The following is a 50,823-nucleotide window of genomic DNA, read 5'->3' as shown; positions in this document are numbered from 1 at the left end:
GGGCACAGCAGCGTGGGGTCGACGTCCCCGTCCGCAGGCAGACCTTGGGCCCATGCCGCCCAGGAGCGGGCCGCCCTCGCGCTGCCGGCGAGGTCCCACCCATCCTCCTCGACGACTCCCTCGGGCGTGAGGTTGGCCCCGATGGCGAGCAGCGAGAGGGCGCGTTCGGGATGATCGCGCGCGATCAGCAGCGCCTCGATGGCGCCGTCCGAGAAGCCCACGAGGTGGGCGCGACGGACGCCTAGCGCGTCCAGGCACACGAGGGCGTCGAGGGCCATGAGCTCGTAGCTGAGTCGGGCACGACCGCGCGTCGAGCGTCCCTGCGCCCGCGAGTCAAGGCAGACGGCCGCATGGCCCGCCGAGACGACGGCGTCGACGAGGGGCCCGAAGATGCCGTGCTCCTCGCCGTTGCCATGAAGGAAGAGCACGGGCTCGCGCGTGTCACGCGACGAGGTCGCAGGGGCAAGCCGGCCATACACGAAGGTCGCGATCCGCGCGCCGTCGTCGGTCGCGACGCGTCGGGCGATGACGGGGGCCGTGCTGGGACGCGCGTAGGGGCTGGGGACGCGATGGGCGGGCGGCGTCGGGGCGCCGCCCTGCGCGGGGCGCGTGGGCGTCCTCTCGCGCGCGATGTCGGCCCTCTCGCTCATCGTGGCCTACTTGGTGAAGAAGTCGGTGCGCGGGGGCAACTCCACCAGGGCGTGCTCCCGGGGCGCCTGGCCAAGCTCGCGCGCCAGCTCCAGCGGCGTCTGGAAGGCATGCTCCCACGAGAAGAACAGCGCGGGGTCAAAGGCGAGGTGCTCGCAGATCCTCTCGCACCCCTCGGGGGTGGCGGGGTGCATGAGCAGCGTCGTCGTGCGCAGGGCCGCGAAGGCGTTGGCGAGGGCGTGCTCGTAGGCGACGTCATCGCCTCGGGCCGCCTTGGACTCGTCGGACCAGCGCTTGTTGGCGCCGCGGCAGAAGTCTTCGACGACGGCGAGCGCCCCGTGCGCGTCAAAGGCATGGGCGCAGCGCTCGAAGGCGAGCGTTGCCTCTGTGCAGGCGTCGCGCACCTCCTCGTCGGCGTCGTGCGAGGGCAGGTGCCCGTCGCAGACGTTCTGGGCCCCATAGAGGCAGGAGCGCGCCAGGCGGTTGAAGATGTTGGCCAGAAAGGCGCTCTCCTTGAGGGCGGGGTCGGCCACGCGCGGATCGTCCTTCACGAGCACGTCCCTGCCGGTCTTCTTGTCCCTGTGGCTCACGCTCGTGTCATAGGGCTTGGGCGAGAAGCTCACGGCCTTCTGGTCGAGGCCCAGGCTGAGCCAGTGGCAGCGCAGCTGCTCGGCGTCATAGTGGTCAAGCAGCTCAGAGGCGAGCGGCGGCTTGACGGCGCCGGAGCTCGAGGCCTTCTTGTTCATGAACAGGATGTGGTGGTTGGCCACGGGCACGCCCTGCGTGAGGCCCCAGTCCAGGGCCTCCCAGAGCGCGGGCTGGGCCACGCAGTAGAAGTAGATGTTGTCCTGGCCGATGAACTGGTAGACCTTGGCGTCGGCGGAGCACCACCAGTCACGCCAGTCGTCGCTGGCGTAGCGTCCCGGCTCGGCGCCGGCGAGCGCCGCCTGGGTGAAGCTGATGGGCGCCCAGAGGCTCTCGGGCCAGCACCACACCGTGAGGCCGCTCGTCCCCTCGAGCTCGGGAGCCGGCACGCCCCAGGCGATGTTGCCCGTGATCCTGAACGGCAGCAGGGTCTTGCCGGTGCGAAAGCGTACGCCCGCCGCCTCGAGGACCTCGCGCGCCCGGTCGCGGTCCTGCCAGCTGGCAAATGCGATGGAGAAGGACTGCTGCCCCTTGGCCGCCTCATGAAGCTCGTGGGCGGGCAGCTCCGCTGCCGCGGCGTCAAAGGCCGCGCGGAACTTCGTCTGGACGTACATGACCGGGGCCACGAGCGACTCGCGGACCGTCGTGGTGACGATGGGGCGCACCTGAGGGTCGAGGTCCCACTCGTCCATGAGCCCCTCGAGCTCCCGCTTGAAGGAGGGCAGGTCAAAGTACCAGTTGTCAACCGGTCGCAGCTCGGGCGTGGTGCCCGTGAGCTGGGAGACGGGAGCTATGAGCTCCTCGGGGTCAAACTGGTGGCCCAGGTCGCACTCGTCGGCGTAGGCCTTCTCGCTCTTGCAGCCGCGCACGGGGCAGCGGCCCGTGACCTGCCGGCCGTTGAGGAACTGGCCCGCCGCGGCGTCATAGAACTGTCGCGTGCCCATGCGGCGCAGGTGACCCCGCTCGTGCAGGCGCGTGAGCACGGCGGCGGTCAGGCACGCGTGGATGTCTCGGGCCGGCCCGATGCCAGAGCCGGCAAACAGGTCGAGGCTGATGTCGTAGGCGTCGAGGGCACGGCGCTGGGCGTCGTGGTTGGCGCCCACGTAGTCGAGGATGCCGCCGTCAAAGCCCTCGCCCTCCACCTTCTTGCGATAGCCCTCCATGATGGGCGAGCCATAGCAGTCGGTGCCCGAGACAAAGAGCACGTTCCTCCTTCCCAGGCGGTCGCGAAGGAAGCGCGCGAAGAAGTCCGCCGGCACGAACACGCCCCCGATGTGCCCAAAGTGCAGGCTCTTGTTGCCGTAGGGCATACCGCCCGTGATGACGGCGCGGGCGGGGAAGGAGGGGCGGTTCGAAAGGCTGACAGACATGCGCACGGTCCTTTGCGAGGCTAAGGGAGCTACCATACGCAGGCGATTATCCCACATCGGCCGCGCTCGCGCCGCCCGGGCCGACCGGGTCGGCATGCGCCCGCGCGGACCTCATGCCTCGGGGCGTGGCCGTGCTACCCTTGGCCCATGAGGACGCTTTGCGAGATAGACGTGCTGGGCGACGAGGCGATGCGACGCAGGATGGGCGGGTTCGTCCTGGTCGTCCTCGTCGTCGGCGCGGCGGTCGCCCTCGTGCTGCTGACGTCGGGCGTCCGCGACGCCGTGGCCCCGCCCGTCTGGGCGGCGCTCCTGTTGACGCTGAGCCTCGTCGCGCTGCCCCTCCATGAGCTCGTCCATGCGGCTGCCTTCAAGCTGCTGGGACCGCCTGGCACGCGGGTTCGCCTTGGCGCCCAGGAGGGCATGCTCTATGCCTGCGCCGCGGGAACGCTCCTTTCTCGCCGCCGCTTCATGGCGGTGCTCGTGGCGCCCGCCCTGCTCGCGAGCGTCGCCTTTTTTCTCCTGTGCGTCGCGGCGAGCCTGCCTCTGCTGGCGTGGTGCTGCGGAGCCATGCACCTTGCGGGCTGTGCGGGCGACCTCATCATGGCGGGCGCCATCTGGCGCGAGAGGGGCTGCTCGCACGTGCGCGACACCGAGCGTGGCATCGAACTCATGGGATAGCGCCCCGCGCGCGGGAATCGGCGTCCCATATGCTCTACAATTCCAGGGCGGAAGGGCGGCGCCGGACGACGCCGCGCACGGCAGCGGGGAGGGACCATGGACGAACGGTCGGCGTCGGGACGCACGCCGCTATTGCTCCACGCCTGCTGCGGCCCCTGCTCGCTGGAGCCCGTCCGCCTGCTGCGCGAGGAGGGCTTTGAGCCCACCATCTGCTGGGTCAATCCCAACATCCAGCCCGTCGCGGAGCACGACCTGCGCCTGAGGGTCCTGAGGGACTGGGCCGCCCGCGTCGCCCACGTGGACGTCATCGTGGGCGCGGACGACCGTGACGGCTGGGAGCGCCTCGTGGCGCCCGCCGCGTTCGACCGCGGGCGCCGCTGTAGGGCCTGCTACGCGCTGCGCCTGGCCGAGACCTGCCGCATCGCTCGCGCACGGGGCTTCTCTCATGTGAGCACGACCCTGGCCGTCTCGCCCTACCAGCTCTTTGACGCGTGCGAGGACGCGCTGGTGACCCTTGCGCGCGCCCAGGGCCTGCACGCGGTGTGGCGCGACGTCCGCGACCGCTATCCCGACGCCGTCAGGGGGGCGCGCGAGCTGGGCATGTACCGGCAGAGCTACTGCGGCTGCCGCTTCTCGGCGGCCGAGGCCGCGCGCGAGCGCCACGAGGCCCGCGACGCCCGCCGCGCCGCCAAGGCGGCCGCGCGCGCCGGTCGCGTCCTGACGGAGGCGGGTCCGTCTCGCCTCGTGACGGGCACGTAGCGCCCCGCGCCCCACCGCGGCATGCCCCCTGCGGCGCAGGCCTCATCCATCCGTACCGCCACCCGCTCCAAGGAGATGCTCGAACCATGCGCACCGACGACTTTGACTATGACCTTCCCGACGAGCTCATCGCCCAGGCCCCTGCGGAGCCGCGTGACTCCTGCCGCCTGCTCGTCCTTGACAGGGCGGACGGCAGCGTCGAGCATCGCCTGTTCACAGACGTGATTGACTACCTCGAGGCGGGGGACCTCCTCGTTGCCAACAGAACGCGGGTGCTGCCGGCCCGGCTCATGGGTCACAAGCGCCAGACGGGCGGGGTCGCCGAGACGCTCCTGCTCAAGCGCCGCGAGGACATAGATCCGCTGGGACGCGTCTGGGAGTGCCTCGTCAAGCCCGGCAGGCGCCTCAAGCAGGGGAGCGTCATCGAGTACCGCGAAGGCGGGGCCCATGCCCCCCTGAGCTGGGAGCCCGTGCTCACGGGTGAGGTCGTCGACTACCTCGAGGACAACCGCGGCGGTCGCCTGCTGCGCTTTGAGCCCGCGCGGGGCCTCTCGCTCGACGAGGCCATCCACAAGGCGGGCCATGTGCCCCTACCGCCCTACATCACGCAGTACGACGGCGACCCCGAGAAGTACCAGACGGTCTACGCCATGCGCGAGGAGCACTCAGCGGCGGCACCCACGGCGGGACTCCACTTTACGCCCGAGCTCCTCGAGCGCATCGCGGCGCGGGGCGTGGGCTTCAAGACCGTCGAGCTCGAGGTGGGCATCGACACCTTTCGCCTCGTCGAGGAGGAAGACCCCACGGCGCACGTCATGCACACCGAGCGCTACCACGTTGGGCAGGACGTCGTTGACGCGGTCCACGCGACCAAGGCGGCGGGCCATAGGGTGATCGCCGTGGGCACGACGTCGGTCAGGTCGCTCGAGAGCGCCTTTGACCTCGCAGCGCCCGCATCCGACCCCCCGATGGCGGCACGACGCTTTGAGGGGGCGCCCGACTCGGCGAGGGTCACGGGCAGGGGGGACCTCGTCGCCCGCCGCGACGCCACCACCGACCTCTACCTGATGCCGGGGTCCACCTACCACGTGGTGGACGCGCTCATCACCAACTTTCACGTGCCGCGCTCGACCCTCATGATGCTCGTGTCCGCCTTTGCCTCGACGAGGCAGATCATGGATGCCTATCACGCCGCCGTCGACGAGCGCTATCGCTTCCTGAGCTTTGGCGACGCGATGCTCATCAGGTAGGCGCGCCCACCTCGCGCGCCCGCGAGGCCCGCGGCGCGCTCGACCCTCAGCGCAGGACCTGCGTGATGATCACGACGACGACGGCGACGACGGCCGCGAGCGCGAGGAGGGCGATCCCGACGAACGCGAGGCGCTGACCCCTTGTCCTGGCACGCAGGTTCCGCTCAAAGCGGGCGAGGCCCTCGACCTCGGCCTCGAGCGAGACGAGCTGCGCCTGTCGCTCGTCGATGGCGCGCTCGAGGGCGGCGGTCTTCTCCGGCGTGTCATGGACGTCGCCCGCCTCGTCGAGGATGTCGCGCGCCGCCGTGATGCGACCCTGGGCCTCCCGCGCGTCGTCCTGGGCCAGCTGCCGGTCATGCTCGACCTGCGAGATCTGGTCCTGAAGTTGCCTCTCCTCGTCCCTAGCGGCGTTGTAGAGCGACTCGTACTCCTCGCGGCGGCTGGTCGCCTCGCGCTTGGCGTCGCCGGCCTGACGCTCGACGGCCTCCAGCGACTGGCGCTGGGTCCAGAGATGGGTCTGGGCGTTGTCCACGAGCTGCTGGCACTCGACGGTGACGCGTGCGACGTCGTTGCGGGCGGCGTCGAGGTGCGCCTGCTCCGCCACGGCCTCGCTCTGCATCTTCGACAGCGCCGAGGCTGAGGCGGAGGGATCCTTCTTGAGGGCCATGAGCTCCGCCTGGACCTTCCTCAGGCGGTCCTGCGCGTTGTCGACGGCCTTGTTGGCCGCGGCGATGCGCTGCTCGCGGCGCTTTGCCGCCTCGGCCACCTGCTGGTCGGCACCCTTCACGGCGCGCCTGGCGTCCGCCAGCGAACGCGCCGCGTCGTCCGAGCGGCCCTTCGTGGCGTCCATGAGCTCGCGATAGGGGCGCAGGCTGTCCTCATGTTCGGCGCGCAGGGAGCTGAGGCTCTCCTGCAGGGCGCCCGCGTCGCCCGCGGCCTTCTCGGCGCGCCCTTCGGCGTCGCGCAGCGCCTCCTGCGCGTCTTTGAGCTCCGCCTCCTGCTCGCTCACGATGGCGTCGTAGTTGTCCTCTATCCGCGTCCTGCGCTCAAGCTCGTCTCGGTCCTCCTTGAGGGCCTGGGACAGCTCGCGCAGCCGGCCACGCGCCGTGGCGTGCTGCCTCGACGCCTCCCAGACGCGCTTGACGGCGTCGAGTCCCCCCTTGAGGGGCGACAAGGCGGACGCGCCTTGCCCGGCGCCCCCGTCGGGCCGCTCGTCAGACGAGGTCTCCTGGGGCTGCATGGACATAGGTGCTCCCTTCGCGCGGGGACGGTCATGGTCTCGTCGGCACTGCGCCGCAGCTCTCCTGACGGCGCACGGGCGTTGCCGCCGCTGACCCACGCAGGACGTTCGGCGGCGGGCTATTTGGCGATTAGCCCCATTTTACCCTTCAACCCGATCGGGCATTTGGTGTAACCTTCATATATCTACCGTCCCAGCGGGGTCGACACCGGCATGCGGCCCTGGCACACAAAGGAGTCTCCCATGGTTTCTAAGCAGGTCACCGTCGTCAGCGCCACCGGCCTTCACGCGCGTCCCGCCTCGCAGTTCGTGCAGACCGCCAAGGGCTTCCAGAGCGCCGTCACCATCAAAGACGTCGAGAAGGGCTCCGCTCCGGTCAACGCCAAGTCGATCATGATGATTCTTGCCGCAGGCCTTGGTACCGGCTCCAAGGTCGAGATCTGCTGCGACGGTCCTGACGAGCAGGACGCCCTCAACGCCATCCTGGCCATCAAGGACGGCGAGGAGACCCTCTTCGGCGAGTAGGGCTCGTAGGTTTACGCGCACAGCCAAGCCTCCCGCCATGCGGGGGGCTTTTTTGCCGCGACAAAACGCCCGCGCTCGCACGTGCGCCGCCCAGGGCGGCCCTGCCCGCATCGCGCATTTGCGTCGGCGCCCGGCGGGGCCACGGGCAGTCTTGCTAGAATCAACTGACCAAAGCTCGGCCGGGCCTGCCCGCCTTCGCCCGCGCTCGCCTGACCCGCGACCCTCCCTCGCGTCGGCGGCCGGCCCGCGACCCATCACCCCCATAGAGAGGACCAGGCAGTGAGCAGCAAGTGGTTCACGTACGACCTCATCGCCGAAGACCCCGCGACGCACGCGCGGGCGGGCGTCCTGCACACGCCTCATGGCGACGTCCCCACACCCATCTTCATGCCGGTGGGCACCAAGGCGACGGTCAAGGGCCTTCTCCCGGAACAGCTCAGGGGGCTGGGCGCCAAGATCATCCTGGCCAACGCCTACCATCTTTCCCAGCGTCCCGGTGCCGACCTCGTCGCCGAACTGGGAGGTCTGCACGACTTCATGCGATGGGACGGTCCCATCCTCACGGATTCAGGCGGTTTCCAGGTCTTTAGCCACGGAGACTTCGTGAGGCTGGACGAGGGCGGCGTGACCTTCCGCACGGTGGACTACGACGGCTCCTATGTCCACTGGACGCCCGAGGACAACATGGCCATTGCCCAGAGCCTGGGCGCCGACATCGTCATGCAGCTTGACCAGTGCACGCCGTACCCTGCAAAGCGCGCCTTCGTGGAGCGCGCGGTGGAGCTGTCAAGCCTGTGGGCCGAGCGCTGCGCGAGGGCCCATACCCGCGAGGACCAGGCCCTCTTTGGCATCGTTCAGGGAGGCATGCACCTTGACCTGCGCCTGCGCAGCCTTGAGCATCTTGAGTCCTGCGGGGACTTTCCCGGCTACGGCATCGGGGGCTACTCCGTGGGCGAGGACCACGCCATCATGTTCGAGACGCTGGCGCCGCTCGCGAGCGAGCATATGCCCCGGCACAAGCCGCGCTACCTCATGGGGGTGGGCAACCCGACGACCTTGGTCCACGGCGTGGCGTGCGGCATCGACATGTTCGACTGCGTCCTGCCCACCCGCACGGCGCGCATGGGCTGCGCCTTCTCGTCCGCAGGCAGGCTCAACCTGAGGCACGCCCGCTTTGCGCATGATCGGTCCGTCCTCGAGGAGGGCTGCGGCTGCCCCGCCTGCCGGGGCGGCTTCACGCGCTCCTACCTGCACCACCTGGTCAAGCAGAGAGAGATGCTCGGCGGCATCCTGCTGTCCCTTCACAACCTGCACTTCCTCCTGGAGCTCATGCGGCAGGCGCGCACGGCCGTCATCGAGGGCCGCTACGCCGACTTCGTGCGCCGCTGGGACGAGCTTCCCGGCAGCGCCGACTGGTAGGGACGCTCGAGGAGGCCCCCGGCGCGCGAGGCCCGGCGACGATCGTGGAGTATGATGTCAATCTGAGACAAGGAGGGGCGCGAGCCCCCTACGAAGGAACGTGAGACATGTCAAAGCAAGATGCGGGCCCGGGGCGTTCCCTTGGCCTCAGTCGCTGGACGGGTGCAGGGGCGACGCCCCCGCCCAAGGGAGCGAGGGGTCGCCGCCCCGCGACCTCGTCGACGGGCAGGCGCGCCGACCTGCGTATGCGCCACTCGATTCGTCGGTACGTCTCGACGCTCGTCATCCTTCTCGTGGTCCTCGTCGTCGCGGTCGTGGGCTTCACGCCCTTGCGGGAGCGCATCACCCAGGGGCTTGACATCCAGGGCGGCGTGTCCGTGATCATGAGGGCGACGAAACCGGACGGATCGGCGCCCACGTCGGGCGACATGGCGACGGCGGCGGGCATCGTCCAGAATCGCGTCAACGCCCTCGGCGCCTCCGAGACCTCGGTGCAGCAGCAGGGGTCAAACTCGATCCTGATCCAGATCCCCGGCGCCACCAACGCCGACCAGGTGATCTCGACCCTGGGCCAGACCGGGCACCTGGAGTTTGCCCGCCTTGACCAGATCGGGGACGCGGACGCCCTCCTGAAGCTCAACGCCGGCGCCACGAACGTGAGGCTCAAGGAGGGCACGTACACGTCCTTCATGGACGGGTCGGACATATCGACCGTCTCCGTCGCCCAGGACCCCACGAAGGCCTCTGGGGGCTACGCGGTCAACCTGAGGCTCGGTGGCGACGGCAGCGCCAAGTTTGCCGCTGTGACCAAGGAACTCGCGCCCATCAAGGGGCGCATCGCCATCGTGCTCGACGGCGTGGTCTACTCGGCTCCCGCCGTCCAGAGCGAGATCACGACGGGCCAGGTGTCCATCACCGGCGGCTTCAGCCTCGATGAGGCGCAGCAGCTTAAGACCGTCCTTGACTCCGGGTCTCTGCCCGTGACGCTGACCTATTCCGAGAGCCGCGTCGTCGGGCCCACCCTGGGCCAGGACTCGCTCGGCCAGGGCGTCGTCGCCATCGCCATCGGCGCTGCCGTGGTCGTGGCCTATCTCTTCATGTTCTACCAGGGGCTGGGGCTCCTCACCATGGGCTCGCTCGTCGTCTTCGCGGTGCTCTATCTGGGGCTGCTGGCCCTCCTGTCGCACGTCGGCGCCTACGCCCTCACGCTCCCCGGGCTGGCCGCCGTCGTCCTGACGACGGGCTCGGCCGCCGACTCCTCCATCCTCGTGCTCGAGCGCTTCCGCGAGGAGATTCGCATGGGCAGGTCGATTCGACAGGCGTCCATCTCGGGCGCCAGGCACGGCATCATGACCTCGCTTGACGCGGACGCCGTCTCACTGGTCACGGCGCTGGCCCTGTTCTTCGTGGCCGTCGGGTCCGTGAAGGGGTTTGGCCTCACGCTCGCCCTCGGCATCATCTGCGACATAGTCACGATGTTCTGCTTCAAGGCGCCCGCCCTGCGGCTGCTCGCCCTACGTGCCATCGAGCGTCACCCCGGCTTCTGGGGCGTCAGGCAGGACCTCGCCGCCGCGGCGCCCGGCGAGGGACGCAAGGGGGGTGAGGCCCATGCGTAGCCACTTCTCGCGCGAGATTCCCTTCATGAGGCATCGCCGCACCTTCCTCACGCTCTCCTGCGCACTCGTGGTGCTTGCCGTCATCGGCATCGTGGTCCGCGGGCTGGTGTTTGGCATCGAGTTCAGGGGCGGCACCGAGATCGACTTCCGCGACACGGGCGACGTCGCCCTCGGGAGGATGAGAGACGCGCTCGTCGCTGCCGGGGAGGTGGACCCTACGGTCCAGACGACCGTCACCGAGGGCGCCCAGGGCTTCCTGGTGCGCTCCGACACGACGGACCCCAATACGGCCAACGCACACGCCGAGGCCGCCGCTGCGGCGCTCGGCCTCACCTCCGAGAACTACACTGTCACCACCATCGGACCCGATTGGGGCGCGGACGTCACTCGCTCGTCGGCCCTCGCCTTTGGTGTCGCCCTGCTGCTGATCGTCGCCTACGTGTCGCTGCGCTACGAGTGGAAGATGTCGCTCGTGGCTGTCCTGGCGCTTCTGCATGACCTGCTGATCACCGTCGGCGTGTACGCCTGGACACAGACGGCCATCACGCCCAACGTGGTCGCCGCCCTCCTCACGATCATGGGGTACTCGCTCTATGACACGGTCGTCGAGTTCAACCGCATTAACGAGAACTCCAGGGAGCTGCGCGACGGGGTGCATCGGACCTACTACCAGATTGCCAACTTCTCCATCAACGAGGTCTTCGTCCGCACGATCAACACGACGCTCACCTCGGTGGTCCCCGTCGTGGCCATGCTGCTGCTGGGCGGCTCGACGCTCAGGGACTTCGCCTTCGCGATGCTCGTCGGCGAGCTTCTGGGCACGTACTCGAGCTTTGCCGTGGCGAGCCCGCTTCTGGCCATATGGAAGACGCGAGAGACGGACTGGGCCAGGCGCGAGGCCAAGTACGGCGACGCGGCCCGGCGTGACGTGGCGGAGCCGGCCCAAGAGGGGACGCGCTAGTGCCCGGCCTCCTGGACAGCGACCGATGGGGCCTGCCCGAGGTTGACGCCGCGTGCGTCCGCGAGCTTGGCGAGCGCTGCGGCGTCGTGCCCCTGGTGGCCCGCACGCTGGTGGCGCGCGGCATCCGGACGCCCGAGGCGGCGCGACGATTTTTGACTCCCTCCCTCGAGCGCGACTGGGAGGACCCCCTGGGCATACCCGGCATGAGCGAGGCGGCCGACCGCCTCGCCTCGGCGCTCGCGGCGGGCGAGGCCATCGCCGTCTTCGGCGACTTCGACGTGGACGGCATGAGCGCCACCTGTCTGCTGACGAAGGGCCTGCGCGACCTGGGCGCAGACGTCCGTCCCTTCATTCCTGACCGCTTCGCGGAGGGCTACGGCCTCACGCGGGCCGCCCTGGGCCGGCTTCTGGACGACGGCAGGCCCGACCTCATCGTTACGGTGGACAACGGCATAGCGGCTCAGGCCGAGGTGGCATGGATTCGCTCCCAGGGCATTGACGTGGTGGTCACCGACCACCACGAGCCGGCAGGGCTCGTTCCCGTCGGCGTCGCGGTCTGTGACCCCAAGATGTCCGCCGACTGCCCCTCGCGGGAGCTCGCCGGCGCCGGTGTCGCGCTCAAGCTGCTTCAGGTCGTGGGCGCTCGCAGGGGCGCGCCCGACCTCTGGCGCGCCTACGTCGACCTCGCCACGCTGGGGACCGTCTCAGACATGATGCTGCTGGCCGGCGAGAACCGCGCGCTGGTGCGTGAGGGCGTCGCGCTCATGCGCCAGGGAAGGCGCCCGGGCATCGTGGCCCTCGCGGCCTCGGCTCGCACGGAGCTCTCGAGCGTCACGGCGGACGTGCTGCCGTTCTCGCTTATCCCGCGCCTCAACGCCGCCGGCCGCATGGGCAAGACCGTCGTGGCCTTCGAGCTTCTCATGGCCGATGACATGCCAGGTGCCGTCGAGCTCGCCGAGCGCCTTGAGCAGATCAACGCCGAGCGCCGGGACATAGAGGCCGGCCTTGCCGAGGAGGCCTTCGAGGCGATTGACGCAAGCTATCACGGCGAGCGCGTCATCGTCGTCGCGGGGGAGGGGTGGCACGAGGGCGTCAAGGGCATCGTGGCGAGCAGGGTCACCAACCGCTATCACGTTCCCTCCATCCTCCTCTCGGTGCGTGACGGCGTCGCGCGCGGGTCGGGACGCTCGGTGGGAACGGTGGACCTCTTCAAGGCCGTCTCGAGCTGCTCGGATCTGCTCGTGCGCTTTGGCGGTCATGCCGGCGCGGTCGGGGTGACCTGCGAGGTCGGCAGGCTGGACGCGTTTCGCGCCGCGCTCGAGGCGTACATGGACGCCCTGCCCGCCGAGGAGTTCGCAAGCAGGGGAGAGCTCGCCTCCCTGGTCTCGCTGTCCGAGATGACCGTTGACAACCTGGCGGCGCTCGAGGTCCTCCAGCCCTTTGGCCAGGGCAATAAGAAGCCCCTCTTCGGGTGCGCCGGCGTCATGATGCGCAATCGCGCGCGCGTGGGCGCGGCCGGCAACCACCTGCGCTTTGCCGCGACGGACGGCGTCGCCTCGGTGCCGTCCATCATGTTCAGGGCACCCCAGATAGAGCGTGCCGTGGGTTGCGAGGGCGCCGTCGACCTCGTGTTCGAGCCCGTCAACGAGACCTGGCAGGGGCGCACCAAGCCCAAGCTCATGGTCAAGGACATCCTCTATCGCGACGACGAGCCCCCACGCCCCGCCGAGCTCGTCGCGCTGACGGACGGTCTCTTCGCCGACGCGTCGTCCGACGACCCCGCGGCCTCCGCAGGAGGCGAGGACCTGGGCTCTCCCGATGGCGACGAGACGGTCGAGGCGACGCTGCAGGCGCTTTCGACGCTCTCGTACGACGAGCTCACCGACGCGCTGCGCAGGCGCCTGCTGGGCTCGGCGCCGCTGCTGCCCGCGCAGCGCGAGACGCTCGACCGCCTGGCCGCAGGCAGGTCCTGCCTCTGCGTCATGGCGACGGGTCGCGGCAAGTCGCTCATCTTCCATCTGCACGCCGCCCGCGAGGCGCTCGCCCACGGACGCGCAAGCGTGTTCGTGTACCCGCTGCGCGCCCTCATCTCGGATCAGTCCTATCATCTCGCCCATGCGATGCGCGACCTTGGCGTGGGCGTGCGGGTGCTCACGGGCGAGACGCCCCAGGCAAAGCGGGACGAGACCTACGAGGCCCTCGCCCGAGGCGTGGTGAGCGTCGTGCTCACGACGCCCGAGTTCCTCTCGCTGCACGTGGCCCGTCTGGCCCGATCGCGCCGCATCGGCTTTGTGGTCGTGGACGAGGCGCATCATGCCGACACGCTCTCCTCGGCCGGCAGGGGGGCCTACGGCGAGCTGCCGCGCGTCCTCGGCGAGCTGGGCGGCCCCACGACCCTGGCGGTCACCGCGACGGCGGACCCCTCCACTGCCCGCGCCGTCCTGGACCTGCTCGGCCTCGCCGAGACGGACGTGGTCGTTGACGCCACCGAGCGACCCAACCTCCACGTCATGGACCTCAGGGCGGCACCCGACCGCGACGCCGCGCTCGTCAACATCGTCGCCTCGGGAGAGAAGACCGTCATCTACGTCAACGGCCGGCAGGCCAGCAGGAAACTGGCTCGCATGCTCAGGGACGCCCTCCCCGACCTGGGCCATGCCATCGCCTTCTATCACGCGGGGCTTGGACGCCCCACACGGCTGCGGGTGGAGGGTGCGTTCAGGACCGGGCTCATCACCACGATCGTGTCGACCAGCGCCTTCGGCGAGGGGGTCAACCTCTCGGACGTCCGTAACGTCGTGCTGTACCACCTTCCCTTCGACAAGGTCGAGTTCAACCAGATGAGCGGGCGCGCGGGCAGGGACGGTGACGACGCCGCCATATGGCTGCTGTTTGGGGCGCGCGACGCCGAGCTCAACGAGAGGATCCTCGCGGCGCAGGCGCCGGACCGCGACGCCATGGCGCAGCTCTTCGCGACGATTCGTCGGCTGTGCGACCCCGGCGACACGACGACGGCCAGCGACGAGGACATCGCGTCGGCGGCGTCGGCCACGTACGCGCCCGCGCGCTATGACGCGCGGCAGGCCGCGAGTGCCGTGGCGACCTTTGCCGAGCTCGGCCTCATCGCGCTGGGCGGAGACGCGGACGCACGGGTCATCTCGCTTCTGCCCATAGCGGGTCGCGTCGCGCTCGAGCGCTCGAGCGGCTACCGTGCCGCCCGTCGTCAGGCGCGAGAGTTCGAGAGCTTCAGCAAATGGGTACTCTCAAGTAGTCGGGACACGCTGTCCGGGCTCGTCGGGGGACCTCTGCTCCCCGGCTTTGGGCAGGTCGCGGATGGAGGTGACGGACAGTGACGAACCAACGGGAAGAGACGGCCGCGCCTCCTGCGCGCCGGCGCGTCCCCCAGGCGGACAACTGGCGGGTGCTCAAGGGCACCTGTGCCGAGTACCTCGAGCCCGAGGCCGTCGACAAGGTCAGCGCCGCCTACGAGTTTGCCGCCGAGTTTCATCGTGACCAGAGGCGCCGTTCCGGCGAGCCGTACATAAACCATCCCGTCGAGGTCGCCCTCATTCTCGCCAAGGACCTCAGGATGGACGAGGATCCCATCTGTGCCGCGCTGCTGCACGACACGGTGGAGGACACCTCCGCGACGCTCGACGACCTGACGGATCGCTTTGGCACGACGGTCGCCGAGCTGGTGGACGGGGTCACGAAGCTGACCTCCATCGAGGTCTCGTCCATGGACGAGAAGCAGGCGCTCAACCTGCGCAAGATGTTCCTCGCCATGTCCAAGGACATTCGCGTCGTCATCATCAAGCTCGCCGACCGCCTCCACAACATGCGCACCCTCGCCGCCCTCAAGCCCGACCGTCGCACGTTCAAGGCGCGCGAGACCATGGACGTCTACGCCCCCCTGGCCGACCGCCTGGGCATCAGCTCCATCAAGTGGGAGCTCGAGGACCTCTCGTTCTTCTACCTGGAGCCCGAGGAGTACGAGCGCATCGCACGCATGGTCCAGGACTCCCGCGCCCAGCGCGAGCGCGAGACGGCCGAGGCCATCAAGGTTCTCGACGGGGAGCTGAGGGTCGCGGGGCTCACGGGCTACCAGATTTCCGGGCGGCCCAAGCACCTCTGGTCCATCCACCAGAAGATGACCCGCAAGGGCAAGGAGTTCTCGGACATCTATGACCTCATCGCCCTGCGCGTCCTCACCAAGTCGGTGGGCGACTGCTACTCCTGCCTAGGGGCCGTCCACGCCCTGTGGCACCCGCTCCCCGGGCGCTTCAAGGACTACGTGGCCATGCCCAAGCCCAACGGGTATCAGTCGCTGCACACCACGGTGATCGGGGCGGACGCGCGTCCCGTCGAGATCCAGATTCGCACCTACGAGATGCACGAGAAGGCCGAGTACGGCATCGCCGCCCACTGGCTCTACAAGAAGGCGGGCAACTCCGATGGGCGCATGGCCTCGGACGACCAGGGCGTGGACTCGCAGATCAACTGGATTCGTCGCAGCCTGGACTGGACCATGGACGACGACATGGGGGACGCCCACGAGTTTCTGAACAACCTGCGCGTCGACCTCTTCGAGGACGAGATCTTCGTGTTCACGCCCAAGGGCGAGGTCATGAGCCTCAGGAGGGACTCGACCCCCCTTGACTTTGCCTACGCGGTCCATACCGAGGTGGGCAACCACTGCGTGGGCGCCAAGATCAACGGCTCGGTGGTACCGCTCACGTATCGTCTGACCAGCGGCGACCGCGTGGAGATCCTGACCAACAAGAACTCAAAGCCCAGCCGCGACTGGCTGAACCTCGTGGCGACCCCCTCCGCCAAGGCGAAGATTCGCAAGTACTTCACGACGCTCTCCAAGACCGACGACGCCGAGCAGGGTCGCAGCGACCTCTCTCACGAGCTGCGCAGGCGGGGGTACGGCATATCCACGCCGCGGACGGTCAGGGCGCTCGACCGCGTTATGTCCCAGCTTGACTACGTGCGAGTCGATGACCTGCTCGCGGCCGTGGGAGCCGGGAAGCTCTCCGTGAAGCAGGTGGCCAACAAGATCGTGGCCATCCTCGAGGAGGGGTCGCCCGAGAACCAGGCGGAGCGCGACCGCCTCGCGGCGCGCAAGGAGGCCAAGGAGCGCGCCCTCACGGAGGACAGGCCCCTGGTGCGCCCCGACGCCCGCGCCGCCTCGGACAGGCGTCGTCGTCACGGCAACTGCGGCATCATCGTCAGGGGCGACCCCGACCTTTTGGCCCGCCTCGCCCATTGCTGCAACCCCGTGATGGGCGACGAGATCGTCGGCTTCATCACGCGCGGTCGGGGCGTGTCGGTCCATCGCACGAGCTGCCCCAACGTCAGGGGCCTCATGGCCCATCCGGAGCGGATGATCGAGGTCGAGTGGGACACGACCGGCGCCACGGAGTTCCAGGTGGAGATCGTCGTCGAGGCGACCGACCGTATGGGGCTGCTCAAGGACGTGACGACGGCCATCGGTGACGCCGGCGGCAACATCCTCTCCGCCGCCACCCAGACGTCGTCGTCCGGGTCGGCGCGCCTGCGCTTTCTCACGGCCATATCCGACGCCTCGCTGCTGAATCCGCTGCTCGCCTCTGTGAGCCGCGTGACCTCGGTCTACGACTGCCGGCGCATCATGCCGGGTGAGGGTGCCAACCAGATGAAGAGGAGGACTTAGGATGTCAGAGCATGACGAGGGCCGCGCGGACGGCTGCTGCGGCGGTCGCCACCACGACGAGGGTCAGGGCTGCTGCGGCCGCCACGGCTGCGGCGGGACGGGCGAGCGCGACCGCATCGTCCTGTTCGTGGTGGGACCACTTGAGACCAACTGCTACGCCTACGTGTCGCGGGGCGAGTGCCTCATCGTCGACCCGGGCAACTCCGGCGCCAAGGTCGCCGAGCATCTGCCCGAGGGCGTCACGGTGCGCTACCTGGCGGCGACGCATGGTCACGGCGACCACGTGGGCGGCGTCAAGGCGCTTCGCGAGGCCGTGGGAGGCCGCTATGTGATTCATCCCGCCGACGCCGAGCTCGCTCGCCACGCCGGCGAGCCCAGCGAGACGGGCAGGGCCTACGACGACAACGCCCCGGAGCCGGACCTCACCTATGAGGAGGGCGACGTGCTCGAGCTGGGGAGCGCCCGCTTTCGCGTTATGGAGACGCCCGGCCACACCCCCGGCAGCGTCTGCCTCGTGGGCGAGGGAACGGCGACGGGCGTTGCCTTCATGGGGGACACCCTCTTCCAGGGCTCCTGCGGCCGCACCGACCTCACGGGCGGAAGCCCAAGGGACATGAGCCTCTCGCTCGCCCGTCTCAAGCGCGAACTGGACCCCCAGACCAGGCTCTTCTGCGGGCATGGCGAGATGACGACGATGGGGGAGGAGCTCGCCTCCAACCCCTACCTGCGGTCGTAGGGCGTTCGGCGCCGCAACCGCCAGGTCACGGCGACTCGCCGCGCGCTCCGGCGGCGATCGGCGTGCGGCCGCCCACGTCGCGGCCTCCTGGGCCGTTTATTTGCTATAGTTTCACTGCCTCGTGCCCGGATGGCGGAATTGGCAGACGCGGCGGACTCAAAATCCGCAGCTGGGAAACCAGCGTGTGGGTTCGACCCCCACTCCGGGCACCATATGGCACCCTAGGGACGTCGCACGGGACAGCCGACCCCAATCGTCCGGCCCGGTTGTGTGCGTGTCTTGGCGAGGGTCACATCGCGCCCTTGCATGCCGCGCCCGGCTGGCGTATCCTTATAGAGTACGTAAGAAGCGGGACTGTGCGTGAGCCCCCACCTACACGGCGCCGTCAGGCAGCTGTCTGGTCAGACAATGAACCTTGTCCCCACGAGCTGGGGTGTTGTCTCCTGGATGCTGTTGGCTCCAGGTTTTTTCATGCGTGGGCGTCACGGACGCGACGAGTCCCGCCGCAGCGAAGGGAAGGTGTAGAAGATAGCCAAGAACGATGGACCTCGCGTCAACCGCGAGATCACCGCACGCACGTGCCGCCTCATCGGCGTGGACGGGTCGCAGCTGGGCCTGTTCGGCCTGAGTGACGCGCTGCGCGTTGCCATGGACCAGCACATGGACCTCGTGGAGATCGCTCCCAACGCGGAGCCTCCGGTCTGCAAGGTGATGGACTATCGCAAGTTCAAGTATGAGCAGGACCGCAAGGCCAAGGCCGCCCGCAAGAAGCAGGTCAGGGTCGAGGTCAAGGAGATGAAGTTCCGCCCCAAGATCGACGTGGGGGACTACATCACCAAGAAGAACCATGTCATGCGCTTCCTCAAGAAGGGCGCGCGCGTCAAGATCACCATCATGTTCCGTGGGCGCGAGATGGCCCATCCGGAGCAGGGCAGGATGGTGCTCGACCGGCTTGCCGAGGACCTCGCCCCCTATGCGACGGTCGATCAGCAGCCTAAGATGGAAGGCCGCAACATGCACATGCTTGTCGCCCCGATCAAGGGAGCCTTCGACGAGAAGGACGGCGAGGGCGGCATCGAGAGTCAGAAGGAGAACTAGCATGCCCAAGATGAAGACGCACAAGGGTTCGGCAAAGCGCTTTCGCCGCACCGGCACCGGCAAGATCATGCGTGCCAAGGCGTTCAAGAGCCACATCCTGACCAAGAAGTCTCAGAAGCGCATTCGCGGGTTCCGCAAGGAGGCCGTGCTCGCCAGCTGCGACGCCAAGGTCGTCTCGCAGCGCATGGGCAGCAACAACTAGGCGCGCACGCGCACCATCAGACATTCAAGGAGTTGATACGATATGGCACGTGTCAAGCGCGCAGTCGCCGGTCGCAAGAAGCGTCAGACCCTGGTCGAGCGCACCAAGGGCTACTACGGGACTTCCTCTCGCACCTTCCGCGGCATGAAGGAGCAGGCCCAGCATTCCGGACAGTATGCCTACCGCGACCGTCGCAACAAGAAGCGTGACTTCCGCGCCCTGTGGATTCAGCGCATCAATGCCGCAGCCCGCATGAACGACCTCTCCTACAGCACGTTCATGCATGGCCTGAGGCTCGCCGGCATCGAGCTTGACCGCAAGGTCCTCTCCCAGGTCGCCTACGAGGACGAGGCCGCCTTCGCCGACCTCGCCGCCGTCGCCAAGAAGGCCCTGGAGGCCGCCAAGTAGGCCACGACCTGTGCGTCAGCACGTTTTTGCGCGCCCTGCCGCGACGTATTGCCGCGGCGGGGCGCGCCTCATGTGAGACCGGCCTGCGAGTCTGATGTTGGGCCTACGAGCCTGTCGCCCTCGCGCCTGCGGCGTCCCCCTCCCGCAGGCTATCTCTTGTCGCGTCCGGCGCGCCCCTCGCACGTGGGCGCCCCTTCCGCGTCGTCAGCGCCGGCCTCGTCCTGCCTCTTGACATCACCCTCGTCGTCGCAGGGGCTGGCCCGGTGGAGCAGCACGGGCCTGAACAGGTGCAGGTGCTGGGCAAAGAGGGCCGAGAGGACGAACAGCGCCAGGAAGATGGCGATACGCGGCACCACGGCCACCTGGGTCATCACGAGGCTTCCCGCGCACAAAAGGGTGGTCCAGCCATAGATGAGCAGGACGGCCTGACGCTGGTTGAACCCTTCGTCGATGAGGCGGTGGTGAATGTGGCCCCGGTCCGCCTGGCTGATGCTCACGTGGGCCCTCCTGCGCCGGACGATGGCCGAGAAGGTGTCGATGATGGGGACGGCCGCGACGACCAGCGGCACGATGATGGTCGTGAGCCCCGCGACGCGCGTGACCGACAGCAGCGAGATGGTGCCGAGGGCGTAGCCGAGCAGCAGGGACCCAGAGTCACCCAAGAAGATGCTTGCGGGGTTGAAGTTGTAGCGCAGAAAGCCGAGCGTGGCCCCCACGAGCGCGGCGGACAGCGCGGCGGCGTCGTTGCGACCGGCGAGGACGGAGAGAAACAGCATCGTGAGCGCCGCAATGGACGAGATGCCCGTTGCCAACCCGTCGAGGCCGTCGATCAGGTTGATGATGTTCACGTAGGCGACGAGGTAGAAGATCGTGATGGGGTAGGCGGCCCAGCCCAGGTTGAGCGGCCCTTCGGTGAAGGGGTTCACCACGGTGCCGATGACCAGCCCGCCCGCGACGGCGACGGCGGCCGCGAGCACCTGTCCCAGGAGCTTCTGCCAGGGCTTGAGCTGAAAGACGTCATCCAGGACGCCCGTGAGAAAGATGATGACGAAGCCGAGCTCGACGAGGTGATAGTCCATGCTGCGAAAGTGCGGGGCGGGCGCGAAGGCGGTGGGCCAGCCCAGCAGCAGGGTGCCCAGGTACTGGAGGAGCAGGGCGGAGACGAGACCCGCGAACACGGCCAGGCCGCCCATGCGGGGGATGGGCACCGTGTTGACGCGCCGGGCGCCGGGGCGGTCGATGGCGCCGATCCTGCGGGCGACCTGCTTGGCAAGCGGGGTCACGGCAAGCGTCGTGAGCAGCGCTACGCCAAGAAGGGCGAGATGAATGACCCAGGGCTCAGGCATGTGACGCTTCGTCCCCCAGACTGGTGGCAGTGCTGCGACCGTCGCGGCGGGGCGGTCGGCTGACAGAGCGCACGGGCGGGAAAAAGCGCTCACCCTTTTATTCTTGTCATCGAGCGTGACAAGTCAAGACTGGTATTGTCGCGTGACTCCCGTATAGTGAAGGTGTCGTCTCCCTGCAGCAACAACTGGGTGAACCGACAAGCGTTTTGAGGGAGCCCATATATCGTCCTCAGTACAGGCATCCTCCGCTGTTGAGGAAGCTGGAACCGGCGACGAGGGCACCCACCTGGGAAGGTGGGTTCATTTCGCGGCTGCAGGGAGCGACTTTTTTATGCCCGCTCGCCCTTGCGCGCACGCTGACGATGATATAGGCTAGACAATGCCGGGTCCCGACGATGACCCGCCGTCACCTTTGTCGTCTCTTAACCAGCTTTCACCCTGACGCCCCGCCTTGGGCGCTTGTCTCGCGACGGTCGCGGCAGGCATGCCACCGTGGGACGGGGTGCTGCGTTGGGCCGTTGGCCCCATCACGAGATAGGAACGCATATGTCAGAAGAGGGTCCGAACGAGGGCGTCATGCCCGCCGGTGCCATCCCGACGTCGCCCGACGAGCCCGCCCGTCCCACGCGTGCGAGAAAGCCCAGAACCGCCAGGTCAAGGGCCTCCCGCTCCACCACGGGCGAGGACCAGGCCGCGCCCGAGCCGGCGCCGTCCGCGACGCAGGAGGCCCAGCCGCGCCGCCGTCGCAGAAGCCGCAAGGCGGAGCAGGCCGCCGCGCAGGACGCGCCGTCTGAGCAGGCGCAGTTTGACGTCAGGAACTTGACTGAGGCCGTCACCCAGGCCACGCAGGCGTTCGGGACGGTGCTTGATCCTCCGACCATGACCATCGCCGAGGCCGACGCCTCCGCCGCCCCCAAGAGGCGGGGCAGGAAGAAGAAGGTCCAGCAGGACGTCGCGGACGCAGCCTTGGCCACGGGGGCGGGGCATGCGGAGCGCCCTGAGGAGACGCGCGACGAGAAGCCCGCGTCGCCCACGCCCGCCGTGCCCGAGGAGCCTGGCCGCGCCGCGCCGCGCCCCGCGGCCCAAAAGCGTCGCGGCCGTCGCGCCCGCCCCGACGAGGGTGCCTCAGGCACGTCAAACGGCTTTGACGGCCAGCGCAACAACCGCCGCAACCGCCGCAACCGCCGAAGCGGACAGGCGGCACCCAATAACGCGCCCAGCCTCACGCGCGAGGAGCTCGAGTCCCTCAGGGTGGCGGAGCTCAGGTCCAAGGCGGCCGAGCTTGGCGTCGCGTACGTCGGCCTCAAGAAGGCCGAGCTCGTCACCAGCATCTATGAGGCGGCCGCGCGCGCCGAGGGCTTCAGGCGCGTGCGGGGCGTGCTCGAGATCCAAAACGAGGGCTACGGCTTCCTGCGCACGGGCAACTACATGCCCGGGGATGATGACGCCTTCGTGCACCAGCAGCTCATTCGCCAGCTTGGCCTGAGGCCCGGCGACGCCATCGAGGGGTCGGTGGGGCCCGCCCGCTCCAACAACAGCAAGTATCCCCCCCTCCAGCGCGTCGAGACGGTTAACGGACGCGCGCCCGAGGAGATGCGCAACCGCCCCCGCTTCCGGGACCTCACGCCCATCTTCCCTAACGAGCGCCTGGTCATGGAACATGGCAAGGACTCCATCACCGGTCGCGCCATCGACCTCGTCGCGCCCATCGGCAAGGGCCAGCGAGGCCTCATCGTGAGTCCCCCTAAGGCGGGCAAGACCACGGTCCTCAAGCACATCTGCCAGTCCATCACGACGAACAATCCCGAGGTGGAGCTGTTCTGCCTTCTCGTGGACGAGCGTCCCGAGGAAGTCACCGACATGGAGCGCTCCATCAAGGGACAGGTCGTCGCCTCCACGTTCGACATGCCGGCGTCAAACCACACGGCCGTCTCGGAGCTCGTCATCGAGCATGCCAAGCGCCTGGTGGAGCTCGGCAGGGACGTCGCCGTGGTGCTCGACTCGATCACCAGGCTCGCTCGCGCGTACAACCTCGCCCAGCCCCCCTCCGGGCGCATCCTCTCGGGCGGCGTCGACTCCGCCGCGCTCTACCCGCCCAAGAAGTTCCTCGGCGCCGCCCGCAACATCGAGGGCGGGGGGTCGCTCACCATCATCGCCTCGGCGCTCGTCGACACGGGCTCAAAGATGGACGAGGTGATCTTTGAGGAGTTCAAGGGTACCGGCAACATGGAGATCAAGCTCGACCGCGACCTTGCCGACCGCCGGATCTTCCCGGCCATCGACCCGGTGGCGTCCGGCACCCGCAACGAGGAGCTTCTGCTTGACCCCCAGCTCACGCCCTTCATCTGGGGCATCCGCCGCGTCCTCGCCAACATGAACAACACGGAGCGTTCGGCTTCCGCCCTGGTCAAGGGCTTGCGGCAGACCAACGACAACCAGGAGTTCCTCATCCGCTCCGCCAAGCGCGCCCAGCAGTCCAGCGACTACATCGCCTAGCCGACGTCCTCGACGTCGCCGGGGGCGTCCGCTGGCGGGTCTGACGCCCGCAGGCGCCCCCGCCGCGCCCCTGCAAGGCAAAACGGCCGGCATTTGGGCGTCTTTCGCTTGCAAACGGCATGCCAGGCGGTATCATGCAAAGAGAGGGAACCTTCCGTTCCCATGTCGGCACATGCAGCTAAGACGAAACCTGCCGGACGAGCGTGACTCAGCATCGTGACTGCCAAGGCGTCAGTCTTTCCTGCACTGCCACAGTCGTCTCGTTAGGTCGGGCACCGCGACGTGCCCGCCCGAGGGGCGTGACGGTCGCGGCGCGAGGGAGTGACGATGGCTGGAAGCATACGTGACGAAGCGGTCCGAGCGGGTCTTGCCTGGTCGGCCACGCTTGGCGTCGGCATGACCCTGCTGCCTCGGGCGGCGCTTGGCGAGACGAGCGTCGCTGGGTCGCTGAGCCCGGACGTCGTGTATCCCTTCGCGCTCGGCGTGCTCGCGGGTTCCGTCATCACGGGCGTCGCCTGCGGCGTCAGCTTTGCGCTGCAGAGCCGTGCCGACATGAGGGCGTCCGAAGATCGCTCGGCAGGGGAGAGCCCCGCCGTCCCCCGTCCCGTCCCGTCCGCCGTCACGGATGACATTCCCGCCGTCCGTCCCCTGGAGCGTCAGGCATCGGCGGCGTCCCTTGCCGGCCGGGAGAGGCTCTCCGCCCTGCCCGACGTCGGCCGTCCGGCGTCCGGCGGCCACCCGTCGGACGGTCGGGGCGAGGGAGACCGCCCGCGCGTTTTGCCGATCACCGGGCATGCCGGGTCCCGCGCCCGGAAGGTCGAGCCCGACGCTGCCGCCTCGCCCTCGCCGACGCCCCGCCGTGCTCTCACGACGGCGGCCGGTACCTCTGACGCCCCCGCGCGCGATGGCGCCCAGCACCTCTCGAGCGACCTCGAGGACTTTGCGGAGCACTACGTCAGCCGCATCACCTTGGCCGAGCGGCTTGCCGCAAAGGCGCGCGGCGTCAGGGAGGTGCTTGCCGAGCGACTGGGCGGCGACCGCTTTGAGGGTCTGCCCATCATCGAGCGCGCCGACGGCAGCGTGGGCGACGTGGGCACCTCGTGGTGGAACGACCGCCTGGGCGACTCCGTGCGCCTGGTCGGAGGCAACGTCGCGCAGGCGTCATCGTGCGTCTCCGCAGGCGCCCCCGCGCGGCGGGCGGGAGCCGCCCCCGCCCCCGGCGTGACTCCCGGCACCGCCCGTGGCGCGCGCCCGACGGATGCGCGCGGACGGAGGTGGCCCACGCCCCGCGCGGATGCCGTGACGACCCAGGACCGCGTCCTCGCGACTGACGATGACGTCGACGTGCCCCTCGCCCCGACGGCCGGCGCGGAGCGCGACGACGACTGGAATCTCGCGCTGGCCTCGATGGACGAGAAGATCAGCCTCTACGTTCCCGCCGAGGCTCCCGCCCTCGTCTTGTCCCATGACGAGACGCCCGCGCCCGTGCTCGCCGACCCCGCGTTCAACGCCCGCACGTACGTGGACGGCATCATCAAGGACGAGGCGTCCCGTCGCGCGCGCGCCTATGCGCAGATGGACCCCACGGACAGCCTGCACGTGCTCGACAGCTCGCTCTCGCTGCGATCGACGGACGTCATCGCAGGCAAGGCGAACCGGCGGGCGCAGACGGAGTACCAGCCCAGGCACATGGCCAAGCCCGCCCTGGTCGAAAACGCCATAGCCTAGGCGGCCATGACCTGCGCCGTGCGCTCGGCCGCTCCTCTTTTGGGCGACGGCGTGCCGCCGCGTCGCGCTGCGTCCTGAAAGCCTGTGCGTCTGGCGCTTTCGGGCGGCGGCGTGTTGTTACGAACAAAATAAGTATCCCCCGGCGCACCTGGCAGAAGCATGGGGGCGGCATAAAGTATCTGGTCAACCCCCGACCTGCACACCATCTGGTTGGTCGGACTGCTCAACCTTGGGAGGACATCATGACTCACTCACTCAGCAGGCGCGACCTCTTCAAGTTTGGCGGCCTGGCGGCCGCGGGCCTCGGCGGCGCGTCGCTTCTGGCCGGCTGTGGCGGCACGTCGGCGTCCAGCTCGGACAAGACGATCAAGATCGGCGTGCTCGGCCCCTTCTCGGGCAGCGTCGCCCAGTACGGCATCGCCTGCCGCAACGGCGCGGAGCTCTACTTTGCCAACAACCCCAGCATCGGCGACTACGCCGTCGAACTTGACGAGCAGGACGAAAAGGGCGACGCCACCGAGGCGCTCAACGCCTACAACAAGATGGTCGAGGACGGCGTCATCGGCATCATCGGCGACGTGACGTCCACGCCCTCCATCGCCGTCGCACAGGCCTCCGTGGCCGACAACCTCCCCTGCGTGACCCCCTCCGCCACGGCGGCCGAGGTGATCAGCTTTGGCCCCAACACCTTCCGTGCCTGCGTCACCGACCCCTTCCAGGGCAAGGTCATGGCCGACTTCGCGCAGTCGCAGGGCTGGAAGTCCGTCGGCACCATCTACAACAACGGCGACGACTACTCCACGGGCGTCAACGGGGCCTTCGTCGAGGAGGCGGGCAAGAAGGGCATCAGCGTCCCCCAGCAGTCCGGCTATCAGGACGGTGACGTGGACTTCAACAGCCAGCTCACGACCATCATCTCGGCGGGCGTTGACGCGATCTTCTGTCCCAACTACTACCAGGACGACGGCAAGATCATCACCCAGGCACGCCAGCAGGGATTCTCCGGCCCCATCTTTGGCGTGGACGGCTGGTCCAACATCGCCTCCGGCCAGTATGCCTCGGCGGCCGACCTTCAGAACTGCTATTATTGCTGCTCGTTCGTCGCGACCAACGAGGACGCCGGGGTCCAGGAGTTCGTGAAGGCCTACAAGGAGAAGTTCAACGAGGACCCCACGAACTTCTGTGCCCTCGGCTACGACGCTACCAACGTCCTCGCCCAGGGCATCAAGGGCGCCCTCGACGCGGGCGGCGACCCTGCGAAGGACGACTTCAAGCAGGCGGTCATCGACCAGATCGCCAAGGGGAAGGTCCAGGGCGTGACGGGCGCCATCTCGTACGACGGCACGGGCGACCCCGTCAAGTCCACGCTCGTCATCAGCTTTGACGCGGACGGCACCGAGAAGGTGTTCACCACCATCGATGCCTAGCGGCGTGACATCGGGCACGGCACGGCGCCGGGGGCTTGTCGCCTGACTCCCGGCGCCGTGGCGTGCGACGGCGGCCGGCATCCGGCAGGACATCAGGAAGGGAAGGGTTGTGCCGTGACGGTTTTGACGCAGGTGCTCAACGGGCTGCAGCTGGGCAGCATCTATGCGCTCGTCGCGCTGGGCTACACGATGGTGTATGGCATCATCCTGCTGCTGAACTTCGCCCATGGCGACATCATCATGGCGGGCGCCTACATCTCGTGGATCGTGATGGCGCAGCTGGGCCTCAGCCCCGTGCTCGCCATCGTGCTCTCGGTGGCCGGCTGCACGCTTCTGGGCGTGCTCATCGACAAGGTGGCCTACGCCCCTTTGCGCGAGGCGCCGAGGCTCTCGATCCTCATCACGGCGATCGGCGTCTCATACTTCCTGGAGAACGGTGCCCAGCTGGTCTTCGGCGCCGACGCCAAGGTGGTTCCCAGCTACGTTGACGTGAGCAACGTCCAGATCGGCGCCGCGCAGCTCTCGACGGTAGCCCTCATCACCGTGGTCGTGACCGTCGTCTCGACGGCCGTCCTGACCTTTCTCGTGCAGAGGACCAAGCTCGGAAAGGCCATGCGCGCGGTCTCCGAGGACATGGGCGCCGCCCGCCTCATGGGCATCAACGTCAACTCGACCATCTCCTTCACCTTCGCGATGGGCTCGGCCCTCGCGGGCATCGGCGCGGTGCTCTACAGCATGGCCTACACGCAGGCCTCGCCCACGATGGGCATCATGCTGGGCACCAAGGCCTTCGTCGCCGCCGTGCTCGGCGGCATCGGCTCCATACCCGGCGCCGTCATAGGCGGCCTGCTCGTCGGCTTCGCCGAGGTGTTCGTCTCGGCCATAGGCCTTTCCACCTGGAAGGACGCCGTGGTCTTCATGCTGCTCATCATCGTGCTCGTGGTGCGGCCCACCGGCATCCTCGGCCGTACCATGAGCGAGAAGGTCTAGGGGGGAGCATGCGAACTCAGACCACGGACAAGCCCGTCATCTCGCTGGGCGCCACGACGGGGCCCGTCCAGAGGCGCCTGTCCATGCCGATGCGCTACGCCATGAACGCGCTGCTCGTCCTCGCCTTTCTGGTCGTCGGCAACCTGCTCGTCGACGGGGGCGTCATCACCCGCTATCAGACGACGGTCCTCGAGCAGGTGGGCATCTACATCATCATGGCGGTGTCGCTCAACGTCGCGACGGGCTACCTGGGACAGCTGCCTTTGGGCCATGCCGGCTTCATGTCCGTGGGCGGGTATGCCTGCGCCATCTTCCTGATGCGGCTGGAGCCCGTCTTTGGGGTCGGCGCACGGGACTTCGTGACGGGAAGCCCCGCCGCCCTCGCCCTGCTCGTCCTCGCGCTGCTGTTCGGCGGCGCCGTGGCGGCCGTCTGCGGCATCATCATCGGCGTGCCGGCGCTCAGGCTCAAGGGTGACTACCTCGCCATCATCACGCTCGGCTTTGCCGAGATCATCCGCGTCGTCATGCAGAACGTCGATGCGGTCCTGGGCTTTGAGCTCACGGGCGGCGCCAAGGGCCTCACGGGCATCCCCAGCTACACGAACTTCGTCAACACCTTTGCGGTCGTGGCCGTCTCGCTCTTCGTCATCCACGCCCTGATGAAGTCGCGCCATGGTCGCGCCATCCTGGCCATCCGCGACAACGAGGTCGCCGCGGAGGCGTCGGGCGTCAACGTCACCTACTACAAGACGCTCGCCTTCGTCGCCTCCGCCTTCTTCGCGGGCGTCGGCGGGGGCCTCTACGCGGGCTGCGTCGGCGTCATGGCGCCGGCCAAGTTCGGCTTCATGAAGTCCATCGAGATACTGGTCATGGTGGTCCTCGGCGGCATGGGCTCCATGATCGGGTCGGTGCTTTCCGCCACCGTGCTGACGATTCTGCCCGAGGCCCTGCGCGCCTTCTCGGACTACCGCATGGTCGCCTACGCCGTCGTCCTGATCCTCGTCATGATCTTCCGTCCCCAGGGCCTGCTGGGCTCGTACGACTTCTCGCTGTCCCGCTGGGTCGAGAACGCCCTGAACGGGCGCCTGCCCTGGAAGGCCGTCCCGGCCGCCGCTGACCCTGGCGACCACGATGCGAAGGAGGCGAACGTCCATGCCTAAGGAAGGGCGCATGTCCGTGCCGACGGGTGTTGACGGCACGTCACCTTCGGCGGACGCCGTCGGCGCGCAGGGCGGACCCAGGAGGGGTCGCTCCGTGCTCGTGCAGATGGAGACCCCCAATCTCATTCCCGAGCGCGACCTCGGCTCGCAGCCGGTGCTCCAAGCCGAGCGCCTCGGCATCGACTTTGGCGGCCTCACGGCGGTCGACGACTTCTCCATCGCCCTGGGACGCACCGAGATCTCGGGCATCATCGGTCCCAATGGCGCGGGCAAGACGACGATCTTCAACCTGCTCACCAACGTCTACAAGCCCACGCGCGGCACGATTCTGCTTGACGGCGTTGACACGGCCAACAAGTCGATGGTCCAGGTCAACAAGATGGGCATCGCGCGCACCTTCCAGAACATCCGCCTCTTTGATAGGATGACGGTGGCCGAGAACGTGCTCGTGGGCTTCACGAACGCGATGCCCTCCTCTCTCGTCGCCGACATTCTGCGCCTGCCCAGCCACTGGCGCCAGGAGGAGGAGTTTCGCGACAGGACCCTCACGCTCCTTGACATCTTTGGGATGCGCGGGCTTGCCGACGAGACCGCCGGCAACCTGCCCTACGGCGCCCAGCGTCGCCTTGAGATCCTGCGCGCGCTCGCGACCCAGCCCAAGGTGCTGCTTCTGGACGAGCCTGCCGCCGGCATGAACCCCAACGAGACCGAGGAGCTGATGAGCAACATCCAGCTCATCCGCGACGAGTTCCAGATCGCCATCCTTCTCATCGAGCATGACATGCAGCTCGTGAGCGGCGTCTGCGAGGGCGTCGCCGTGCTCGACTATGGCAAGATCATCTCCAAGGGCACGCCCGAGGAGATCCAGAACGACCCAAGGGTCATCGAGGCCTATCTGGGCAAGCAGGTTGGGGTGAGGTAGGTGGCGCAGATTCTGTCCGTCAGGGACCTGCACGTGTCGTACGGCGCGATCAAGGCGGTCCGGGGCATCTCGTTTGACATCAACGAGGGCGAGATCGTGTCACTCATCGGGGCGAACGGTGCCGGCAAGTCGACGACGCTCGACACGATCGCGGGCCTCAATCGGCCTGAGGGCGGCTCGATCTCGTTCAAGGGCGAGGACATCGTGGGCACCAAGCCCCACAAGATCGTCGAGCGAGGCCTGGCGCTCTGTCCCGAGGGACGTCGCGTGTTCACCCAGATGAGCGTCGGCGAGAACCTCGCCATGGGAGGCTACACCCGCACCGACGAGGAGAACCGCGAGCAGGTCGAGCGGGTCTACGCCCGCTTTCCGCGCCTCAGGGAGCGCGTCGCGCAGTCCGCTGGCACGCTGTCCGGCGGTGAGCAGCAGATGCTTGCCATGGGACGCGCCCTCATGAGCCGCCCGGACCTTCTCATGCTCGACGAGCCGTCCATGGGGCTTGCGCCCATCCTCGTCGAGGAGATCTTTGACATCATCAAGGAGCTCAACGAGCAGGGCACGACGATTCTGCTCGTCGAGCAGAACGCCTCCATGGCGCTCTCGATCGCGCACCGCGGCTACGTCCTGGAGACGGGCACCATCAGCAAGACGGGCACGGGAGCCGAGCTCCTGCACGACGACGACGTGCGCAAGGCCTACCTGGGCGGATAGGGGAGGCGGCCGGGCGTCTTGCGAGGCGCCTCACGCCACCCGCGCCCCCGCCGAGCGTGCGGACAGGGTGCGCACCCACAGGCCCTCGACGCGGTTCTCCACCATGCCCAGGACGGCGTCGGCCACGCGCCGCGCCACGCGCTCGCCGTCGCAGACGGCGAGCATGGTCGCGCCCGACCCGCTTATCAGGTAGGCGGACGCTCCCGCCGCGAGCGCCGTGCGCCTGAGGGCCTCGTAGTCGGGGATGAGAGGCGCCCGGTACGGCTCGTGCAGCCTGTCCGAGGAGGCGGCGGAGAACAGCTCGAGGTCGCCCGTGACCAGGGCGTGGACGGCGGCGACGCAGTGCCCCACCTGCCAGACGGCCGTCTCGAGCGAGACCTGTCGGGGCATGACCTCGCGGGCGTCGGCCGTGCGCAGCTCATAGGGCGGCGCGATCGCCACGAAGCTGACGTTGGGCGCCACCTCGAGGCGGACGGGGTGGGTGCGACCCCGGTCGACGAACGAGCTCACGAGCCCGCCGAGGATGGCGGGCGCCACGTTGTCCGGATGCCCCTCAAGCTCACAGGCGATGTCCAGCGCCTGGTCACGATCGAGGCCGTCTCCCACCAGCTCCTGCGCTGCGATGACGCCCGCGACGACGCAGGCGGAGCTTGACCCCAGGCCCCCCGAGAGGGGGATGGGGGAGTTTATGGTGATGTGCAGGGGCCTCGGCTCGCGGCGGAGCCTGCGACAGGTCTCCAGGAAGCTCGTCCATACGAGGTTGTCCGCACCCCTGAAGCGCTCGGGGCAGCCGTCGATGCGGGTGCGGGAGGCCGTCTCAAACGAGAAGCGCGCGACGAGGTCGAGCGCCATGCCAAGACAGTCAAAGCCCACGCCCACGTTGGCCGAGGTCGCGGGTACCTCGATGATGACGGGCGTCGCCCGTCGCGCGCCTTCGGGCGACGCCGCGACGTGCGGGCGGCTCATCGGAAGATCCTCGCGCAGGCATGGGACAGGAAGCTCTTCATGGCGCCTCGCTCGCAGATGGAGTCATGGGCGATCGGGGCGCTTCGCAGGTCGCGCAGTTGGGGCGGTGCGCAGATGCCCGTGAGGTCCTGGAGCTCGTCCATGCAGGCGAAGTCACTCATGCCCTGCGTCGCCACGCCCAGCGCCGCGAGGACGTCGGCCGAGAACTTGTAGGGATTTGCCGTCGAGAGGCACACGCGCTGGCGTCTCTCGGGCGCGCGGCGGCGCAGCACGCAGGAGGCGACGGCCGTGTGCGGGTCGATGAGCACCCCCTCGTCCTCCCAGGCCGCGCGGATGGCCGCGCTCGTCTCGGCGTCCGTGGCAAAGTCGCCGTCAAAGGTCTCGCGGAGCCGTGCGAGCCATGTCGCGCCGATGTCGTAGACGCCCTCGCGCGCGAGGGAGCCCATCCAGGCGGCTACCTGCTCGACGTCGCCGTTCGTGAGGTAGTAGAGCATGCGCTCGAGGTTGGACGAGACCAGGATGTCCATGGAGGGCGAGATGGTCTTGACGAACGCGCGCCGCCGGTCGTAGATGCCGGTCGCGAGAAAGTCGGTGAGGACCTTGTTGGTGTTGGATGCCACGACGAGCCTGCCCACGGGAAGGCCCATCCGCTTGGCAAAGTAGCCCGCGAGCACGTCGCCGAAGTTGCCCGTGGGGACGCAGAAGTCAACGGCCTCGCCGAGCGTGACGGCACCCCTGCGCACGAGCTGGGCGTAGGCGTCAACGTAGTACACGACTTGGGGGGCGAGCCGCCCGACGTTGATGGAGTTGGCGCTCGAGAGGGCGACGCCGCCCGCGGCGAGCTCGTCGCGCAGGGCGACGTCGGCAAAGATCCGCTTGACCTCGGCCTGGCAGTCGTCAAAGGTGCCCGTGACGCCGCAGACGGCGACGTTGCGTCCCGTCTGGGTGGCCATCTGAAGGTGCTGGGTCTCGGAGACCTTGCCCTCCGGGTAGAAGACCGTGACGCCGCAGCCCTCGACGCCGGCGAAGCCGGCGAGCGCTGCCTTGCCCGTGTCGCCCGATGTCGCGGTCACGATCATGATGCGCGGGCCGTCCGCGTCGCGCGCGGCGGTCATGAGGCGGGGGAGCATCTGGAGGGCCACGTCCTTGAAGGCGCAGGTAGGGCCATGGTAGAGCTCGAGCAGCCAGTCGTGCCCCAGGGGCGAGACGGGCGTCACGGCGGCGCTGTCGAAGGTGTCGCCATAGGCGCCGGCGACGCAGTCCTTGACCTGCTCGTCGCTGAAGTCGGGCAACAGCGTCGAGAGCACCTGGCACGCCGTCTGGCGGTAGCCCTGCCCCGTCACGACCGAAAGGTCAAGCTTTCTGTCGCCCAGCTGGTCCGAGACGTACAGGCCCCCGTCCGGGGCGATGCCGGCACGTATTGCTTGCTTGCTTGTTACGGAGCCGCCGCAGCCTCGCGTGCTGTGATAGAACGTTTCCACGGGTGCGCTCCTTGTCCTCGTGCATGCATGGGCGTGCGCACCGTATGATAGCGTTGCCCGCCCAGGGGCAGCGGAGCCGTCACACACTCGAAAGATTGGACCAAGATGAAGATTGCCCTTCTCGGACACGGCACGGTGGGCCAGGGAGTAGACCGCATCATAGCCGAGAGGGTCGAGGGCGTGAAGGTCGCGCGCATCCTCGAGCTTCCGGGGCGCCTCACGGACCCGCGCATGACCGCGAGCTTTGACGACATCGTCAACGACGACGAGATAGAGCTCGTCGTCGAGTGCATGGGCGGCATCGAGCCGGCCCATGCCTTCATCGTGCGGGCGCTGTCGGCGGGCAAGGCGGTCGTGACGTCCAACAAGGCGGTCGTCGCCGCCCACTTTGCAGAGTTTGCGCAAGTTGCCGCCACGTCGGGGTCCGCCCTGCTCATCGAGGCCACCTGCGCCGGCGGCATCCCCTGGATCTCCGGCATCGAGAGGGTTCGTCGCGTCGATGACGTGACGTCCTTCTCGGGCATCATGAACGGCACCACCAACTACGTCATTGACGCCATGGTCAGGCAGGGGGCCGACTTCGCCGACGTGCTCGCCGAGGCCCAGCGCCTGGGCTATGCCGAGCGCGACCCCTCCGCCGACATCGACGGCGTGGACGTGCGCAACAAGACCCTCATCGCCGCCTGCGTCGCGTTTGGGGTCGCCTGCACGGGGCAGTTCCCCGTCACGGGGCTGCGCACCGTGACGAAGGCCGACATCGACCTGCTCGCCTCGCTGGGCCGCACGGTCAAGCTCCTGGGTCGCGGCGTGCGCGCGGGCGGCTCCTATGCCGTCTGCGTCGAGCCCGTGGCGCTGCCCCAGGAGACCCTCGAGGCGCACGTGCCCTCCAACTTCAACCTCGTGACGCTCGTGGGCTCCACGGTGGGCGAGCTCAAGTTCTATGGCCAGGGCGCGGGCATGCTCCCCACGGGCAACGCCATCGTCCAGGACGTCATCGACTATCAGGAGGGACGGCGCCCTCGCTATGACCTCGGCGGTGACCTGGCCTATGACCCCACGCTCCTTGGGGGCGACTACCTGTTTCGCACGGCGGATCGCCCCGCGGGGGGCGAGGCCTGCGCGCCCGGCGCGTACCTGGTGCGGGACGTGACGGCACAGAAGGCGCGCGAGCTGTTCGAGCGAGCGCTTGAGACGGATGCGACCTCCTTCATGGCGGCGCTCCCGCGGGAGGCGTAGATGATCAAGGTCGCAAAGTTCGGTGGCTCGAGCGTCGCGGACGCGGAGCAGTTCAAGAAGGTCAAGGGCATCGTTGACGCCGACCCCGACCGCCGCTTCGTGGTGGTGTCGGCCTCCGGAAGGCGCTTCGCCCAGGACAACAAGGTCACGGACCTGCTTCTGCTCGTCAACGCCCACATCGAGTACCACGTCGACTGCACCGCGCTTTTGCACGAGATCGAGCAGCGCTACGTTGACATCAAGGAGGCGCTGGGCCTGAGCTTCCCGGTGCGGGAGAGGTTCGACGACTTCATCGACGCCATCCATGCCCATTCCCCCGAGTTCGTCGTCTCGCGCGGAGAGTGGTTCACGGCGCAGCTCATGGCCGAGTACCTGGAAAAGCCCTTCCTCGACGCGCGCGACGTCATCGTCTTCCACCATGACGGTACCGTCGACCTCGAGCGCACGCAGCTGCGCATTCGCGACGCGGTGCAGCGCCTGGGGGACTTTGTGATGCCGGGCTTCTACGGCTCCACGGTGGACGGCTCCATCAAGCTCTTCCAGCGCGGCGGCGGCGACATCTCCGGCGCGATTCTGGCCCGCTGCATCGACGCCAACCTCTATGAGAACTGGACTGACGTCTCGGGCTTCCTCTCGGCCGACCCGCGCGTCGTGGACGACCCGCGCACCATCCATCGCATCACCTTCGACGAGATGCGCGAGCTGTCCTACATGGGCGCGTCCGTCCTGCAGGAGGACTCCATCTTCCCGGTGCGCGAAGTGGGCATCCCCATCCAGATCAAGAACACCAACCTCCCCGAGAAGCGTGGCACCACGATCTCCGAGGTGGCCAAGGACGGCGCCCGCGAGCACCTCATCACCGGCATAGCCGGCAAGAAGGACTTCCTGGCCGTGCACGTGCAGAAGGCGCACATGTCGTCCAGGGTGGGCTTCGTGCGTCGGGCGCTTTCCGTCTTCGAGCGCTACGGCGTCTCGGTGGAGCACATCCCCACGGGCGTCGACTCCTTCGGCGTCGTGGTCAGCGCCGCCGACGTCAAGGACAACATCTATGCCATCGTCCATGACCTGCAGAAGGAGCTCGAGCCCGACAGCATCAACGTGGTCGACCAGCTTGCGCTCATCTCGGTCGTCGGGCGCAACATGAGCCGTCGTGCCGGCACGTCGGGCCGCGTCTTTGGCGTCCTCGGCGAGGCGGGCATCAACATCCGCATGATCACCCAGAGCTCGCAGGAGATCTCCATCATCATGGGCGTCAGCAACGCGGACTTCGAGCGCGCCATCCGTTGCATCTACGATAACTTCGTCGACACCGAAATGGTCGACATGCCCAGGCAGGCTACGCTCGCCTAGGCGACGGCGTCGCCCGCCGACGGGCGCCCACGCTCACTCACGCTACCAAAGGGGGCAGACATGACAGGTAAGGTTGTTGCGATACTGGGCGCGACGGGCGTCGTCGGCACGCAGATGAGACGCTGCCTCGAGGAGCGGGACTTTCCCGTGCGCGAGCTCGTCCCCCTGGCCAGCGCCCGGTCGGCAGGAAGCACGGTGAGCTTTCGGGGCGGCGAGGTCACTGTGCGCGAGGCGACGCCCGACGCCTTCGAGGGCGCCGACATCGTGCTGGGCGCCGCAGGCGATGCGCAGGCCAAGGAGCTGCTGCCCGAGGCGGCCCGTCGGGGGGCCGTGGTCGTGGACAACTCCCACGCCTTCAGGCTCGACGCCGACGTGCCCCTGGTCATCCCCGAGATCAACGCCCACGACATCGCCCGGCATCCGCGCAACATCATCGCCAACCCCAACTGTGCCACGATCATCGGCCTCGTGCCCGTGTGGCCGCTGCATCAGGCGGCAGGCCTCACGAGGCTCGTCGTGAGCACCTACCAGGCGGCGTCCGGCGCGGGCAAGCCGGGCCTGGACGAGTTGGAGCGCGAGGTCAGGGCCATCGTCTCCGGGAAGGAGCCGGGGGCCACCGACCCGTTTGCCTATCAGCTCGCCTTCAACCTCATACCTCAGATCGGGGGCTTTGACGACGAGGGGCACACGTCCGAGGAGATGAAGATGCAGAACGAGGGGCGCAAGATCATGCATCTTCCCGACCTGCGCGTCAGCTGCACCTGCGTGCGCGTGCCCGTCCTGCGCTCCCACTCCGAGTCCATCACGCTGGAGTTCGAGCGTCCCCTCTCGCCGGACGAGGCCCGAGAGATCCTTGCCGACGCCCCGGGCGTGCGCCTGGTGGACGACCCTCGCGCGCTGCGCTATCCCATGCCGCTCGAGACGAGCGACCAGGACCTGGTGTACGTGGGCCGCATCCGCCGCGACCTCTCGGCGCCCGAGGGCACCCACGCCCTGACGCTCTTCTGCTGCGGCGACCAGATTCGCAAGGGCGCCGCCACCAACGCGGTCCAGATCGCCGAGCACCTGCTCTGAGGGGCCCCTGCCGCTGCGTCGCGGGGCCCGTGGGTTTCCCGACGCAGGCGCGCGGGCGGCGCCCGTCGTTTCGCCGCCCGCGCCCCACTGCCGTAGAATCAGGATGACGCGGCGCGAGGATGCGCCGCCGGACGTCGCCTCGCGGTGGCGGCTTGGAAGGGGAGTGCGGAGGTACGTGGCAGGAGACGCAGGTCAGAGGAACGTCCGGAGGGCGCGACCCCGGCCCCGCTCGACGGGGCAGAGTCCGTCCCGGCGCAGGGGCTCGACGACGGCGCGGAACCGGACGGCGCGGCCCTCGACAAAGGCCCGGCCTGCGGGTCCTGGCGCCACGCGCCCTCGTCAGGGGGGCGCAAGGCCCCGACCTCGCGCCGTCACGCCCCGCGACGACGTCGCCGAGCGCTCCCTGCGCCGGCGTTTTGCGAGACGCCTCTGGGTCGTCCTCTCGTGCTACGTCATGGGTTGGGCGGGCTACCTTGCGTGCTTCGTCCTTCATCCCGACCTGCTCGGCTCCGTCAAGGTGGCGCTTCCCCTCTATCTGCTCATGGTGACGCTCACCTTCGCGCTGGGCGCCGCAGTCGCGCCCCAGCGCTCCTGGGGCTGGGGGCGCCTGCTCGTCGTCCCGGCCCTTGGCCTCGCGTTTGTCCTGCTCCAGCTGGGAGTGGTGCTGGGGGCTCGCCTGACGCTCCCGCACGGGTCGATCCTGCCGCTCTGGGAGTACGTCGCCATCGGGGCCTGCGCCGCCCTGCTGGGGCTCGTCGCGGGGCTGTACGGGTCCTTCATGCTGCGTCGGGCCCGTGGCGACGAAGGTCGCTAGCGGCGCGGTGGCCCCGGGGCGTCTTTGACAGGCCCCCGTGTCGCCCTGAAGGTCGCTGGCGCATATGCGCAGGCATGCAGACAGGCGCCCCGCGCAGGTGGCTATCGGATACAATGGGTGGGCTATCGCGCTGTCGTACTGTCCCTAGATTCGCGTTTCGTGTGACGGAGGATTCATGGCACTTTCCACCGAGGACGTCGCCGGCATCGCCGACTACGCCCGCATCGCCCTTGACGCCCAGGAGCTCGAGGAGATGACCGCCTATCTCAACGACGCGGTCCGCCTCCTGGAGCCCATACGTGCCTACGGTCTCAAGGGGGTCGACCCCACCTACCATCCCATCGGGGACCTCTCCAACGTGATGGGACAAGACGTCGTCGACGCCTCCGAGCGCGCGCTGCCCCTGGACGACGCCCTCCGTAACGCCGGCAGCGTCGAGGGTCGCTACTTTCGCGTGCCCTCCATCCTGGGCGACGGGGAAGGTGATCGCTGATGGTCAGCCTTGACGAGCTCTCCTGCGCACAGATCGCGCGGGGCGTGGCGGCCGGTGACTTCTCGGCCGTGGAGGTGGCGCAGGCCTCGCTGTCCGCCATCGAGGCGCGCGAGCCCGCCGTGCGAGCCCTGTTGCAGGTGATTGCCGAGCTCGCGCTGGCGGCGGCTCGCGCGACGGACGAGCGACGCGCCCGGGGGGAGGCCCTTGGTCCCCTCGCCGGCGTGCCCACGGCGTTCAAGGACAACATGCATCTGGTGGGCACGCGCACGACATGCGCCTCGAGGATGCTCGAAGGCTACGAGTCCGTCTTCACGGCAAGCTGCGTGCAGAGGATGATCGACGCCGGCGCGACGCCCATGGCCAAGGCCAACATGGACGAGTTCGCCTTCGGCTCGTCCACCGAGACCTCCGCCTTCCACCCCACGGCCAACCCCTGGGACCTCGAGCGCGTGCCGGGCGGGTCGTCCGGCGGGTCGGCGGCCGCCGTGGCCGCCGGCGAGGTGACCCTCTCCTTGGGCTCCGACACGGGAGGCTCCATCCGCCAGCCCGCCTCGCTGTGCGGCGTCGTGGGGCTCAAGCCCAGCTACGGCCTCGTCAGCCGCTACGGCGTCGTCGCCTTTGGCAGCTCGCTCGACCAGGTGGGCCCCTTCGGGCGTCGCGTCGAGGACGTGGCCCTCGCCATGGACGCGCTCGTCGGCCCCGGGCGCGATCCCTTTGACTCGACGAGCCAGGACTGTCGCGCCGACTTCCTCGAGAGCCTCGAGGATTCCATCGAGGGGATGACGGTGGGGGTCGTGCCCGAGCTTTTGGAGGTCAAGGGGCTCACCGACGAGGTGCGTCAGGCCGTCGGCCGGGCGCGCTCGGCGCTCGAGGGGCAGGGCGCCAACGTCGTCGAGGTCAGCCTGCCCAACATCGCGAGCTCCATAGCCGCCTACTACGTGATAGCCCCCTGCGAGGCCTTCAGCAACCTCGCCCGCTTTGACGGCGTTCGCTATGGCTATCAGGAGCCAGGCTGCGCCACGCTCGCCGAGCAGAGCTCCCTCTCGCGTGCGCACGGCTTTGGCGAGGAGGCCAAGCGCCGTCAGATGCTCGGGGCCTACCTGCTCTCGAGCGGCGTGTACGACCAGTACTACTACCCGGCCCAACAGGTCCGCACCCTCATCACGCAGGACTATGCCCGCGCCTTCGCGCGGTGCGACGTCATCCTCATGCCCGCCTCCCCCCGCACGGCCTTCAAGTTTGGCGAGATAAGCGACCCTCTGCAGATGTATGCGTCGGACATGTTCACCATCAGCAGCAACATCGCCGGCAACGGCGCCGTCTCGGTGCCGCTGGGTCTGGGGCGCGACACGGGCCTCCCCGTGTCCGCGCAGCTCCAGGGCCCGGCCTTCGATGACCGCCGCCTGCTGACCTTCGCCCGCGCGCTCGAGCGCGCCGTGGACGCCGGGGGAGGCCTCGGCAAGGGGGCGCCCGTCGCCCCGGGCTGCGCCGGCAGGGGAGGCGAGCTTTGATGAGGTCGCTTCCGGAGGTGCTCGAGAACTGGGAGGCCGTCATCGGCCTCGAGGTCCACACCGAGCTCACGACGCTCGACACCAAGATGTTCTGCAACTGCCGTCTCAGTCACGACGACGAGCCCAACGCCAACGTGTGTCCCGTGTGCCTGGGCCTGCCGGGCGCCCTGCCCGTGCCCAACCGCCGGGCCATCCAGTCCATCGTGATGGCGGGTCTTGCCACGAACTGCCAGATCATGCGGCGCTCGATGTTCTACCGCAAGCACTACTTCTATCCCGACATGGCAAAGAACTTCCAGACCACCCAGGGTCCCGTCGCCTTCTGCATGCACGGCCATCTTGACCTTGAGGTCGCCGGAGAGCATGCCAGGGAGCGCCCGCGGTGGGAGGACGACGCCCCCGGCGACCGGACGCCGCCGATCGAGCGCGCCGAGGACGGCTCGTACGTGGCCCCCATCCGCATCCTGCGCATCCACATGGAGGAGGACGCCGCCAAGATGGTGCACGCCGGCGGCGCGGAGGGCCGCATAACCGGGGCGGACGAGTCCTTCATCGACTACAACCGCTGCGGCACCCCCCTCATCGAGCTGGTCACGGAGCCCGACCTGCGCACGCCGGAGGAGGCGCGCCTGTTCATGGAGAAGCTGCGCCAGACCTTTTTGGCCCTGGGCATCTCCGACTGCTCCCTGGAGTCGGGCTCCATGCGCTGCGACGGCAACGTCTCGCTGCGCCGCCGGGGCGAGACGCGTCTGGGCACCAAGACCGAGATGAAGAACATCAACTCCTTCAAGAGCCTGCATGACGCCCTGGAGTACGAGATCTGCCGCCAGGCGGAGGTCCTGGAGGAGGGGGGCGTCGTCTTTCAGGAGACACGCCACTGGGAGCCGGCCCGACGCCGCACGGTTGTCATGAGGGTCAAGGAGACCGCTGACGACTACCGCCTCTTCCCTGACCCCGACCTCGCGCCCTTCGACCTCTCGGACGCCTTCGTCGAGGAGGCGCGCTCGCGCATCCCCGAGCTGCCGGATGCGAAGCGTGACCGCTTCGTGACGACCCTTGGCCTCAAGCGCCCCGACGCCGCGCAGATAGCGGGCGACCCCGCGACGGCGGCGCTCTTCGAGCGCGCGCTCGACCTGGCGGGCGAGAAGACGGCCGGGACGCTGGCGAACGTCGTCGTCAACCTCCTGCCTGCCTACGCGTCCGTCAGCGCCTCCCAGGCGGCCTCCGTCGCGCGGCTGCTCGCGGCCGACGCCATAAGCTTCGCGCAGGCCCGCGAGGTGCTCGAGGCGGTGGACGGCAGCGAGCGTGACCCCGAGGCCGTCGTCGACGAGCGCGGCCTGCGTCAGAGCACCGACGAGGGAGCGCTTCGCCCGGTGGTCGACGTGGTGCTTGAGCGCTGCCCCGACCAGGTGCGACAGTATCGCGACGGCAATGCCAAGGTCCTCGGCTTTTTGGTGGGCCAGTGCATGAAGGCCTCCAAGGCGGCGGGCGTCAAGGGCAACCCCAAGCTCTTCAACCAGCTGCTCCGCGGCAGGCTCGAGGCCTAGGGGCCCCGTGCCGCCGCCCTCGCGCCCGCCGACCCTGCGGCGACATGCGAGGCCGACAGGAGACATCGTCTCGTCCGCACCGACCACGGAGGCAGCCATGGCAGCCCACGACCTCACCGTCATCCATCACCCCCGATGCGGCACCTGCAAGAGGGCCCTGCGCTGGCTCGACGAGCATGGCGTCACCTACGCGCTGCGCGACATCGTCGCCGAGCGGCCCGCCAAGGACGAGCTTCAAGCCTGGCAGGCCGCCTCGGGCCTGCCGCCGCGGCGACTCTTCAACACGAGTGGCAGGCTGTACCGCGAGCGGAAGCTCAAGGAGCGCCTTGACGCCGGCATCAGCCGTGACGAGGCGTGCACCATCCTCGCCGAGGACGGGATGCTCGTCAGGCGACCTCTCGTCGTCGGCACCCGAGATGACGGGACGCCGCTGGTCCTGGTGGGCTTCAAGGAGATCCGGTGGCAGGATGAGCTCCTCTAGGGCGCCCGGCGCGCCCGTCATCTTGTGCGGGGCCGCCGTGCGGCCTATGATTGACCCCATCACGGCAGGGGAGGCAAGCTCATGCCCAACATGACGGATTACCTGCGGTGGCGTGGGGACCTACACTTTGACGAGCGGCCGTTTAACGAGGTGGACGCCCTGGTCCTGGCGACCGCGTCCTATCTTGATCTGGCCCGCGTCGTGCCGCCGCGGGGAAGCTGCTCCACCTTGGGCGACGCCTGCGCGCAGATTCTCGCCGAGGCCCAGGGGGACCTGTCGCCCTTTGTGCGCTCGCTGGCAAGCCTGGACGTTGAGTTTGTCCGCGCGCTTGCCACAAGCCGCCGCTTTGGGACCTTGCGACTGAGCGGCTGCGTCGACGTCGTCGACGAGTCGCGCGCCCTGCAGTTTGCCGCCATGTGCGTCGAGCTTCCCGAGGCCCTCGTCATCGCGTTTCGGGGCACCGACAGCACGCTCGTGGGATGGCGGGAGGACTTCCTGCTCGCCTCCACCGTCACGCAGGCCCAACGGTGCGCCGCAGACTACCTGGACGGGGTCCTGCGCGCCGCCGGCGCGCCCCCGCTCGTGCTGACGGGGCACTCCAAGGGGGGCTGCCTGGTCGAATATGCCCTGGCCACCTGTCCTGACGAGCAGCTGGGACGCATCGAGCTCGCGTACAGCTTCGACGGCCCCGGCCTTGACCGCACCCTGTGTCCCGTGGGCGCCCACGAGCGCGCGGGGGCGGCCTTCAGGCGCATCCAGCCGTCGTATTCGGTGGTGGGTCAGCTCATGGACCGTCCCGAGGCGCCCCGGCGCTACGTGCTCTCCTCCGAGCGCGGGCTGGGACAGCATGACCCCCTGAGCTGGCAGGTGGGGCCGACGGGCCTGTGTCGCGCGGAGGGGCTGGATTCTGACGCGCGTCTGCTGTCGGACACGCTGGCGCTCTGGCTTGACGGCATCGACCTGGACGCCCGCGCCCGCCTCGTGGACGAGCTCTTCTCGATTCTGGAGGCCGGCGGCGCGACGACCCTGCCCGGCATCATAGAGGGCGGCAGCATCGGGCGCGTGCTCGCCGCGGCGGCGGGCGCCAGCGACGAGACGCGCGCCGTCGTCGCGCGGCTGCTCGACATCCTGGGGAGGGCGACGAGGAAGTCGCTCGCCAACGACGTCCGCGAGGGCATGGAAGGCCTCGCCAAGGGACTGAGGAGGCGGGGCGAGGAGCTTGTGCAGCGGGGGGCGCAAGGGCTCGCCGCTGCGCCGTGGCCCCAAAGCGACGACGGGGCGCCGGGCTCGCGGCTACGAGAGGCCGGTCGCGCCGCCCACGAGCAGGGCCACGACGGAGATGATGACGGCACCGACGAGGGCGGAGCCAAACGAGCCGATCGTGATGCCGGCGTGGAAGATCTCGCGCGAGAGGTAGCTGGCAAGCTCCAGCATGATGGCGTTGATAACGAGGTAGAAAATGCCGAGCGTCAGAATCGTGAGGGGAAGGGACAGAAGCTCCACGACGGGCCTGACGGTGGCGTTCACGAGGGCGAGCGCCAGCGCGAACATGGCGGGACCGAGGTAGGCGCCCCCGACGGCCTCGATGCCGGGCACGAGCCAGACAGCGACGAGCGTGGCGACGGCGGTGACGACCCATCTTCCAATAAAGCCCATGAGCACTCCTTCGAACGTGGCCCTGCGTCGCCGCGGGTGGCGGGCAGGTGAACGACCCCCTTATACCCAAGCCCTCCCGTCCCCTGACATCCGCCGCCTCGAGGGTGGCGCGTCCATTGCGCTACACTGAGGCACGTATGTCGGCAGGAAGGGGCATGCCCATATGGCACAGGCATCGGGCGACATGACGTCGCGCACGGGCAGGCGGCTCTGCGCGGCGCTCAGCATGCTCGGCGACGCCGACGAGGCGCGCGCCCTGCTCGTTGACCTCTGCACCCCGGGCGAGCTGGCCGACTTGGCCCAGCGCCTCGAGGTGGCGACGCTGCTGAGCGAGGGGCAGTCGTACGTCGCGGTGTCCGCGGCCACGGGAGCCTCCTCGACCACGGTGAGTCGCGTGAGCAAGTGTCTGCTGCACGGTGCCGGCGGCTACAAGATCGTGCTGGGACGCCTTGACGAGCGCGCGACGTCTCACCCTGGCGGCGTCGCGGAGGCGGGCCTTGACCAGGGCGCGGCAGCTTATCCCGGTGAGAATGCGGCGCATCGCCCCAGCGCGGAAGTGGCGGCTCGGTAGGGGGCTGCCTTCCTCCGTGGCGGCATGCACGTGGAGTGCCCCAGCACAGGCAAAGGGGCCGTCCAGGAGGAAAAGGCGGGCACGTTTGACGCCCGGGGCTCCTGGCGGCCTGGGACGCGTCTGACATTCTTGACAAGCGCACTGGCAGGCCTCATGGTCCCAGTTGCCGTCGGGGGATGGCCGTCGCTCAATGTCGAGGGGGTAAAGTACACTGGGTGCACAACACAAACCTGATTGACCCCCCTGCAGGCATGATACTTGGAGGAGCTGCCATGAATCAGGAGCGACACAAGCTCGTACTGGGTCTTGACCCCGGCATTGCGAGCTGCGGCTTTGCCCTGCTTGACTGCGACGATCACAAAATCTTGGAGATGGGGTCGCATCTGTTTGACGTTCCGCAGAGAAGCAAGGACAAAGTGAGCCTTGCGGTAGTTAGGAGGATGGCTCGCTCGGTCCGGCGCAATACCCTACGGACCTCCAACCGTCAGAAGCATTGTCTGGAGTTGCTCCAGGGCGCCCACCTGGTTCCCCACGATGCCGACAAGAGGTGGTTTCAGTCTCGCAAGGGCGACCTTCCGCTGCTGCAGCTAAGGGCCGAGGGACTCGACCGTAAGCTGGAGGCCCGAGAGCTTGCCCAGATACTGTACTGCCTTTCGGGTCGTCGTGGCTACATTCCCCACGGTGAGGTTGCAAAGAGGCGCACTGGACCTGCCAGCCAGGAAGGCATTGGCCAAGACGTTGCCGACGTAGAGAGCCGCAAGGTGCTCGGTGCCATAGCAAACAACGAGAAGCTCATGCACATGGAGGGATACCGGACGGTTGGGGAGATGTTCTTCAAGACCAACCGCTCCCGAAACAAGAAGGGCAACTACGACCTGTGCATCACCAATGCGCAGGTGCAAGACGAGGTGCGCCAACTGTTTGAGGCACAACGGAGCCTTGGAAACGACATTGCCACGACGGAGCTTGAGGAAAGCTATCTCGTAAACCTTTCCTGGGAACACAAGGACCTTGACTATGACGAGAAGGTGTATCAGCGGGTAGGAAATTGCACCTATTTTTCTGGCGAGCCACGTGCGGCCCGGGCGGACCTCTCATCGGAGCTCTGCAACGCGTACGAAAGGTTTGGCCACCTTGTGATGGTTCATGCCGACGGGAGCGAGACCAGGCTGAGCGCGGCGCAGCGCAGGAAGTTTCTGGACATCCTCTTTTCCCCGGTTGCCTTGAGGGGAAACAAAACCTGCAAGGTTACCTACGCCGCGGTTCGCAAGGACCTCGACCTTTCCGCCCATGACGTCGTGTTCAAGGGAGTGGGCCTGGAGGAAGAAAGCAAGGACGAGGTCTATGTTCCCAAGGCCTGGCGGCGGCTGAGGACGCTCCTGCCAGAATCTCTCATGGGGCGCTTGCTAAAGGATCGCGAGCTTGCCGACGACATATGCGAGTCTCTCACCTATGCAAGCACAGAGGAGTCCTTGAGACGCCGCCTGACGGAGCACTACCGCTGCGACCTCAGCGATGAGGAGCTGGACGCGGTGATGGGACTGCCATTTTCGAGCCAGCTCTTCAAGGGGTATGCCCGGCGCTCTCGCAAGGCGCTTGCGATGCTCTTGGACGCCTTTGACTCCGACGAGGAGGGAACGGTCCTCACGCTGGATGACGCGGAGGCAAACTCCGGCCTGCGCAGTTTTAGGGCTTCCGCCGAGCGAACGCAAAGGGGCAGCTTTCTTCCTCCGTATTCCCGCTATGACCCCAGCTGCAACAATCCCGTCGTGCTTCGCGCCATGGGGCGCATGCGGCGCATTGTCAACGCCATTATTCGTCGGTATGGCGTGCCGGATGAGATCCGCATTGAGTTGGGGCGCGACCTGAAGCAGTCCAAACATGAGAAGGACCTCATTGCGCGGGCAAACAGGAGGCGCAAAGACCAGAATCAAGCATGGCGCGAGAGCATTGCCACGCTCAAGGGCTGCGGCCAGGACGAGGTTCGTGGGCGCGACCTCCTTATGATGTCGCTGTTTGAGGAGCAGGGAGGCAAGGATGCCTATACGGGAGCTCCCATAGACCTATGCAGGCTGTTTGATGCGCAGGAACAGCGCTACTGCGAGATTGATCATGCGCTCCCGTATTCCAGAACGTGCGATGACAGCCACAACAACAAGGTGCTTGTTCTTTCCAAGTCAAATCAGGACAAGCGGGAGCGCACCCCATACGAGTGGATGACCTCGGGGGAGCCCGGTGCCCCGGACTGGGATAGGTATAGTGTGCTGGTTAGGCTAAACAAGAGGATCTCTCCAAGGAAGCGACGCTACCTTCTGAACATGAACCTCGACGAGAAGGCGCAGGAGGAGTTTCTCAGCCGAAACCTCAACGACGACCGGTACATGTCGGTGGCAGTCAAAAACTTTATTGAGGATTCCCTCGTCTTCCCCGAGGACGGGCTCAAACGGCACGTGTATGCCGTTACAGGCGGCGCAACCGCCCAGCTGCGCCGCGTTTGGGGCCTCAACTATGGGCCCCATGACAAGAAGGACCGCGACGACGACCGCCACCACGCAGTTGACGCATGCATTATCGCCGCGTGCAGCGCGGCCACCATCAAGAGGGTTGCCAATGCGAGCAAGCTTGGAAGAAACACGCTCAAGCAGGTACGAAAGGAGAGGTTTGCGCAGACGCAGCCTTGGCCAGGCTTTGCCGACGAGGTAAGGGTCCGCCGAGAGTTTGTGATTCCCACGCGCATGGCCGACCATGGGGTAACGGGCCAGGTTTTTAAAGACACCAACTACCGCTTCCTTGGGATAACTAATGATAAGAAGCAGCTTGCGATGCTTTGCGGTGGCGGAAAAGAGCTCAAGAAGGGCAATGTCGTTATTGGCAAGGACGGCAACGCTCACATTATTGAGGGGATGGCATTTGTGCGCCTATGGCTGGACCCTGCGGGCAAGAAGGGCAAGGGCAAGTGGTATGTTGAGCCTGTCTATTACGTGGACATACCGCTTATGCGGCAAGGGAAGTACGTTCCCCGCTTTGCCGTTTTGCGTCTTGCGCGCCATGCATGGCCAGCTGCCCCAGACCATCTGCTTAAGCAGACGCCAATCGTCATGTGGCGCAATGACGTGCTTGAGGTTGATGGCAAGCTCGGAAGGTTTTCAGGTATGGACATTATGAATTGTTCGCTTGAGTTTGCCCCCCTTGCCAAGGGGATGGCAACCAACATTCCCACGCTTGGCAGGTGGAACAAGAAGACGAAGGTCAGGGTCATTGAGGAGGACTGTTTAGGTTACTGCTACGATGCCCGGACAATGGGTGGCGTCTAGATGACCAGCGTCAGCTGTGAGCCAATGTCCTGGGGGAGCTTCTTGGGGGCGGACGTGTTTACCAGGACCTCCCGTCCCTCAAACTGCTTCTCGGTGAGCATGAGGGCTGTTACCAGCCCTGCCTTGGGAAGGTTCTTGTGTAGGCGGGCAAGGTGCGCGTCTGCGCTGGAGCGAGACAAGAGAACGCGCGAGTACACGCTGTACTGCTCCATTGCATAGCCGTCCTGGATAAGAAACTTCCTGAAGCGAGCGTATGACCTGCGCTCTGAGGCGTTGCCCGTGGGAAGGTCAAAAAGTACCAGGAGCCTCATGATTCTCACCTCGCTGCACCCCTTACGCCTAGCGCCCTAAAAAAGAACAGGAGCGTGGCAAGCTCCGTCGTGCGATGTGGTCCATTGCCAACGAACTCTGCGGCGCCGTTGCGACCGAGACCTCACGTGGTTGGCAGCGCCTGGCGACGGCCTGTCCTAAAAACTGCCTTTTTACAGGTATAATGCCCATGATCTGATTTGGTAGAATCAAAAAATCGATAATCTTCCCTTTGAGTTGAACCAGGAAAAGGTGAATGCCCTCTTTGAGGACCATCCCAACGAGGATCAGGTCACGTTTGCCTATAGGCTTCAGATTGACGGCCAAGACGAGCCGGGAAAACCCTGAAATATACCGTAAAAAATCGAGCCCCTAGGATGTAAAACAGAAAATTTATCAAGGCCCGAGGCGTCTATAACCAAAAAGGGAAACTGGGCAATGGGGAGTTCCTGTTTAACATCACGATTGACACCGAGCTTCGTTCCCCCAACGAATATGTGATCTATGACACGCCGGATGTCAACCTGGGCTTTGACGGACTTCTCAGCATCTATGACACGGCAAATCACAGCGACCTGGACAAGAAAATTTTCTCCAACGACAACACCGATCCCAATGGAACCTATACCTCTTCGCAAGTAACGGCCAATGGGACAAAAATAAAAGCCTACGACGTTTATTTTGTGACCAAAGAGCCTCTGGCACAAAACCAGGCCGGAGTATCCGCCTGGACGGAAAAGACCTTGGAATTCTATCGGGATGACGTGGAAAACAAGGTCTTGCAAAGCATGGATAAGGCGACGGTACCTAAGGAAGTCTTATTTAAAAAACCGCTGGGTGCAAAGCTGACTGCGGAAGAGGAAAAGAAGATTGAAGAGGCCGGCGGACTGAATAAGAAGGTGGGCAAAGGCTTTAAGATAACCCTTTCCGACTACAAGAGCGCGTACGTAAACAAGGGCGGCTACCTAACCTTTGTCTATCGACTGAGCATCAAGAATCCGTCCCCCGAGCTAAACGCGGATAACAATCCAATTTATAAGAACTATGCCACCTACTATGCCCAGAAAATCCCCAATTGCAAACCGAGGGATGAGCACTGCACGTCAATACAAAGCGAAAAGACCAAGATGACGGATTCGGGCTCTCCCGACAACCCAATAAAGGGAGAAGTGAAACTGGGAACCATCGGTGCAGAGATGATCATTCCGGCGACGGGATTTACCAAGGTGGAAGCGGACCAAAATGGCAATCCTCTAAAAGACAGGCCCCTTGCCGGCGCAACGTTTACCATCTATAAGTCCGACGCCCAAGGCGCTAAGGGCCAGATGGCCACGGACAGGGACGGGACGGCCCTGGAGGGTTTGGTCACAAACCAGGATGGAAAGCTGACCAAGGAAGGAAAAGCCCTTTCTCTCAACCTGAATAAGGGCTATTACCTTGTGAGCGAGACTGCGGCGCCGGAAGGCTACGACATCCTCAAACAGGACAGCTTGGTCGCAGTGGGCTATAAGGCCCAAAGCATTCTGGTGGCTAATAAAAAGAAGACCCCGCCTGCAACCGATCCCAAACCGGTGACTCTGGAGGGGGAGAAGGCGTTCGCTGTTTTCAAGAAGGTGGTAGGAAAAGATGCCACAGAAAACTTCACCTTCTGCTTGGCGGCAGACCCCGCCAATCCGGCCGGCTGCGACATGGTTGCCCCGCAAACAAATAGCACCGTCAATGGGATAAAGGATGGGACAAGCCAAAAGGTTGCCTTTGACGCCATCACCTTCACAAAGGAAGGTAGCTTCCGGTTTACCGTGAATGAGGTCGCGGGGGAGGCGCCAGGATGGGCCTATGACCAGACCCAGAAGACCTTGACGGTTCTTGTCCAGAAAAATGGGGCCGGTAACCTGGAGGCCGTGGTAACGGGCAATGAGCCTACCTTTACCAACACCTATACGGAAACGTCACTTGAGCGTCCTAACCCGGACAAGCCCACTCCGGAGACGCCCAACCCTGCAAAGACCAATGTGGAGAAGCCTGCTCCTGAGGCGCCGCAACAGCGAACAACGGGTGGGTCAACGAAGAGCGAGGCGGCACTGCCAAAAACAGGCGATGATGCTGGCATTGCCGGCGCCATGGCCCTGTTTGGCCTCGGTTCCCTTGTTCTTGTTGCGGCCAGGCGTACAAAAAGGCCTCAACAGTAACCATGACGTTCTAGAGAAAGGTTACCGGGAAGGGGAGTCCTCGCACTAGCGAGCCAAGCTGGCTCCCAGCCCCGCACAACAAAAAAGAGGAGGTCGGATAACTTCTATCCGGCCTCCTCATTCGTATAAGGCACAACTAAAGTGGGCTTTTCAGGCCGTTCCCATTGCGGGATAGGTGGGATAGTCCAAACAGGCGCCGCCGGTTACGTCGTATTGGAGAGGCGGCCAAACAAACAAAGGTCGCTGACGCTTTCCCTGGGTGGGGAGGCAACAAGCATCATTGAAGCCCTCTGGGAACTGGCAGTTCAAAGATTGCCGTTCCTGGGCCTGCAAGAATCCGAACAAAGAAGTGAAAGGATGTCATATCTCTCCGATCGGGGGTCCCCACCCCTTCTCCTACTCCAACACGGCAGTTTCCAGGGGCAGTATCTTTGGCAGGCTCATCTTGGAGGCATCTGCTTCTACGACGGAGCGCCTCAGTCCACTGAGCTCCTCCTGGATTGCGGTTTGAACGTTCATCTTTGTGTGGCTTACCTCAACCAGCACCTCAAACACCTGGGCAAGCTGGGCGCGCTTTTCCGGAGAGAGGGTGCCGTCAAGGTGCCTTTGGACAACCATGAGGTCTATGACGGGACGGAAGGGTTCAATGAGGTCATCTACCAGGTTGAAGGCGTTGTAGGCGTTGTGGTGGTGTATGCCCCGAGAGATGAGCCAGCCGCCGGACACAGCCTCCCGGGCGATGCCTGCCCTCAAGATTGCGTAGCCATAGTCAAGCGCGCCGGTAAGGGGCCCTGACCTTCTTGTATATCCTTCCTTAAGGAGCCTAAAGTACGCTTGGGCCGCCGCTGCCTCGCGGTTGTCGGTATCCCCAGAGCGAACGCAGCTGGAAAACTTTGCAACGGAAGAGGCATCCGTGCCCTGAAGCTCAAGCACGCGTGCCTGATTCTTGATTTTTTGAACTACTATCTTTTGCCAAAGCTGCTTGGAAAGCGGCTTTGAGATGGCCAGCTGGTCTTCGACAATTGCGGCGTGCCTAGAATGTGCGCCCAATGGCAGGAGCAGGCCGTTGGGCATGTGATTGTCGGCACAGATTAGCACGCCAATTCCGCTGTCAACGAGGGTTGAGAGGGCAGAGGTGGAAACTTGCGCCCGATGGGTCTCTATTATGAGGACCCACATGTCTTCCAAGGGAATCTTGGTTGTTTGCCCGGCACGTTCAACTTGGAGGGAGCCCTGCCTGACCGATACTTTTGCGGGGCTTTGTAGGCAGATTGTCCTCTTTGGCGTTTTGATCACCCGTCTTAGGATATAATTACTGCATCACGCGGAAACTGTATCATCTGGGGAGTTGAGAGTACCGCGTAGACAAGGGGACTGTCTGTGACAGTCACCCGAAAGGTCAGCCCGTCGATGCTTTGCGTCGGCGGGCAAACCTTTGACTGGCGCCAAATACGCTGTCACAGGATTTTTGAAAAACGAGAAAATGACAGGCAGTTCTATGAGCAGCAAGCATTTTTCTGAGCGGATAGCCAAGAAATCCCCTCGTTAGAGGGGCTTTCTTGGCGGTTCATTGTATCACCTGGGGAATTGAGAGGCCGCGAAGACATTGTCGGGACAGGAGTCGGGACAATTGTCATTGTATCACCTGGGGAATTGAGAGGCCGCGAAGACTTTCTCCCGACATAGGTACCGACATAGGTAATTGTATCACCTGGGGAATTGAGAGGCCGCGAAGACCAGTGGGGCCAGCGGACTCATGTTCGAGTAATTGTATCACCTGGGGAATTGAGAGGCCGCG

Annotated in this window: 40 protein-coding genes, 1 tRNA gene, 1 pseudogene and 1 CRISPR repeat array; of the genes and pseudogenes, 33 read left to right on the top strand and 9 right to left on the bottom strand. The window is 66.8% G+C overall.

Features of this window, described 5'->3' with window-relative positions; genetic code table 11:
* Both HMPREF2826_RS09485 and HMPREF2826_RS08735 read right to left on the bottom strand, forming a co-directional pair.
* On the bottom strand, positions 1 to 650 hold a 650-nt coding region (locus HMPREF2826_RS09485; protein WP_168164004.1), incomplete at its 3' end, for an alpha/beta fold hydrolase.
* Between the two features lie 6 nt (positions 651 to 656).
* Positions 657 to 2,663: a class I tRNA ligase family protein gene (locus tag HMPREF2826_RS08735; RefSeq protein WP_070641015.1), complete on the bottom strand. Its 2,007-nt coding sequence runs from the start codon at positions 2,661 to 2,663 to the stop codon at positions 657 to 659.
* Between the two features lie 147 nt (positions 2,664 to 2,810).
* Between HMPREF2826_RS08735 and HMPREF2826_RS08730 the strand changes: the two genes are divergently transcribed.
* From HMPREF2826_RS08730 to queA, 3 genes are all read left to right on the top strand, one after another.
* Positions 2,811 to 3,341 carry a DUF3267 domain-containing protein gene (locus tag HMPREF2826_RS08730; protein WP_070641013.1) on the top strand — a complete coding sequence of 177 codons (531 nt, stop codon included), beginning with the start codon at positions 2,811 to 2,813 and terminating at the stop codon, positions 3,339 to 3,341.
* Between the two features lie 96 nt (positions 3,342 to 3,437).
* The gene (locus HMPREF2826_RS08725; RefSeq protein ID WP_070641011.1) at positions 3,438 to 4,100 is read left to right on the top strand and encodes an epoxyqueuosine reductase QueH; all 663 of its coding nucleotides are present in this window, start codon (positions 3,438 to 3,440) and stop codon (positions 4,098 to 4,100) included.
* An 86-nt stretch (positions 4,101 to 4,186) separates the two neighbouring features.
* Positions 4,187 to 5,350 carry a tRNA preQ1(34) S-adenosylmethionine ribosyltransferase-isomerase QueA gene (gene queA, locus HMPREF2826_RS08720; protein WP_070641009.1) on the top strand — a complete coding sequence of 388 codons (1,164 nt, stop codon included), beginning with the start codon at positions 4,187 to 4,189 and terminating at the stop codon, positions 5,348 to 5,350.
* 46 nt (positions 5,351 to 5,396) lie between these two features.
* Here the strand turns inward: queA and HMPREF2826_RS08715 are convergent, their stop codons facing one another.
* Complete coding sequence (locus HMPREF2826_RS08715) at positions 5,397 to 6,596, bottom strand: coiled-coil domain-containing protein (RefSeq protein ID WP_070641007.1); 1,200 nt, start codon at positions 6,594 to 6,596, stop codon at positions 5,397 to 5,399.
* A gap of 237 nt (positions 6,597 to 6,833) precedes the next feature.
* Here HMPREF2826_RS08715 and HMPREF2826_RS08710 point away from each other — a divergent pair, with 237 nt between their 5' ends.
* From HMPREF2826_RS08710 to rplT, 11 genes are all read left to right on the top strand, one after another.
* Complete coding sequence (locus HMPREF2826_RS08710; RefSeq protein ID WP_070641005.1) at positions 6,834 to 7,115, top strand: HPr family phosphocarrier protein; 282 nt, start codon at positions 6,834 to 6,836, stop codon at positions 7,113 to 7,115.
* A 279-nt stretch (positions 7,116 to 7,394) separates the two neighbouring features.
* Complete coding sequence (gene tgt / locus HMPREF2826_RS08705) at positions 7,395 to 8,534, top strand: tRNA guanosine(34) transglycosylase Tgt (RefSeq protein ID WP_070641003.1); 1,140 nt, start codon at positions 7,395 to 7,397, stop codon at positions 8,532 to 8,534.
* A 107-nt stretch (positions 8,535 to 8,641) separates the two neighbouring features.
* The gene (gene secD / locus HMPREF2826_RS08700) at positions 8,642 to 10,150 is read left to right on the top strand and encodes a protein translocase subunit SecD (protein ID WP_070641001.1); all 1,509 of its coding nucleotides are present in this window, start codon (positions 8,642 to 8,644) and stop codon (positions 10,148 to 10,150) included.
* Positions 10,143 to 11,111, top strand: a complete 969-nt coding sequence (gene secF, locus HMPREF2826_RS08695; protein WP_070640999.1) for a protein translocase subunit SecF — start codon at positions 10,143 to 10,145, stop codon at positions 11,109 to 11,111. Before secD ends, secF begins: the two co-directional genes overlap by 8 nt.
* The gene (recJ, locus tag HMPREF2826_RS08690; RefSeq protein ID WP_070640997.1) at positions 11,111 to 14,464 is read left to right on the top strand and encodes a single-stranded-DNA-specific exonuclease RecJ; all 3,354 of its coding nucleotides are present in this window, start codon (positions 11,111 to 11,113) and stop codon (positions 14,462 to 14,464) included. Before secF ends, recJ begins: the two co-directional genes overlap by 1 nt.
* On the top strand, positions 14,461 to 16,809 hold the full coding sequence (locus HMPREF2826_RS08685; RefSeq protein ID WP_070640995.1) for a RelA/SpoT family protein: 2,349 nt from the start codon (positions 14,461 to 14,463) through the stop codon (positions 16,807 to 16,809). Before recJ ends, HMPREF2826_RS08685 begins: the two co-directional genes overlap by 4 nt.
* A gap of 1 nt (position 16,810) precedes the next feature.
* Positions 16,811 to 17,545, top strand: coding sequence for an MBL fold metallo-hydrolase (locus tag HMPREF2826_RS08680; RefSeq protein WP_058270163.1), 735 nt, complete (start codon positions 16,811 to 16,813; stop codon positions 17,543 to 17,545).
* A gap of 123 nt (positions 17,546 to 17,668) precedes the next feature.
* Positions 17,669 to 17,757, top strand: a tRNA-Leu gene (locus tag HMPREF2826_RS08675).
* A 316-nt stretch (positions 17,758 to 18,073) separates the two neighbouring features.
* The gene (gene infC / locus HMPREF2826_RS08670) at positions 18,074 to 18,643 is read left to right on the top strand and encodes a translation initiation factor IF-3 (protein ID WP_148138368.1); all 570 of its coding nucleotides are present in this window, start codon (positions 18,074 to 18,076) and stop codon (positions 18,641 to 18,643) included.
* A gap of 1 nt (position 18,644) precedes the next feature.
* Positions 18,645 to 18,845 (top strand): 50S ribosomal protein L35, encoded by a 201-nt coding sequence (rpmI, locus tag HMPREF2826_RS08665; RefSeq protein WP_058270164.1) that lies wholly within the window; start codon positions 18,645 to 18,647, stop codon positions 18,843 to 18,845.
* A 42-nt stretch (positions 18,846 to 18,887) separates the two neighbouring features.
* Positions 18,888 to 19,253: a 50S ribosomal protein L20 gene (gene rplT / locus HMPREF2826_RS08660; protein ID WP_058270165.1), complete on the top strand. Its 366-nt coding sequence runs from the start codon at positions 18,888 to 18,890 to the stop codon at positions 19,251 to 19,253.
* 149 nt (positions 19,254 to 19,402) lie between these two features.
* Here the strand turns inward: rplT and HMPREF2826_RS08655 are convergent, their stop codons facing one another.
* Complete coding sequence (locus HMPREF2826_RS08655; RefSeq protein ID WP_070640993.1) at positions 19,403 to 20,599, bottom strand: glycosyltransferase family 4 protein; 1,197 nt, start codon at positions 20,597 to 20,599, stop codon at positions 19,403 to 19,405.
* 546 nt (positions 20,600 to 21,145) lie between these two features.
* Here HMPREF2826_RS08655 and rho point away from each other — a divergent pair.
* The 7 genes from rho (at position 21,146) to HMPREF2826_RS08620 (ending at position 30,033) form a co-directional block, all read left to right on the top strand.
* The gene (gene rho, locus HMPREF2826_RS09180; RefSeq protein WP_083307371.1) at positions 21,146 to 23,095 is read left to right on the top strand and encodes a transcription termination factor Rho; all 1,950 of its coding nucleotides are present in this window, start codon (positions 21,146 to 21,148) and stop codon (positions 23,093 to 23,095) included.
* Between the two features lie 327 nt (positions 23,096 to 23,422).
* On the top strand, positions 23,423 to 24,823 hold the full coding sequence (locus HMPREF2826_RS08645) for a hypothetical protein (protein WP_070640991.1): 1,401 nt from the start codon (positions 23,423 to 23,425) through the stop codon (positions 24,821 to 24,823).
* 242 nt (positions 24,824 to 25,065) lie between these two features.
* Positions 25,066 to 26,250, top strand: coding sequence for an ABC transporter substrate-binding protein (locus tag HMPREF2826_RS08640; protein ID WP_070640989.1), 1,185 nt, complete (start codon positions 25,066 to 25,068; stop codon positions 26,248 to 26,250).
* Between the two features lie 114 nt (positions 26,251 to 26,364).
* Positions 26,365 to 27,240, top strand: coding sequence for a branched-chain amino acid ABC transporter permease (locus tag HMPREF2826_RS08635; RefSeq protein ID WP_070640987.1), 876 nt, complete (start codon positions 26,365 to 26,367; stop codon positions 27,238 to 27,240).
* Between the two features lie 8 nt (positions 27,241 to 27,248).
* Positions 27,249 to 28,400 carry a branched-chain amino acid ABC transporter permease gene (locus HMPREF2826_RS08630; RefSeq protein WP_070640985.1) on the top strand — a complete coding sequence of 384 codons (1,152 nt, stop codon included), beginning with the start codon at positions 27,249 to 27,251 and terminating at the stop codon, positions 28,398 to 28,400.
* 106 nt (positions 28,401 to 28,506) lie between these two features.
* Positions 28,507 to 29,322, top strand: coding sequence for an ABC transporter ATP-binding protein (locus HMPREF2826_RS08625; RefSeq protein ID WP_246824739.1), 816 nt, complete (start codon positions 28,507 to 28,509; stop codon positions 29,320 to 29,322).
* Complete coding sequence (locus tag HMPREF2826_RS08620) at positions 29,323 to 30,033, top strand: ABC transporter ATP-binding protein (protein ID WP_070640981.1); 711 nt, start codon at positions 29,323 to 29,325, stop codon at positions 30,031 to 30,033. It begins immediately after the preceding gene.
* A 30-nt stretch (positions 30,034 to 30,063) separates the two neighbouring features.
* Here the strand turns inward: HMPREF2826_RS08620 and thrB are convergent, their stop codons facing one another.
* Both thrB and thrC read right to left on the bottom strand, forming a co-directional pair.
* Complete coding sequence (gene thrB / locus HMPREF2826_RS08615) at positions 30,064 to 30,999, bottom strand: homoserine kinase (protein ID WP_070640979.1); 936 nt, start codon at positions 30,997 to 30,999, stop codon at positions 30,064 to 30,066.
* Positions 30,996 to 32,480: a threonine synthase gene (gene thrC, locus HMPREF2826_RS08610; protein WP_070640977.1), complete on the bottom strand. Its 1,485-nt coding sequence runs from the start codon at positions 32,478 to 32,480 to the stop codon at positions 30,996 to 30,998. The genes thrB and thrC overlap by 4 nt, the downstream gene beginning before the upstream one ends.
* Positions 32,481 to 32,585: 105 nt before the next feature.
* On the opposite strand from thrC, the gene HMPREF2826_RS08605 reads away from it, so the two are divergent.
* The 9 genes and pseudogenes from HMPREF2826_RS08605 to HMPREF2826_RS09715 form a co-directional block, all read left to right on the top strand.
* On the top strand, positions 32,586 to 33,716 hold the full coding sequence (locus tag HMPREF2826_RS08605; protein ID WP_070640975.1) for a homoserine dehydrogenase: 1,131 nt from the start codon (positions 32,586 to 32,588) through the stop codon (positions 33,714 to 33,716).
* The gene (locus HMPREF2826_RS08600; RefSeq protein WP_070640973.1) at positions 33,717 to 35,066 is read left to right on the top strand and encodes an aspartate kinase; all 1,350 of its coding nucleotides are present in this window, start codon (positions 33,717 to 33,719) and stop codon (positions 35,064 to 35,066) included.
* A 60-nt stretch (positions 35,067 to 35,126) separates the two neighbouring features.
* Positions 35,127 to 36,140, top strand: a complete 1,014-nt coding sequence (locus HMPREF2826_RS08595; RefSeq protein ID WP_070640971.1) for an aspartate-semialdehyde dehydrogenase — start codon at positions 35,127 to 35,129, stop codon at positions 36,138 to 36,140.
* A gap of 454 nt (positions 36,141 to 36,594) precedes the next feature.
* A complete protein-coding gene (locus HMPREF2826_RS09610; protein WP_210388994.1) occupies positions 36,595 to 36,954 on the top strand; it encodes a hypothetical protein in 360 nt (119 codons plus the stop codon).
* Between the two features lie 175 nt (positions 36,955 to 37,129).
* Positions 37,130 to 37,447 (top strand): Asp-tRNA(Asn)/Glu-tRNA(Gln) amidotransferase subunit GatC, encoded by a 318-nt coding sequence (locus HMPREF2826_RS08585; RefSeq protein WP_070640967.1) that lies wholly within the window; start codon positions 37,130 to 37,132, stop codon positions 37,445 to 37,447.
* Positions 37,447 to 38,958: an Asp-tRNA(Asn)/Glu-tRNA(Gln) amidotransferase subunit GatA gene (gene gatA / locus HMPREF2826_RS08580; protein ID WP_070640965.1), complete on the top strand. Its 1,512-nt coding sequence runs from the start codon at positions 37,447 to 37,449 to the stop codon at positions 38,956 to 38,958. Before HMPREF2826_RS08585 ends, gatA begins: the two co-directional genes overlap by 1 nt.
* Positions 38,958 to 40,505: an Asp-tRNA(Asn)/Glu-tRNA(Gln) amidotransferase subunit GatB gene (gene gatB, locus HMPREF2826_RS08575; RefSeq protein ID WP_070640963.1), complete on the top strand. Its 1,548-nt coding sequence runs from the start codon at positions 38,958 to 38,960 to the stop codon at positions 40,503 to 40,505. The genes gatA and gatB overlap by 1 nt, the downstream gene beginning before the upstream one ends.
* Positions 40,506 to 40,602: 97 nt before the next feature.
* Positions 40,603 to 40,986 (top strand): Spx/MgsR family RNA polymerase-binding regulatory protein, encoded by a 384-nt coding sequence (locus tag HMPREF2826_RS08570; protein ID WP_070640961.1) that lies wholly within the window; start codon positions 40,603 to 40,605, stop codon positions 40,984 to 40,986.
* 81 nt (positions 40,987 to 41,067) lie between these two features.
* Positions 41,068 to 41,970 (top strand): annotated as a pseudogene (locus HMPREF2826_RS09715) (Mbeg1-like protein); the annotation flags it as partial.
* 309 nt (positions 41,971 to 42,279) lie between these two features.
* Here HMPREF2826_RS09715 and HMPREF2826_RS09480 read toward each other — a convergent pair.
* Positions 42,280 to 42,642 carry a phage holin family protein gene (locus HMPREF2826_RS09480; protein WP_168164011.1) on the bottom strand — a complete coding sequence of 121 codons (363 nt, stop codon included), beginning with the start codon at positions 42,640 to 42,642 and terminating at the stop codon, positions 42,280 to 42,282.
* Between the two features lie 163 nt (positions 42,643 to 42,805).
* Here HMPREF2826_RS09480 and HMPREF2826_RS09710 point away from each other — a divergent pair, with 163 nt between their 5' ends.
* Together HMPREF2826_RS09710 and cas9 are read left to right on the top strand one after the other, a co-directional pair.
* On the top strand, positions 42,806 to 43,213 hold the full coding sequence (locus HMPREF2826_RS09710; protein WP_070640957.1) for a YerC/YecD family TrpR-related protein: 408 nt from the start codon (positions 42,806 to 42,808) through the stop codon (positions 43,211 to 43,213).
* 176 nt (positions 43,214 to 43,389) lie between these two features.
* Positions 43,390 to 46,527: a type II CRISPR RNA-guided endonuclease Cas9 gene (cas9, locus tag HMPREF2826_RS08555; protein WP_083307368.1), complete on the top strand. Its 3,138-nt coding sequence runs from the start codon at positions 43,390 to 43,392 to the stop codon at positions 46,525 to 46,527.
* On the opposite strand, the gene cas2 is transcribed toward cas9, so the two are convergent.
* Entirely contained in the window at positions 46,524 to 46,838 is a 315-nt protein-coding gene (gene cas2 / locus HMPREF2826_RS08550) for a CRISPR-associated endonuclease Cas2 (RefSeq protein ID WP_070641314.1), read from the bottom strand. The genes cas9 and cas2 overlap by 4 nt on opposite strands.
* Before the next feature lie 495 nt (positions 46,839 to 47,333).
* On the opposite strand from cas2, the gene HMPREF2826_RS08545 reads away from it, so the two are divergent.
* Positions 47,334 to 49,025: a Spy0128 family protein gene (locus tag HMPREF2826_RS08545; RefSeq protein WP_070640953.1), complete on the top strand. Its 1,692-nt coding sequence runs from the start codon at positions 47,334 to 47,336 to the stop codon at positions 49,023 to 49,025.
* 396 nt (positions 49,026 to 49,421) lie between these two features.
* Here HMPREF2826_RS08545 and cas1 read toward each other — a convergent pair whose 3' ends face one another.
* Positions 49,422 to 50,321, bottom strand: coding sequence for a type II CRISPR-associated endonuclease Cas1 (cas1, locus tag HMPREF2826_RS08540; protein WP_168164002.1), 900 nt, complete (start codon positions 50,319 to 50,321; stop codon positions 49,422 to 49,424).
* Positions 50,322 to 50,592: 271 nt separating this feature from the next.
* Positions 50,593 to 50,823: a CRISPR direct-repeat array (repeat unit 31 nt; unit sequence ATTGTATCACCTGGGGAATTGAGAGGCCGCG).

It is taken from the genome of Olsenella sp. HMSC062G07 (genome assembly GCF_001811895.1).
GTDB classification, from domain to species: Bacteria; Actinomycetota; Coriobacteriia; order Coriobacteriales; family Atopobiaceae; genus Olsenella_F; species Olsenella_F massiliensis.
The sequence above is the reverse complement of the archived record's forward strand: the minus strand, read 5'-3'. Positions and strand labels throughout refer to the sequence as shown.

Excerpts from the sequence above, each read along its gene's own strand:
- HMPREF2826_RS08605 (WP_070640975.1), top strand. The coding sequence starts at position 32,586 with ATGAAGATTGCCCTTCTCGGACACGGCACGGTGGGCCAGGGAGTAGAC.
- HMPREF2826_RS08710 (WP_070641005.1), top strand. The coding sequence starts at position 6,834 with ATGGTTTCTAAGCAGGTCACCGTCGTCAGCGCCACCGGCCTTCACGCG.
- HMPREF2826_RS09480 (WP_168164011.1), bottom strand. The coding sequence starts at position 42,642 with ATGGGCTTTATTGGAAGATGGGTCGTCACCGCCGTCGCCACGCTCGTC.
- HMPREF2826_RS08715 (WP_070641007.1), bottom strand. The coding sequence starts at position 6,596 with ATGTCCATGCAGCCCCAGGAGACCTCGTCTGACGAGCGGCCCGACGGG.
- HMPREF2826_RS08640 (WP_070640989.1), top strand. The coding sequence starts at position 25,066 with ATGACTCACTCACTCAGCAGGCGCGACCTCTTCAAGTTTGGCGGCCTG.
- HMPREF2826_RS08625 (WP_246824739.1), top strand. The coding sequence starts at position 28,507 with ATGGAGACCCCCAATCTCATTCCCGAGCGCGACCTCGGCTCGCAGCCG.
- HMPREF2826_RS08570 (WP_070640961.1), top strand. The coding sequence starts at position 40,603 with ATGGCAGCCCACGACCTCACCGTCATCCATCACCCCCGATGCGGCACC.
- gatA (WP_070640965.1), top strand. The coding sequence starts at position 37,447 with ATGGTCAGCCTTGACGAGCTCTCCTGCGCACAGATCGCGCGGGGCGTG.
- HMPREF2826_RS08655 (WP_070640993.1), bottom strand. The coding sequence starts at position 20,599 with ATGCCTGAGCCCTGGGTCATTCATCTCGCCCTTCTTGGCGTAGCGCTG.
- cas2 (WP_070641314.1), bottom strand. The coding sequence starts at position 46,838 with ATGAGGCTCCTGGTACTTTTTGACCTTCCCACGGGCAACGCCTCAGAG.
- cas9 (WP_083307368.1), top strand. The coding sequence starts at position 43,390 with ATGGCCGTCGCTCAATGTCGAGGGGGTAAAGTACACTGGGTGCACAAC.
- HMPREF2826_RS08735 (WP_070641015.1), bottom strand. The coding sequence starts at position 2,663 with ATGTCTGTCAGCCTTTCGAACCGCCCCTCCTTCCCCGCCCGCGCCGTC.
- HMPREF2826_RS08645 (WP_070640991.1), top strand. The coding sequence starts at position 23,423 with ATGGCTGGAAGCATACGTGACGAAGCGGTCCGAGCGGGTCTTGCCTGG.
- queA (WP_070641009.1), top strand. The coding sequence starts at position 4,187 with ATGCGCACCGACGACTTTGACTATGACCTTCCCGACGAGCTCATCGCC.
- HMPREF2826_RS08585 (WP_070640967.1), top strand. The coding sequence starts at position 37,130 with ATGGCACTTTCCACCGAGGACGTCGCCGGCATCGCCGACTACGCCCGC.
- thrB (WP_070640979.1), bottom strand. The coding sequence starts at position 30,999 with ATGAGCCGCCCGCACGTCGCGGCGTCGCCCGAAGGCGCGCGACGGGCG.
- HMPREF2826_RS09710 (WP_070640957.1), top strand. The coding sequence starts at position 42,806 with ATGGCACAGGCATCGGGCGACATGACGTCGCGCACGGGCAGGCGGCTC.
- HMPREF2826_RS08600 (WP_070640973.1), top strand. The coding sequence starts at position 33,717 with ATGATCAAGGTCGCAAAGTTCGGTGGCTCGAGCGTCGCGGACGCGGAG.
- gatB (WP_070640963.1), top strand. The coding sequence starts at position 38,958 with ATGAGGTCGCTTCCGGAGGTGCTCGAGAACTGGGAGGCCGTCATCGGC.
- HMPREF2826_RS09610 (WP_210388994.1), top strand. The coding sequence starts at position 36,595 with ATGGGTTGGGCGGGCTACCTTGCGTGCTTCGTCCTTCATCCCGACCTG.
- secF (WP_070640999.1), top strand. The coding sequence starts at position 10,143 with ATGCGTAGCCACTTCTCGCGCGAGATTCCCTTCATGAGGCATCGCCGC.
- HMPREF2826_RS08730 (WP_070641013.1), top strand. The coding sequence starts at position 2,811 with ATGAGGACGCTTTGCGAGATAGACGTGCTGGGCGACGAGGCGATGCGA.
- HMPREF2826_RS08725 (WP_070641011.1), top strand. The coding sequence starts at position 3,438 with ATGGACGAACGGTCGGCGTCGGGACGCACGCCGCTATTGCTCCACGCC.
- rho (WP_083307371.1), top strand. The coding sequence starts at position 21,146 with ATGTCAGAAGAGGGTCCGAACGAGGGCGTCATGCCCGCCGGTGCCATC.
- secD (WP_070641001.1), top strand. The coding sequence starts at position 8,642 with ATGTCAAAGCAAGATGCGGGCCCGGGGCGTTCCCTTGGCCTCAGTCGC.
- HMPREF2826_RS08680 (WP_058270163.1), top strand. The coding sequence starts at position 16,811 with ATGTCAGAGCATGACGAGGGCCGCGCGGACGGCTGCTGCGGCGGTCGC.
- HMPREF2826_RS08630 (WP_070640985.1), top strand. The coding sequence starts at position 27,249 with ATGCGAACTCAGACCACGGACAAGCCCGTCATCTCGCTGGGCGCCACG.
- HMPREF2826_RS08595 (WP_070640971.1), top strand. The coding sequence starts at position 35,127 with ATGACAGGTAAGGTTGTTGCGATACTGGGCGCGACGGGCGTCGTCGGC.
- rpmI (WP_058270164.1), top strand. The coding sequence starts at position 18,645 with ATGCCCAAGATGAAGACGCACAAGGGTTCGGCAAAGCGCTTTCGCCGC.
- rplT (WP_058270165.1), top strand. The coding sequence starts at position 18,888 with ATGGCACGTGTCAAGCGCGCAGTCGCCGGTCGCAAGAAGCGTCAGACC.